The 45,241-nt window shown below is 40.1% G+C and carries 44 protein-coding genes and 2 pseudogenes; 37 read left to right on the forward strand and 9 right to left on the reverse strand.

Annotation, left to right across the window (positions count from 1 at the left end; genetic code table 11):
• Positions 1–141 precede the first annotated feature (141 nt).
• The 3 genes from CIK96_RS13305 to CIK96_RS12625 form a co-directional block, all read right to left on the reverse strand.
• The gene (locus CIK96_RS13305) at positions 142–306 is read right to left on the reverse strand and encodes a hypothetical protein (protein ID WP_158214875.1); all 165 of its coding nucleotides are present in this window, start codon (positions 304–306) and stop codon (positions 142–144) included.
• 18 nt (positions 307–324) lie between these two features.
• Positions 325–747, reverse strand: coding sequence for a single-stranded DNA-binding protein (locus tag CIK96_RS12620; protein ID WP_094440788.1), 423 nt, complete (start codon positions 745–747; stop codon positions 325–327).
• 96 nt (positions 748–843) lie between these two features.
• Positions 844–1,227 (reverse strand): single-stranded DNA-binding protein, encoded by a 384-nt coding sequence (locus tag CIK96_RS12625; RefSeq protein WP_094422156.1) that lies wholly within the window; start codon positions 1,225–1,227, stop codon positions 844–846.
• A 701-nt stretch (positions 1,228–1,928) separates the two neighbouring features.
• Here CIK96_RS12625 and CIK96_RS12630 point away from each other — a divergent pair.
• From CIK96_RS12630 to CIK96_RS12755, 23 genes are all read left to right on the forward strand, one after another.
• Entirely contained in the window at positions 1,929–2,291 is a 363-nt protein-coding gene (locus CIK96_RS12630; protein ID WP_094440789.1) for a TerY-C metal binding domain-containing protein, read from the forward strand.
• Between the two features lie 21 nt (positions 2,292–2,312).
• Positions 2,313–3,599, forward strand: a complete 1,287-nt coding sequence (locus tag CIK96_RS12635) for a serine/threonine-protein kinase (RefSeq protein WP_094440790.1) — start codon at positions 2,313–2,315, stop codon at positions 3,597–3,599.
• Between the two features lie 23 nt (positions 3,600–3,622).
• Positions 3,623–4,372 (forward strand): VWA domain-containing protein, encoded by a 750-nt coding sequence (locus tag CIK96_RS12640; RefSeq protein WP_022149277.1) that lies wholly within the window; start codon positions 3,623–3,625, stop codon positions 4,370–4,372.
• Positions 4,373–4,912: 540 nt separating this feature from the next.
• Positions 4,913–6,283, forward strand: a complete 1,371-nt coding sequence (locus CIK96_RS12650) for a protein phosphatase 2C domain-containing protein (RefSeq protein ID WP_094440792.1) — start codon at positions 4,913–4,915, stop codon at positions 6,281–6,283.
• Positions 6,284–7,471, forward strand: coding sequence for a hypothetical protein (locus tag CIK96_RS12655; RefSeq protein WP_144007535.1), 1,188 nt, complete (start codon positions 6,284–6,286; stop codon positions 7,469–7,471).
• 136 nt (positions 7,472–7,607) lie between these two features.
• A complete protein-coding gene (locus CIK96_RS12660) occupies positions 7,608–9,062 on the forward strand; it encodes a DUF4407 domain-containing protein (RefSeq protein WP_094440794.1) in 1,455 nt (484 codons plus the stop codon).
• Between the two features lie 51 nt (positions 9,063–9,113).
• Positions 9,114–9,389 carry a hypothetical protein gene (locus CIK96_RS12665; protein WP_144007536.1) on the forward strand — a complete coding sequence of 92 codons (276 nt, stop codon included), beginning with the start codon at positions 9,114–9,116 and terminating at the stop codon, positions 9,387–9,389.
• 23 nt (positions 9,390–9,412) lie between these two features.
• A complete protein-coding gene (locus CIK96_RS12670; protein WP_254047141.1) occupies positions 9,413–9,577 on the forward strand; it encodes a hypothetical protein in 165 nt (54 codons plus the stop codon).
• A gap of 627 nt (positions 9,578–10,204) precedes the next feature.
• Positions 10,205–11,854 (forward strand): tetratricopeptide repeat protein, encoded by a 1,650-nt coding sequence (locus CIK96_RS12675; protein ID WP_094440796.1) that lies wholly within the window; start codon positions 10,205–10,207, stop codon positions 11,852–11,854.
• Positions 11,855–12,095: 241 nt separating this feature from the next.
• Complete coding sequence (locus CIK96_RS12680; RefSeq protein ID WP_094440797.1) at positions 12,096–12,755, forward strand: sigma-70 family RNA polymerase sigma factor; 660 nt, start codon at positions 12,096–12,098, stop codon at positions 12,753–12,755.
• Between the two features lie 2 nt (positions 12,756–12,757).
• Positions 12,758–13,939, forward strand: a complete 1,182-nt coding sequence (locus CIK96_RS12685) for a hypothetical protein (RefSeq protein ID WP_094440798.1) — start codon at positions 12,758–12,760, stop codon at positions 13,937–13,939.
• Positions 13,940–14,058: 119 nt separating this feature from the next.
• Positions 14,059–14,847 carry a hypothetical protein gene (locus tag CIK96_RS12690; protein ID WP_094440799.1) on the forward strand — a complete coding sequence of 263 codons (789 nt, stop codon included), beginning with the start codon at positions 14,059–14,061 and terminating at the stop codon, positions 14,845–14,847.
• Between the two features lie 130 nt (positions 14,848–14,977).
• Positions 14,978–15,877 carry a hypothetical protein gene (locus CIK96_RS12695; RefSeq protein ID WP_094440800.1) on the forward strand — a complete coding sequence of 300 codons (900 nt, stop codon included), beginning with the start codon at positions 14,978–14,980 and terminating at the stop codon, positions 15,875–15,877.
• 64 nt (positions 15,878–15,941) lie between these two features.
• Positions 15,942–17,252 (forward strand): hypothetical protein, encoded by a 1,311-nt coding sequence (locus tag CIK96_RS12700; RefSeq protein WP_094440801.1) that lies wholly within the window; start codon positions 15,942–15,944, stop codon positions 17,250–17,252.
• A 35-nt stretch (positions 17,253–17,287) separates the two neighbouring features.
• Positions 17,288–19,324, forward strand: coding sequence for an ATP-dependent RecD-like DNA helicase (locus tag CIK96_RS13645; protein ID WP_094440802.1), 2,037 nt, complete (start codon positions 17,288–17,290; stop codon positions 19,322–19,324).
• Position 19,325: 1 nt separating this feature from the next.
• On the forward strand, positions 19,326–20,216 hold the full coding sequence (locus tag CIK96_RS12710) for a retropepsin-like aspartic protease (RefSeq protein ID WP_094440803.1): 891 nt from the start codon (positions 19,326–19,328) through the stop codon (positions 20,214–20,216).
• 95 nt (positions 20,217–20,311) lie between these two features.
• Positions 20,312–21,208, forward strand: a complete 897-nt coding sequence (locus CIK96_RS12715) for a hypothetical protein (RefSeq protein WP_094440804.1) — start codon at positions 20,312–20,314, stop codon at positions 21,206–21,208.
• Between the two features lie 2 nt (positions 21,209–21,210).
• Positions 21,211–22,221 carry a caspase family protein gene (locus CIK96_RS12720; RefSeq protein ID WP_158214876.1) on the forward strand — a complete coding sequence of 337 codons (1,011 nt, stop codon included), beginning with the start codon at positions 21,211–21,213 and terminating at the stop codon, positions 22,219–22,221.
• On the forward strand, positions 22,206–23,264 hold the full coding sequence (locus CIK96_RS12725; protein ID WP_094440806.1) for a hypothetical protein: 1,059 nt from the start codon (positions 22,206–22,208) through the stop codon (positions 23,262–23,264). Before CIK96_RS12720 ends, CIK96_RS12725 begins: the two co-directional genes overlap by 16 nt.
• Before the next feature lie 209 nt (positions 23,265–23,473).
• Complete coding sequence (locus tag CIK96_RS12735; protein WP_094440808.1) at positions 23,474–26,128, forward strand: CHAT domain-containing protein; 2,655 nt, start codon at positions 23,474–23,476, stop codon at positions 26,126–26,128.
• 13 nt (positions 26,129–26,141) lie between these two features.
• Complete coding sequence (locus CIK96_RS12740; protein ID WP_094440809.1) at positions 26,142–26,564, forward strand: hypothetical protein; 423 nt, start codon at positions 26,142–26,144, stop codon at positions 26,562–26,564.
• A 3-nt stretch (positions 26,565–26,567) separates the two neighbouring features.
• A complete protein-coding gene (locus tag CIK96_RS12745; RefSeq protein ID WP_094440810.1) occupies positions 26,568–27,158 on the forward strand; it encodes a hypothetical protein in 591 nt (196 codons plus the stop codon).
• Between the two features lie 454 nt (positions 27,159–27,612).
• On the forward strand, positions 27,613–28,641 hold the full coding sequence (locus CIK96_RS12755) for a hypothetical protein (RefSeq protein WP_094440812.1): 1,029 nt from the start codon (positions 27,613–27,615) through the stop codon (positions 28,639–28,641).
• Positions 28,642–28,826: 185 nt separating this feature from the next.
• Here the strand turns inward: CIK96_RS12755 and CIK96_RS12760 are convergent, their stop codons facing one another.
• From CIK96_RS12760 to CIK96_RS12770, 4 genes and pseudogenes are all read right to left on the reverse strand, one after another.
• Positions 28,827–31,556, reverse strand: a complete 2,730-nt coding sequence (locus CIK96_RS12760; protein WP_094440813.1) for a CHAT domain-containing protein — start codon at positions 31,554–31,556, stop codon at positions 28,827–28,829.
• 16 nt (positions 31,557–31,572) lie between these two features.
• Positions 31,573–32,436 (reverse strand): caspase family protein, encoded by an 864-nt coding sequence (locus tag CIK96_RS12765; RefSeq protein ID WP_094440814.1) that lies wholly within the window; start codon positions 32,434–32,436, stop codon positions 31,573–31,575.
• Positions 32,437–32,478: 42 nt separating this feature from the next.
• Positions 32,479–32,583, reverse strand: a pseudogene (locus CIK96_RS13735) (transposase); the annotation flags it as partial.
• 158 nt (positions 32,584–32,741) lie between these two features.
• Positions 32,742–33,278, reverse strand: a complete 537-nt coding sequence (locus CIK96_RS12770) for a hypothetical protein (RefSeq protein WP_144007537.1) — start codon at positions 33,276–33,278, stop codon at positions 32,742–32,744.
• Here CIK96_RS12770 and CIK96_RS12775 point away from each other — a divergent pair.
• Both CIK96_RS12775 and CIK96_RS12780 read left to right on the forward strand, forming a co-directional pair.
• Positions 33,257–33,781, forward strand: coding sequence for a transposase (locus CIK96_RS12775; protein ID WP_144007538.1), 525 nt, complete (start codon positions 33,257–33,259; stop codon positions 33,779–33,781). The two genes, CIK96_RS12770 and CIK96_RS12775, sit on opposite strands and share 22 nt — an antisense overlap.
• Complete coding sequence (locus CIK96_RS12780; protein ID WP_144007539.1) at positions 33,703–34,596, forward strand: IS3 family transposase; 894 nt, start codon at positions 33,703–33,705, stop codon at positions 34,594–34,596. Before CIK96_RS12775 ends, CIK96_RS12780 begins: the two co-directional genes overlap by 79 nt.
• Before the next feature lie 24 nt (positions 34,597–34,620).
• Here the strand turns inward: CIK96_RS12780 and CIK96_RS12785 are convergent, their stop codons facing one another.
• On the reverse strand, positions 34,621–35,235 hold the full coding sequence (locus tag CIK96_RS12785) for a phospholipase D family protein (RefSeq protein ID WP_158214877.1): 615 nt from the start codon (positions 35,233–35,235) through the stop codon (positions 34,621–34,623).
• A gap of 1,676 nt (positions 35,236–36,911) precedes the next feature.
• Here CIK96_RS12785 and CIK96_RS12790 point away from each other — a divergent pair.
• From CIK96_RS12790 to CIK96_RS12850, 12 genes are all read left to right on the forward strand, one after another.
• Positions 36,912–37,289 carry a single-stranded DNA-binding protein gene (locus tag CIK96_RS12790; protein WP_094378795.1) on the forward strand — a complete coding sequence of 126 codons (378 nt, stop codon included), beginning with the start codon at positions 36,912–36,914 and terminating at the stop codon, positions 37,287–37,289.
• 229 nt (positions 37,290–37,518) lie between these two features.
• Positions 37,519–37,827, forward strand: a complete 309-nt coding sequence (locus CIK96_RS12795) for a helix-turn-helix domain-containing protein (RefSeq protein WP_094383297.1) — start codon at positions 37,519–37,521, stop codon at positions 37,825–37,827.
• On the forward strand, positions 37,824–39,317 hold the full coding sequence (locus tag CIK96_RS12800; protein ID WP_254047142.1) for a type II toxin-antitoxin system HipA family toxin: 1,494 nt from the start codon (positions 37,824–37,826) through the stop codon (positions 39,315–39,317). Before CIK96_RS12795 ends, CIK96_RS12800 begins: the two co-directional genes overlap by 4 nt.
• 774 nt (positions 39,318–40,091) lie before the next feature.
• Entirely contained in the window at positions 40,092–40,469 is a 378-nt protein-coding gene (locus tag CIK96_RS12810) for a single-stranded DNA-binding protein (RefSeq protein WP_027326084.1), read from the forward strand.
• Positions 40,470–40,790: 321 nt separating this feature from the next.
• Positions 40,791–41,141: a hypothetical protein gene (locus CIK96_RS12815; RefSeq protein WP_094378792.1), complete on the forward strand. Its 351-nt coding sequence runs from the start codon at positions 40,791–40,793 to the stop codon at positions 41,139–41,141.
• Positions 41,142–41,160: 19 nt separating this feature from the next.
• On the forward strand, positions 41,161–41,382 hold the full coding sequence (locus tag CIK96_RS12820) for a DUF3873 domain-containing protein (protein WP_094378790.1): 222 nt from the start codon (positions 41,161–41,163) through the stop codon (positions 41,380–41,382).
• Positions 41,379–41,624, forward strand: a complete 246-nt coding sequence (locus CIK96_RS12825; protein WP_173839808.1) for a hypothetical protein — start codon at positions 41,379–41,381, stop codon at positions 41,622–41,624. Before CIK96_RS12820 ends, CIK96_RS12825 begins: the two co-directional genes overlap by 4 nt.
• 53 nt (positions 41,625–41,677) lie before the next feature.
• Entirely contained in the window at positions 41,678–42,259 is a 582-nt protein-coding gene (locus CIK96_RS12830) for a hypothetical protein (RefSeq protein ID WP_094440821.1), read from the forward strand.
• Between the two features lie 56 nt (positions 42,260–42,315).
• Positions 42,316–42,483, forward strand: coding sequence for a ribonuclease P (locus CIK96_RS12835; RefSeq protein ID WP_144007540.1), 168 nt, complete (start codon positions 42,316–42,318; stop codon positions 42,481–42,483).
• Positions 42,484–42,644: 161 nt separating this feature from the next.
• Positions 42,645–43,397 (forward strand): ParA family protein, encoded by a 753-nt coding sequence (locus CIK96_RS12840; protein ID WP_094378785.1) that lies wholly within the window; start codon positions 42,645–42,647, stop codon positions 43,395–43,397.
• A gap of 5 nt (positions 43,398–43,402) precedes the next feature.
• A complete protein-coding gene (locus CIK96_RS12845; protein ID WP_094378783.1) occupies positions 43,403–43,747 on the forward strand; it encodes a hypothetical protein in 345 nt (114 codons plus the stop codon).
• A gap of 137 nt (positions 43,748–43,884) precedes the next feature.
• The gene (locus tag CIK96_RS12850; protein ID WP_094378781.1) at positions 43,885–44,388 is read left to right on the forward strand and encodes a hypothetical protein; all 504 of its coding nucleotides are present in this window, start codon (positions 43,885–43,887) and stop codon (positions 44,386–44,388) included.
• 164 nt (positions 44,389–44,552) lie between these two features.
• Here the strand turns inward: CIK96_RS12850 and CIK96_RS12855 are convergent.
• Positions 44,553–45,241 (reverse strand): annotated as a pseudogene (locus CIK96_RS12855) (IS1380-like element IS614 family transposase); the annotation flags it as partial.

Consider the following 45,241-nt stretch of genomic DNA (forward strand, 5'->3'; position numbering starts at 1 on the left):
ATTGTTCTAAGGACAGAATAATCTCTTTCGATTCTTTATATATAGCCCATGTCTGATGGTATGGGAAGAGAATTCACGTATCTGTCTTCACATGCAACTAATCGCTATTTTATCCCGAATTGGGGTAATTACTGACCTTTATTAGTCTACAAATTCAAATTCATCCTTATAGCAGGTTATTTCTGCTCCACTGCCTAATACAATGCAGGTGTACTGATAGCCATGATAGCCACCGTCTATGCTATCCAAATCCACGCTGATGTCCCAATATCCACGATAGGGAACAAATAGCCTTGCGTATCTCATTGCATCCTCCTTTCTTCGTTAGAATGGCATGTCCCTCTCGTCAGGTGCTGGAGCGTCCTGCGGTGGCTGGGGTGTGTTCTTCGCCTTTGCCCCTTTCTTGGCAGCCTTCTTCGGGTTGTCGTTCTGCTCCTCTTTCTTCCCTGCATTGACGAAAGCGATGCTGTCCGCATTGATGGAGATTTGTGTGTGGCTCTCGCCTTGGCGGTCTTTCCACTGGGATGTGGAGATAGTTCCCTCCACGAGAATGAGCCTTCCCTTGGTGAGATATTCAGCCAGACGGACATGCTTCTCCCTGCTGCTGCGTACCCTTACCCATGTAGTGATGTTCTGACCTTTGGAGTAATCATCAACGGCTATGTCAACCGCCATGAATGTTCCGTGCGTTCCTGTGATGACTTGGCAATCCTTGCCGATGCGTCCGATAGTGTGCGTGTAAAGCATAATCTAAAATGTATGATGGTGAATAATCGAATGAAATCTAACTCTTTTCTTTTCCCTTTAATCAGGAAATCTGCATTGCAGAGGGAAGAAGAAGGCTCACTTGGCCTTCTTCTTTGAAGTTTTCTTCTCCTCCGCAGGAGCTTCTTCCTCCTTGTCGGGAGTCTCATAGAACTTGGTGGCTACCAGCAACACTCGCTGATGCTTGACACCTTCTTGATCGCTCCATTCCTCAGGCTTGAAGTAACCTTCCACGGTGAGCATTGCACCCTTGGTGAGCTTGTCGAATGACTCGGCGTTCTCGTTCTTACGCCATGCTTCCACGTTGACGAAAGCCGATACGCGGTTGTTCTCTTCGCCGTTCTTCTCGTTACGGCCGATAGCCAGTGAGAAACGTGCTACTGAAGCGGTTGTGAACTGACGGATTTCTGCATCCTTACCTACGAAACCTGTTACTGCGAAATTGTTCTCGATCTTTTTCATTGTTTTGAATTTTTAGAAGTGAAACATTTATTTTTTACGTTGCTATCAGAGTTGGCAAGGGAAGTATGGGAATGCAAGGAATTACCGAATTATTTCACCCTTGGGCCAGAAAAGTTTTTATTGGCTGGGACAGACAGCAAAAAGTTTTTGAAAAAATTCAGGGAATAAGGCACCTGGTACTTGCTGAATACGGCTTGCACTAACTTTGCGACGGAAAAAGTAAGTGTGACTCGCTTCGCCCGGAAAAATCATCAATGAGGAAGTCGGAATAAGAACAATTCAGTGACAGATATGAAATGGAGGATGCCCGATAGTCCAACGCTCGGTAAATACACGTTATGGCCATCGGACGGAGAAGTACACAGCGTGAAGGTAACGTATCATTTTGCTGACAATAGGATGTATGCAGAACGCAGAAAGTTCATTGACAGGTAAGCGAGTGCTATCAGCCTGTGGGTTAGCCTGAATAATGGCTATAGTATACAAGGAAATTCTAAGCCGAGTTATCAATTGATAGCTGACGAGATATAGGCAGAAGAAGGGGAAAACTAGAGTAGGAAGGAAATGATGTTTGCTTTTTTTATGAAGAGGGATTCTTATTCAGAGGAATCAGAAGAATAAAAATATAAAATAAATGTTCTTGGGTGTTTATCTTTTTGAGGACACAGGGATATGCTTATAGAAACTTAAAAATAATTGCAATGAGAAGAAATAACGTAGTAATAGTACCAGCAAAATGCCAGCATACAGGTAAAATGTATGGCATTAGAGCTGAAAGAAGGAATGACGGCTGGCACATGAACTGGGCTTTTGAACTCCCAGAGGATGAAGCTGTGCGAGAGAATTTTGGAGAAGAGACTATTTCGGGACGAGTCGTAATTGACCCAGAATACCCGGGATGCCCTTATTGCGGTGGGAAAGGTTTTGTTCATTGCGGAAAATGCGGAAAGCTTTCTTGTTGGGATGAGGAAGAAGTTTTATTCAGTTGCCATCACTGTGGCCATACAGGTGAAATCGGTATGAGCGCAGATGAATTTGATGACATTAAGGCTGGAGATTATTAATTTGATATACAATAGAAAAAAATGTCAGAGTTAAGAACTGGTGAGACCATTTCACTTCAAGGAGGTGGAAAGGTCACGATAAAAAAGGAATTAGGAAGAGGTGGACAAGGTATTGTTTACCAAGTTGACTACAACGGTAAAGACGAAGCACTCAAATGGTATCTGAAGGATGAAGGCGATTTGTTCTATCGTAACCTTCAGCGTAATGTCAATAGTACGCCACCATCATCCAACTTCCTGTGGCCGCTTCGAATAACCGAGCGTCAAAACGAGAGTTTCGGATATGTTATGCATCTCCGTCCGAAAGGATATTATGAACTTGGAGATTTCTTCACGGCCAAGGTCCGATTCAAGAATTATGATAGTGTTCTTCATGCAGCCATCAACATCTGCAATGGTTTCCTGAGACTGCACCTTTCTGGTTATAGCTATCAGGACCTGAATGAAGGTAATTTCTTTATCAATCCTGAAAACGGAGATCTGCTAATTTGCGACAACGACAATGTTGCAGCAAATCGTACAGAGTCAGGAATCAAAGGCAAAAGCCGGTATATGGCAGCTGAGGTCGTTAACGGAGGTGTACCGAACATCCAAAGTGATGTCTTCTCTTTAGCAATAGTTCTGTATCGCCTTTTCATGCTCGACCATCCTTTTGAAGGAATGACAACATTGAAATATGTTTGTCTTACTGATGAAGTGGAACGAAACATCTATGGTGAAGGCGCCATTTTTGCTTGGGACCGTGAAGACAACTCTAACCGTCCTCATCCCCAGATTCACTATAATGCCCATTTGCGTTGGGGCTGGTGTCCTCAAAGCCTTAAGGAAGCATTCCAAAAGGCTTTGGGCAAGGAAAGTGTCCTTCACCCAGAGAGTCGCATGACCGATCGTGAGTGGAAGAATCTCTTCGTTGAGCTTCGCCGCAAGCTGATTGTGTGTCCTGAATCAAAAGGAACAGACCATGACTTTATGGTTGATGATATCAATTCAACGTTGACGTGTCCACTCTGTGGAAAACCTGTAGAAATAGGTGCGTTGTTGAAATTTGGAGATGGAACAGAGTATGTATTAACACGTCACAAGAAACTGTATTTAGACGATTCCGATGAGACTGTCGGTGTTGCTCGTGTACGCAAAGCTGATGGCAGGACAGAATTGGGTCTGCAAAACCGTTCCGATAACAACTGGATGGTTTTCACTGCTTCCGGACGTCTTAATGAGCTGGCGAAGGATGACATCATGCCTTTGCGTGACGGTATGAAAATAAGATTTAATAATCGTACAACTGCAGAAGTTATTATTCACTAATTAATTTAACAAAAAAGATGAAGATGGAGAATTTAAATCCCTTCGAGAGCGTAAAGCCATGCGCTCGCAGACAGATGAATCTGTTTTATTTGATTGACTGCTCAGGTTCAATGAGAGGCAACAAGATCGAGTCTATTAACCAGGTGATGCCAGATATTATGAGAACCATTGCCGATATTGACGAGAGCAATAAGGACAATGCTCAAATTAAGGTCGCTTGTCTAGAGTTCAGTAGTGGCTGTCAGTGGAAATATCCTCAGCCCGTTCTAGCCAATGATTTCAAGTGGCAGGATATTCAGGCTGGAGGCGTAACAGATCTGGGAGCTGCATTCAAGGAACTGCGTGCGCATATGAGTCGCAATAGTGACCTTGCTTCTGACACAGGTCATTACGCACCGGCAGTTATCCTTCTTTCCGATGGTCGTCCTACTGATGCTTGGAAGAATGCCTTGAAGGATCTGCAATCCAACAAGTGGTTCCAGGTGGCCACAAAGGTCGCTATAGCTGTTGGTGACGATGCCGATAAGACCGTCTTAAACGAGTTCGCTGACAATAAAGATGAACTGGTTATTACCGTTCATAATTTGGATGCCTTGAAAAGCGTAATCCGTTTGGTGAGCTGTACTGTAAGTAAGATTGGTTCGAACAGCACATCGGTGGGTGAGAAGACCAAATCTGACGAGATTAGTGAGATGGTTGACGATGCCGTGAAGGAAACACCTGGTGCTGAGAATGCCAATCATCAGAAACCTCAACCTGATATATGGGATTAAGTCCAATGACTACAGAGGGACAAGAAAATACAACCACGTTATGGGTTCTTCTTGATGTAAGCAACTGCATGCGTGGAGCTACCATTGAGTCGGCTCGGAACGTACTTCAACAGTATGTATTGAGCCAACTCATGTTGAGTGGCTTGAAGATTTCGCTGATAACATTTGGCAACACAGCTAGTCTGTTGACTGAACAACCGTTGGCTATTGAAGAGTTCCAGTTACCTGAAGAATTTACGATAGGTGGAATGTGTAACCTCTCTGATGCATTATCCCTATGTAATAATTTGATATCACAAGATGATAAAATTCTCCTCTTGACTAAAGGTTATACAACAGACAGTTATGGAAATCAGAATCACATATTGGATAATGATTGTCACGTTGTCATGTTAGACAGTTCTTCAAATCGAGTACCAGTTACTCTAAGTTCATATTTCTCAGGAAGGTTGAAGGTCTATAATATGAAGGAGGAGTCTCTTAAAAAGCTAAGCATTAATCTCAATTGTGTAATCAAGTAATATTGTTGTTGTAGAGAAGATGATTACCTTTTCAAAATCAATTAAAGGTTCTAGCCATGATGACAATGGCAAGCCAATGCAGGATTGGAGTGAGCACCTGTATCTTGAAGATTACAAGGCTGACATCCTGCTCGTTAGTGATGGCCATGGTAGTGACAAACACTTCCGAAGCGATCGCGGTGCCAGGTTCGCTGTTGAAGCAGCTAAGGAAGGGCTGGTCGAATTTCTAAAGGATTTTGATCCCATTCTTCCCGAAGAGACCTTTAGAAAAAGGGGAATACAGGGAGTAAAGGATTCAACCCATGAGGATTATACGCCCCATGATGAGTATGAGCGGGAATTCCGACAGCTGTTTGAGCATATAAAGTTTCGCTGGTGTGAGAAAGTCGTGAAAGACTGGGCCGAGAATGTTCCTCTTGACAAAGAGCTAAACTATTCGGGCATGCAGGGGAAAAAGATGGACTTGTTATATTATGAGAAGGGGCGTGAGGTGGTTGCTTACGGCTGTACATTGATAGCAGCTGTTAAGACACCCAATTACTGGATGGCATTCCAGTTAGGTGATGGGAAATGCATTTCGTTTCATGCTGATGGCACTTGGTATGAACCTATACCATGGGATAGCCGTTGCTTTTTGAACATTACGACTTCGCTTTGCCATGAGGGCAGTGAAAGTTTTCGCTATTGTTATGGCAACACTGACTGTCCTTGCTTGTTCATCGGATCCGATGGTATGGATGACAGCTATATGCCTTTGGACAAATTGGCGGAATTCTATGGACTTGTGATAAGGGTCGTTGCAGAAAACGGAGTTGATTATGCGACAGAACAGCTTATAAAAATGATGCCTATCATAAGCGAAAAAGGAAGTCATGATGACATTTCCATCGCGTTCTGGCTTGATGACAATGTGGTACTTCCATTAAGTAAAGCCATCCTTTCACGGAAGTTGGATTCCTTGGAAACCGACTCAAAAGAACAAGAGAGTAACAAGAAGGAGGCAGAAAGCAGACGTGTAGAGGTAACGGAGAGAACTAAGCAGCTTCAGCAAGAGTCTGGTGTTTATGAAAACAAACGCTCAGAGCTTGATCGGAAAATGAAAAAGGTTCAGGAAGATAAAAAGAAGGCCGAGGAGGACTTCAATGTCGCCACCTTTCTTTACGAGGATGCTAAAAAGAATCTTGATCAAGTTATCTCAGTTTTTGATAACCTCGAAAAACTCTCATCAGAAAATGAAAGAGCCTATGAGAACCATCTCCGGGAAGTGTGTGTCGCAGAGGAAATGTTCAGGGAAATCGAAAAAGAAATCCAAGCGCTCGAAAAGAAGATAACGCAGGATTTTGAAGAGATGACAAACATCCGGAAAATATTAATCTCATTTGATTCGTAAATGAAGAAGTGTAAGATTTGCCGTGCAAAGGCAGTAGTTAATTCTGAAATCATTTCAGGACTCTGCTGTTGCAGGATGTGTGGGAAATTCTTTCTTGAAGGAATGGGCGCAGATAGTACGCTATCTGTCGGCCAGATTCTTCGGGAGGAAATCAAACTGTCGGGATATAAAGATACGTTGCTCGCCCATGATTCGATTCATGTGGTTGCACAATTAAGACACGTTGCTCCTGCCATTTTGAATGCGTTTACTGTTGTGCTTGACAGTTGTAGTCATGTGATTCTTGACCTGATGCGTTTATCCCAGGAGGCGTTTGATCCAAATGCAAGAACAATTATATGTAATGGAATAGAAGTTGAGACAGGGCTTAATAGTGCGTTAGTATCTTTCATTGTTGATACCTATGCATATGCACTTGGTCTGATGGAACTTCCTATCGAATATAGCAATGATGGTGCATCAAGTGTAAAATTGAAAGTAAATAGATTTGCTGCAGAAAGGACTTCCATCAAATGTGGAGAATCGGTCAGACTTTTCTGGGATGTGAGTCAACCTGATGCGGTAGTGGCTATTTCTGATGGTTTTCATCAGTGGTGTGTTCCTGCCTCTGGATCCTTGACAGTTAATCCTTCTAAAGATAGAATTTATACGCTTACGGCTGTTAAAGGGGGATATTCTGTCTCGCCGGAAATCGTTAAAATTCACATAGTGAAGCCTGTCAATATCAACAGTCTTAAAGTTTCTAAACAAAAGGTTTATGAAGGCCAAAGTGTGAATGTAAGCTGGAAAGTTTTCGGTGCTACTCACATTGAACTCTTTGTGAATGATGGATATGAGTATCGAAAAGTTGAAGATGTGTCTTCTTTACGAAATAAGGAAATCAGGTTAGTAAGAGACAGCCAGATAATTCTAACCTGTTATAACGAATGCTATCAGGCTCAGAAAATCATTCATGTACAAGTAAAAGGTGCACCCAGATTTCCTATTCAGGAGTTGACTTGCCTTAAACATCTTCCGGAGATTAACATTCTTGGCCCCGCCTTGCCAGTTATGTATGGCCGTGACCAGTTACTGACAAAACGATTAGAACAGCTGAACAAGTCAGAAAAAGGGCTGTATGGTTTATTGAAAGGAAGGGTTAGTTCTAGTTTCAAGAGCATTTGTAGTCTGTTGACTAAAGTTAATTGACTAAAAGTGGAATACAGGGTCATCAAAAAGTGGTTGTTTAACATATAACTTGTTTATAATTTAGATAAAAATGGGATATAATGAAGTAGGGGAGACACCTCTATTTCATAAAATTAATATAGTAAAACATTGACAGATGAGTAATTCTAAAACAACTAGAGAAGTAAGCTTTTTTACACGTTTCCTGTGGTTCGTCGCAGGAGCAGATATTGAGATGTTATCTTTGTGTCCACTCGACTATAAGAAATATGAAGCCATAGGGATGACCATTCTGATGACTTCCTTAGTAGGCTTCGCAGCAGGCTCTTCGGCTGCATGGTATTTTACGGAAGATACCTTGTGGACTTTGGCTTTTGGCCTGTTTTGGTCTTTGCTTATCTTTAGTATTGATAGAAGTCTTGTCGTTACCTTAAAAAAGGATCCATATAAAAAGTCATACTATGTCCTGCCTCTTGTATTCAGAGGTTTTCTGGCGATTTTGGTTGCAGGTATCATGTCGATTCCTTTGGAACTTCTCGTTTTCAATGGTTTCATTCAAAACGACATAGAGAACTATAAATCTGATTTGCTTAAACAGCAGCATGATGATAGCTTTGATGCCCAACAGGCTGCCGAATATGATTCGAAATCAGAGTCTTTGAACCAGTTGCTGAAAACGGAGTCCAGTAAGAAGGATGATATTGAGATGTCGATTAACAACAAGAGGTCCGAAAGGCAGAGAGAGGTGAATATGCTTAATCACCCTAATACCACTACATATAATAATGCCCAGGCGAGTGCAAATGGATTGCAACGTCAATTGAATGAACTGTATTCTCTTCCAAACTCCGACTATCGCCGGAATAGAATCCCAGGCTTACGTTCTCAGATAAGCCACCAGAGGAGCGTCATGTCAAGCGAAATTAATGCTTGGAATTCAAAAGTCAATGCACGTATATCAGAACTTGACAATGAGATTGCACAATTGTCAGATGCATTGAGAGTTGCGAAGGAAACTATCGCGAGAACTGACAAGGAGAAGCAGCGCGTAGATTCAACAAGCGTCAGCTATCAGGCCAGGGCTGAAGAGTCCTTAAACAAGACGGATGAGCGTTTTAGAAACGGTAATAACTTTACATTATACTATGCTGTTCTGGCTCATGCAATATATAAGACTCATAAGGTTACTCATGAGCGAATGGGAACTGATGGAAAAACGTATACTTATGAAACAGAAGAGTTTGTTAATAAGGATTTTATGTTTCTCCTGTGGTTTATCAGAGCCATGTTCTTTGTGATAGAACTTCTTCCGAGTATAGTCAAGGTCGTGTCAAAAGCCGGTCAATATGAACTGAGGGTTTATCATCAAGAAGAGGAACTGAAAAAGTACCTTCATAGTCAGGAGTATCAGGATTATTGTTATAAGATGCTGCATGGTGATAATCAACTGGAGATGGATCTTCAGGCACAAAGACACGATGCCGAGAAGAAAGTACAGCATGATATTATTCAGGCAATCATTAATGCCGAGGAATCTGTTGCAAAGGACAGTATTGATAATTGGGAAAAGCTTGAAAAAGGTAAGATGCTTGTACGCAATAGTGTTCTATGAGTATACTTTTGAAAAACAAATGGGATATATAAATAACATAATATAGTGAGGATGAAAAAAGCGAATAATAAAAGAGAGCAGTTACGCTTGATTAGGAAATACCTCCATGGCCTGATGAACGATGTCGAGGAACGATCTTTCTTTGATATGATTAAAATCGATGAAAGTCTTCGTAGGTTAGCAGCAGCTGAGGTGGTTCTATGTAAGAATTATGAGTTTGAACAGAGACGTAATGAGCTTTTTGTCGAAGAATTACAAAAAATTGCCTCTGGGAGTTTATCTTTTGACAGTAATAGGGATATAGCTATAGAAACAGATATCAAATAGTATTCATTAAAAAGTACAAGAAGATGAGAAATTACGAGAATTACGACGAAGATTACGATTACTTCGAGGAAGAGAAAACGTATGAGAACTACAATGGCAGTTATGCCCAGGATGTAGAAGGTTGGAGCGACCAGGACATAGATGATGTGTTTGACGGTGATCCAGACGCGTATTGGAATATTGACTAAAGAATAGGCGGTATGACAAATACAAAGATTCCTGGAGTGAGTTTCTCATGGAGAAGAGCACTTGGCATTACCAAAATCAAAAGGAGGTTTACCAGTGCTACCGGCATACCAACAACTAAGTCTGGTATCGAGAGAAAAATAGGAGCAGCCGTAGCTGGCGTTGTTCTTAAGTTATTCAAATAGTCTGTATGTTACGATGAATGTTAAACCATAAAAGAATACGGTCGTGAAAATTAGAGCTTTATTTACATTTTTTATTGCCTTGTTAGTCTGTGTTACAGCAAAGGCTGGTGACATTAAACGTCCTGACAGCTACAATTATCAAAGAGGTTGTGAGGCTGTATCGAATGGTGAATATGAGGAAGGCATGCGATACCTTCTGCTTGAGCTAAAGGATAATCCCAAGAATGGATATGCGTGGTCATGGATCCTTTCAATCCACATGAACAAGAGAGAGCTTGGTGATGCTGTTGATGCCGGACAGATGGCTCTTAAGCTCCTGCCCAAAAAGGATTCTTATTACATTGGCTTCGTTCATAAATCACTCTCCAGGGTGTATTACTATATGGATGACAAAGACAAGCTTTGTCGGAAATTAGTCTCGCTATTAAAGCGGATCCAAAGGAAATGGATTATGTCGCCATGCGTGCTGACCTCTATTACTACGAGAAGGAATATGATAAAGCCAATGCGGATTTCGAAAAGTTAATCTCTAACGATCCAGGCCAACCTGCTGGCTATATGGGCATTGGGAGAAACCTTCTTGCTCAAAAATCCTATGATGCAGCCATTGAGAAATTCAACTATGCGATGAAGTTGGATGAAGAGTTTTCTCAGCCATATGCCTTTCGTGCCGATTGCTTTATTGGTAAAGGAGACTACCGTTCTGCCGCGCAGGATTTGGTTAAGGCTTTGGAGATTGACGCTAATGACAGGGCGTTCTCAATGATGGTTGAATGTAATGATACATGCTATGAGAATATCATTGTCTTGATGAATATCAAAGCCTCCAGTGATACGAAGGAAACGGATTGGGATTATTTTCTTGGAGTTGCGCACCAGGGGCACAATCATTTCCGAGATGCAATCGTCAATTACAAGAAATCATTGGAAAAGGAGTCACATTCTCTTACATGTGAGAATATTGCTGAGTGTTATGGTGAGTTAGGTGATTATACAAGGGCTCACCAATATATCGACATGGCCATTGCAATGGATTCTACTCGTAACGATTTATATCGGGAAAAGGCTGATTATTACTATTACTCAGGTGATTATTCGCAGGCGATAGCCATGATGGATAAATACATCAGCTTTGATCCAGAAGCATATTTTGGCTATTACCGTCGAGGGTTCTACAAAGACAATACCCAAGATATAGATGGTGCCATAAAGGATTATACCTATTGTATCACATTAGAGCCAAGATATACATACGCTTACCTGGGAAGAGGTGATATGTACATGGCGAAAGGAAATGTCGATGCAGCCAAGAAGGATTATCAGACAGTTGTTGCCCAAGATACATTAATCCTTGAACAAGGTAATTGCAGGCAGTACGCATATCAGATGCTTGGTCAGAAAGATAGTGCCGAGGCGTATATGCAGCGTATTCTAGACAAGTATCCGACTGAAGGAAATTACTATGATGCAGCTTGCCTGATGTCTCGAATGGGAGAACTCCAGCGTTCCATCGAATATTTGAAGGTGTCTTTTGAAAAGGGATACCATGAAATCAACCATTTGGAGAAAGATGATGACCTGGATGGAATTCGCGATATGAATGAGTATAAGGAACTCGTAGGCAAATACAAGCAGATCCTGAAAGAGAAAAACGCCTTGAATGCTGATGACAGCATCAGTGAAGCAGAACTGGAAACTACAGAAATCCCTTTCAACAAGTCCGGAAATATGATGATGATTGAGTGTACGATTAATAGTCTGCCTCTGCATTTCATCTTTGATACAGGTGCTAGCGATGTTAGTATTTCCGATGTTGAGGCAAACTTCATGATGAAGAATGGATATCTGCATCCCAATGACGTTGTCGGTAAAGCGCGTTATCAAACTGCTGATGGCAATATCTCCGAGGGAACGGTCATTAACCTGAAGCATGTAAACTTCGGAGGCTTGGAGTTGACAGATGTAAAAGCATCCGTCGTGAAGAGCCAGAAGGCTCCGCTGCTTTTGGGGCAGAGTGTGTTTGGTAGACTTGGGAAAATCGAAATAGATAATCGGGAGAAAGTCGTTAAGGTCACACATCCAAAGAAGCAGTAATCTTGAACAGATATGGCATAGTGTAACACTAGACTTGAAGTGTTCCAATATTGTTATGAAAAGCAGGAGATGACAATGTTGTCTCTTGCTTATTTGCATTTATAAAACTCTCTCTCTTCTAGCATTTTGATGCGGATTTGCGCTAATTAAAGTCAAATTATGACTTTATATATTATAAAAAGCCAAAATATCACGAGTTATTCATAGTTATTTCGTAACTTTGCATTAAATTCCGAGTGTTATGGCCAAAAAGATTAGCATGATTCCACAGAGTCAGTCAAACTCTCTAACTGAGAATGCACTGCTTGACTTTATCAGACAAGAGCTCAATAATTATTATAATGATTGTGAGCCTAACATCATCAGTAAAGTCAGGGCAGCATACCCATCGTTGCGCGACGAACAAATACGTGACATCTTTCAGGATGTTTGTATCGCATTAGTAGAAAAAGCTCATGATGGGAACTTTAGATTGACTTGTTCTTTATTCCATTATGTGTATAGATGCTGTTGGAATAAGGCAGAGCATGAGACCCGTCACCCAGAGAGAACATGGCAACTTCCTACTGATGACATCATTCGTGATGATAATCAGGACGATTTTGAGGGTCAGCCTGTTCAACAAGACAAGGTTGACCAATTGCTTAACTCCTTGTTTGAGGAACCTGACGAAAGAGAGGAACTTCTAAATAGAGTTTGTGAGGTTGTCAAAGACCTTCCTGCCCCGTGTGACAAGATTCTATATGGTATGTATAGTACCCCTAAGAAGAAACAAGAAGTTATTGCACAAGAATGCGGCTATAGTAATGCCGCTGTTGTAAGGGTGATGGCATCTCGTTGTAAGAGTAAGTTTCGTGACAAGTTTAAGTCCATCTATGATTCATTTAAGAAAGGCCTGTAATTATGCTGACAGATAAATACATTGAAAAGCTTCTGGATTTTTACTTCAAGGGAAAACTGTCCCAGGAAGAGAAAGTTAAGCTATTTGAGTCTTTGCGCTCAAATCCTTCCTTATATGATACTGTCCAGTTCGTTTTAAGCCACACAGATCCTTCAAAAGCGGAATTATTTTTGTCAGAGAAGTCCCTTATGTGTGACACGCAACTTATCTCTGAGGAAGATGAAACTATGATTGAGCTTTATCTTTCTGGCATGATGAGTCAGGAAGAAGAAGCAGATTTCATGGACAAGTTAGTGTCTGATGCAGATTTGCGTACCAATGTGTTGGCCCAGGCTTTTCTTGTTAAAGCAATTTTGAAGATTCACAATGCTGACAACAAGGCTCTGGATGCGGCAAAGCAAACAACGGTATCTGATGTAAAGTTCTTGTTTAAGGAACTTCAGGATGAAGATGATGACAGGCTAATTGATTCCTATTTGGTAGGCAATTTATCAGAGGAGGAGATGAAGTCGTTTGAAGAAAGATTAAAGTCCGACAAAGATTTCAGAGATAGGGTTTCTGCTGTAACTTTCTTGTCAAAGGGCATAAAAGAACGACAAGAACGGGACGCTAAAGCAATAGAAGATGCGAAAAAGATCTCCAAGGAAGATGTAATCTCTATAATTAAGGAAATAGAAAAAAGAGAACATTGTCCCGCAGCTGCATCTTCTAGGATAATACCATTATGGGGTAAGCGAATAGCTTCTGCCGCCGCTGTTATATTAATACTGGCAGGTATTGGATTTGACTATCATAATTCTGTGGTTTTGCGGGATAATGCAGAACAAGGTGTACTGTTTGCGGAGTCTAATATGCCAGGTGATATTTTCCGGGGAGAAGGTGAATATGTGGCGAAAGATCTCCGTGTTCTTTTTGAGAACGTTAGGAAGAAAGAAAACCTGTCATTAACTATAGTAAAGCTAGAAGATTATTATAATCATGCTATTGATGAGGACGCTCACGTCGAAGACGATTATGTTGATCAAATATCTTTCGCCCTTGTATCCGCTTATATTTATGATGGTCAAAAGTCTAAAGCTAAAGAAGTTCTTAGTCATATCCTGAATGATCCTGAAGCGTCACCCGATGTTAAGGAGAAAGCCAAACGATTGCTTGATAGCATAAAAAAGACCTTCATTTTCTAGAATATCTTATCATAAATAAATAGAGCAGTTAGCGCATACAGCGTTAGCTGCTTTTTTTATTGTTTGCATTTTTCGTTCTTCTGGGATATTAGGATGTAAACAATTAAAATAATAAGAAAATGAAGAACGAAATTCAAAAGATTCTGAGAAAGTGGGAAGGAAACCTTCGTCGTAACGGTTCTATGGACGCTACACGTTTCTCACAAGTGTCAAACGAGATTGACTGTTACATCCGTACGAGTAAGAACACTCAGGTTGCAAGGCTGCTGACAAGCTGCAGAGATTCTACGCTTTCGGCATCCCCGAACAATGACAAGATCTTAAGAAATGTCCGTCATGCCCTATTCCTTCTCCAGAAGGAGATCAACGATGAGAAAAGAGAGCTTGGATTCGATGTTGACCTGGGTCAGCGCCAGCGTTACGAGGCCATTTCAAAGAAACTGTATTCAGAGAAGCTGAGATTCAAAGGAAATAAAAGCCTAAGAGAGGCGGATGTTACTCTGATGGAAGGCCGGGACTCTCGTAAAGTTCGCAGGATTGTAGAGAAAAGGATGTGTCAGGAATACCACCGGCAGAACAAACACCGTTCCTCTTACCGTTGCTCAGGAAAAGCTCGTCATGAAATGGATCGTGCTGTGTCCTACCAGATTTTCAATCTAGGCCAGCTCGACGGACATGCCAACCAAAGAGGAATCGGTACCCATTGGAAGAAGATCGTCGACTATTCTTCAGGTGAGTACGTGATGAAGAAGAAGGTTGAGTACGCAACACTTGAAGAGGCCCAGCTTCATATCGAACTCTATAAGTTTGCCCATCCGAAAGATAAGAGGCCAATGCATGCATACTACTGTGAACACTGTGGTCATTATCATATCGGACATGACCGGGGTACTGAGACAGCTGCTTAAACATCTTGTCGTTCAAATCCTCCAGATTCCTCAAACCTGGAGGATATGTGGCAAGTTTATGTTTTTGAAGGATTGGGGATAGTATTTTGTAAAGGTTACATTAGAGTATTAACAATTAACGATTAATGATATGAACATCTTCGAGATTTTAAAAAGCAAAGATTCAGATAACCCTATTTTAAAGGATTATCAGGTGAAGGAAGAATTGACAAATGATTGTGCTTCCGAATCAGTTCAGCCAGTCGTTGTCAATACGGCTCACAAGGTGGCTGACCCTATCAATATTGAAGATACCTTTAACTTCGTCGGCAGGTCTCTTGCCAAATCTTATCGACGTGGAGAAATCAGTGCGAAAGAATTGCTTAGATCTTATCGTAAGAATGTTGCTGAAGCTGAAACCTTTTGCACTTTTGGATATAAAATCCAAGAGCTTCAGGAAGTCATTCGTACTACCCACAATCCTGCCCTGAAAGCAAAGCTAAAGGATGTTGTAGAAGAGAAAAAGGCTCTGAGACAGAAGAGTAACCTTCAAAATCATTCAACTCTAGATAAATTGGACATGTTCAAGATTGATGTGTTAGGTATGGGAATAGGACTGCGCAAGGTTATGGCCTCCATGAGAAAATACTATAAAAAGACGGGAGACAGGAATGCCCTTATCGTCTCTCTGCTTTTAGAGACTGAATTTGCGAATGTTAATGCTAAAAGACTTTCCTCTGAAAAAAGGAGAATGGCTTATGAACGGAAGACTATTTTGCTGACCAGGTTGTCATCCTTGCTCCATGAAGCAGGTTGGAAGTCTGGATATAATGAAGCTACGGGAAAGAATGCCTCCTATCTTGTGTTTGTTTACTTGCCTTCTGGTGTCCAATTAACATGGCATTGTAACGAGTATACTATTCCTCAGTATTATGACAGTTTGGATGATGAATGGGATGGCCAGGTATGTATGACTCTGGAGAAGATCCTCGTGTATATTAAAGAGAATTATCATGAATTTATTCTTTCTCATTTGAGAAATGCTGCGTGATGTTTATCTTTTCTAACCTTTAGGGATAGTATGATAGAAAGTCAAATTTTAAAACTTAATTGTCATGAGTAATTTTAGAATCAACGAAACCCACATCATGGTAATCCGTAAGGATTCAGCAACAGGGAAATTGGTAACTGATTATTTACCATTGGAGTTTAAGGAGCAGGCAAAACTCAATGAGTTAAAAAAACTGTCGAATACGGCTGGTATAACCGGTGAAGACATGTTCAAGGCTACCCAACAGAAAGGGTTAGGCTATCTGCTCGAATATTATGATTTCTGCGACTGTGTTAGCGGCTCTTATCAGTGTTGCCCGGCAATTAACATCAAAGACGTTAAAGAAGGATTCTATTCTAATAGCCAGGTTTTCTATCGACTGCTGGAATCTCGTACGACACCGTATTGCTTGTCAAAGAAATACAAAGAGTGCCGTGAGGATCCTTCTATCGTGGCATACTCCAGCAGACATATCGGTTGGAACAGCATGAATTTTAGCCTAAACGATGACTTGTCAATTGCTTATAACACGAATTTCGGATATGGCTATGCCAACTATTTTACGGCAAACCTGAAATATAAGGATATCGACATCCTTCCTTATTCTATGTGGGTAAACTATTATAATGCAAATATCTTCCAGATTCTGCGCTATACACGTACGTATTGCATATCAAATAGCGAATGGCAGCCAGCTCTGGAATTCGGCCGTGATGTTTGCAATAGCCTTGTTCAAAATCCCAGAGGATTCGCCAACGAATGGCTGGTAGGTGAAGTAAGAAAAATGGTTGATGGCTTACGAAGGATTTTCAACAATCATGGCTCTTTTATCGCCGTCAATGAATCAAATGGCTCTGGTAGGGTATTGAATACAAAGGAGGAAATAATCCTCTACAAAGGTGAGAAGATGTCAGGTGCTCTTTCTTTCCTTGGGAAGATTAAGGAGATAGAGAAACTAAATGTCTCAATGGAGAGTTATATCACCTCCATTCTTGACATGAACAGTCAAATGGTTCCTCAACTTCAGGAGGTAATCGACGAGTATAGGGGAAAACTGGCAGAGCTTACACAAATTGATGAACAGCTCTTGGATGAGATCGCTCCAATTAAGAGTTTTGTCGATAACCATATCAATGAGTGTGCTGCTAATTTCGTTGGTGACACAAGCTATTCTTCAAGGCGAGAAGCAGAGAAGATTATGTCAGAAGTCAGCATCGTGTTTATGGAAGCCAATGAACAGTTGAAGGATCTTGAAGAGAAGGAGTCCCGGCTCAGTAATAAGATTTACAATATGAGACGTGTCGTAAATACGCTTTCCGGTTATGTTGAAACCATTGAAAGCTTCATGGAGAGTGAGTATGCAAAAGCAGCATAATCATAAAATTCTTAATTAATCATTTCGAAATTGGGATGTCAATAGATAAAACAAACAAGCAACAACTTCAGGCATATGAGCTGATTGAAACAACCAATTCCAGCTTTTTCCTCACGGGAAAGGCTGGGACTGGTAAGACTACATTCCTTCAAACAGTTCAGAAAGAAATAGACAAAAACTTCATTGTGCTTGCTCCGACAGGTATTGCAGCGATGTTGGCTGGTGGAGAGACTATCCACTCATTTTTTGGCTTGCCTCTACAAATATGCACGCCCAAGACGATAGGGAATGTCAATCGCTCCAAAATATCTATTATCAAGAAAGTGGACACTATCATCATAGATGAAGTTTCCATGGTTAGGTGCGATGTGATTGATGCTATTGATTACACCCTTCGGTATGTAATGAAAAATTCCCTGCCTTTCGGGGGCAAACAGCTGGTTTTCGTTGGCGACCTCTTCCAGCTTCCTCCAGTTTTACGAAAAGAAGAAGCGGAGATTATGGATGATCTGTACAATACCATGTCCCCATTCTTTTTTAAGGCAAGGGCTCTTAAGCGATTGTCTCTTCCATGCATAGAATTTGTAAAAGTCTATAGACAAAAGGATGATGTTTTCCTAGGCATTCTTGACTCTATTCGCTTTAATCGTGCTAGTTATGGTGAATTGTCAGTCTTAAACAAGTGTGTTGACCGTCCCATTCCTTCGAATGAAAGAATCATTACGCTTTGCACCCGTAATGATGAGGCATCCAAAATCAATATGTCAAAGTTGAATCTTTTAGATTCCGAAGAATTTTGTTTCGATGCCAAAGTGGAGGGAGATATCAAGCTGGATGCCAACCTACCAGCAGAAAAGAAACTCTCCCTTAAATGTGGTGCACAAGTCATTTTTGTTAGAAATGATCTCTCCCGACGTTGGGTAAATGGTACAATTGGAACCATCTCCAAATTATCTCTGGATGAGATACAAGTGGTAACAGAGTCCGGAGAGTACAAGGTGTCTCCTGTTTCTTGGGAGTCATATAAGTATGAATACAATAGTAAGGAGAAAAAGATTGTAAAGACACTAGTGGGAACATATACTCAATTTCCGCTTAAATTGTCATGGGCTATAACGATACATAAGAGTCAAGGGATGACTTTTGACAAGATGATTCTGGATTTGAGTCGGGGTGTTTTCTCTAAGGGACAGTTATATGTGGCTCTGAGCCGTGTAAGAAGTCTCGATGGCCTGTTTCTGGTTAAGCCTGTGTCGTTTGGACATATAGGAACGAGTGAGGAGGTGATATCCTTTGCGAATAGATTCAATGACGATTCTGCTATCAGAAATGAAATCAGTGGCGGCAAGTATCTCTACGAAAGTTTGCGCCATAAAAATTGGGATGAGTTTTCAAAGACTTCATTGAATCTGGGCTTGTCTCTCGCAAGGTCAGGGGATTGGAAGTCAGCAGCTCGACACATCTCTCAGATGTTTAATGCAATGGTTTCTGACGAGCACCTGGTCAATAGTATTGAGCGAAATATGCTTCCGATTTCAAGATTCAGCAATATCTTCGTCGACTATGTAAGTGCCGCCTTATGTCTTTATTCTGGTGAATATGAGCAGGCTGTTTATTATGCGGATAGGGTTCGTTCCATGAGAGAATGTAATGATATGCTGTTCATTAAGGCTCGTGCCTTAGCTCTATTGAAACGATATAAGGATGCTGATGCCGTAAACATTGAATTGGTAAAATGCCTGGATGGAGAGTTTGATGCTAAAACATATTATGAAGTAGCCGTTCTCAACGAGGCTCAGTTGGGTGATCCTGGTTTGGAAATCATGCAGTCAGTAGTAAAATACAGGCCGGAATACGATAACTCAATCATTCAGCTGAGGGTTTTCATGAAGAATAAAAACATTTACCTGACCGATTCTGATGATAATGAAAATGAATTGGTTGTACAATTTAATTCAGACATTTCAGATGATGAGATGGCTAATCAACTAAGAACATTTAGATTGAACAGGAAGGAGGATTACAGAGCTTTTGTTAAATTGTTATCAAGTTATAAATTCGAAGAACAATAGGATGGGGACAAAAATAGATTGCCCTTTGTTGGATTTTGGAATCGTTGAATATCCAATGGTTATGGCTTCGTTTGTTTCAAAATCAGGTCGAACTGTTGGAGGGGCTTTCATGGTGGATACGGCATCGCGTCATAATGTAATGAATGAGGCGATCTTGGGCATATTGCAAGATAACTGTTTACGTTATGATGGAAAAATGACTCTGACTTCTTTTTCTGGGGAAGGTATTCAAGGGAAAGAAGTTCATCTAGATTTCTGTGTAGGAGGATGTCAGTTTTCGGAACGGTTTTATGCCGCACAAGGCTTAAGTTTTGATTCCGTTTTTGGAGAACATGTTGTGCTGGGTATACTGGGTATTGAGTTCTTGGTCAAGTATGGACTTGCCTTAGATTTTGAAAATCGTTCGCTACATTCATCTTCAATTATTGAAGAAAAGATGGAGTTGTCTGAATACAGCTTCGTTTTTCCCCAGGAATATGGATTCTCAAAGTACGGTCTTCCTGTCGTTGGGATGGTGAAGAATGGGAAAGAATATGTTTGTTTAGTTGATTCTGGAAGTAATCTGAATACAACAACAAAATATGTTTTGGGTAACGGAGATATAACTAACAGACATACTGGACTGAAAAGTTCATTGACCAGCGTGGCAGGAACGAAGATGACAGATTTGATGAATGTGGATTTTGACCTCCTTAGCATCGGCAATAAAATAGGTGAGATAAAGGTTAAAAACTACTCGGCAGAATTTCAGGTTATGGGTAATAGTAAGTATATCTTGGAAGGTTCGAGTAACATACCACCTGTGTCCGCAATCATCGGGGCAGGATTCCTGTTAGAGCATAAATGGGTGGTGGATTTTGCCTCTGGTGTGGTTTATTCTGCTAAAAATTGACAAAAATACAAATTATTTTTGGGATTAATATTATTTTGACGAGAAAATCGAAAAAAATGTGGTAATTTTGTACCGTATTTTAAAACATAACATGTATGGTGACTCTGATTATTCTATTTATCGTGTTAGTGCTTGCACTGCTTATCCTGCCTTTCTCTAAGGCATTAATGAAGGATAAACAGGATTTGCGACAAAGTCCGATTGAAGTCCGCTTCAAGGTTCTTATTGATGAAATCAATAAAGCTTTCTTGGACGGAAAGGGGACAACCGTATATCCAGTTAAGAATGACAATAGGTGGTTAAACCTACATTCTGATGATAGAGCAAATTATTTGTTCCAGTTCAATTATAGTACTGGGCATCTGACTGTTTATCTTCATTATAAGTATCTTCAAAAGGAATTGAATGCAAATGTTCCTTTTTATAATGTAAGAGATGTCGATATTTTCACCCAAAAGAGAATGGCTAATGAGTTCATTCAGAAGATGCGGGTGGCTATTATGAAGCATCAAGAGACAATTGGCATACCCGGGCAGTCTGGTCCGATCCCTTCGCAGTTTATGGATGACGAAGATGATCCAATAGATATGGTTAGCTCAATGTATGGAGACTTGTCTATGCATCAGAAAAAATCAATTATCAACATGGGGTATTTGATATTCTCAGCAAATGGTTCTTCATGGAATGATTTTGTATCTTATGGACCTACTCGTCAGCAGCTTAATTTTCTAAATTTGAACTGGAAAGATTGCCAGCAACAACTCAACTCCGAGGGTGAGAACATTATCCATACAGATCTAAAAGAACTTGAAGATGGAGTTTACGATAGCTTACTTATGTTCTGGTTGTCGATGGTAGTGACGGAGACTGGCCCCGATGACAATAGGGCTGAAAAGTTCCTTTCAATGAATGAAAGGCTTGGGCATTCTGAGCAGGACGTTGAGCAGCGAGTTCAAAAGATTCAGGCTATGATGAATTTCTTTGGTCAATGAGTATGAGAAGGTGGTTGGTTATTTCCCTTTTATTTGTGACGTTGTTATGCCCAGCACAGCAACGCCGGGCTTTGTTGGTGGGAGTTGCCAACTATCCTGAAGAAAGTGGTTGGAGAAAGATTCATGCAGACAATGACGTATCCCTGTTACAAAGCGTGTTGTCTAGTTCTTTTTCCGTAAAATCAATTCTTGACGAAAAAGCCACATTGGTTAATATCCTGAAAGAATTAGATGGCCTGCAAAAGGCGACTTGCCATGGCGATACCGTTCTTGTTTCGTTTTCTTGTCATGGCCAGCAAATGATTGCCGTTGGTGAGGAAGAATCAGATTCTCTTGACGAGGCCTTAATTCCATATGATGCAAAGGTTAAATACAGTTCTGATTATCATGGAGAGAAACATTTGCGTGATGATGTCCTATCCGAACACATCTTCAGACTTAGAAAGGCAGCAGGTTCAGATGGACTTGTGATTGTTCTCCTGGATGCTTGTCATAGTGGCGATTCTTTCCGTGATACTAAAGAGATGGAGAACTGTCGCGGTGGCTATCCAGTTTTCGGACCAGATAACACAGTAAGAGCTGTTCATAAGGACTTGAAAAATGTGGTCGGGGTTGCAAAATCTGATGGAATATCAGATGTCCTGTTCATGAGCGCATGTCAGAGCTATCAGATAAATGCTGAATATAAAGTCTCAGAAGACAAATGGTATGGTTCATTAACATACGCTTTCATCAAGGCTTATGAAAAGGACGGATTGAATAGCCTACTTTCTCTATGTGCGGATATAAGAAGTAACGTGGAATCCTTCAATAAAAGTACCAGGCAATCTCCTGAGTTCGCAACAACGATTGATGCCCTTCAGATGTTAGAAGAAAAGCCGGATACCACTATTGTGGAGATAGATGATTGTGGTAATCATGATGGTGCCGATACTCAGATTTATTGGATAGTAGGTCTTGCCATTCTTTTAGCTGTCATTATAATCGCCTTTTACCTATGGAAGAAGAAATGAATAACAGAAAAGTTCCTGGATTTGTTCTTAGCACATTCCTGTTCTTGTTCTTTTATTTACTTATCAGAACTGTATATCAGGACTTACCTAGGATGTACTATGACATGATGGACGCCACGGTGGCAGAGGATGAACCGATTATTTTCAGCCTCATTTTGGCATGCCTTGATATTGTTATGCTTTGCTTGTCTTTTTGGAGCATCATTAGATTGCTAAAGGGCAAACCAGATGGCATTACATGTGTCAGATGGGCATTAGGGCTGAATTTAATAGTCGTTTTGTTTCAACTGATTCAATTATTGGGAAAGATAATTTACTTACACTGGATGTATGCGTTATCTCCTGCACTTCAGCTTTTGCTGACAATAACATTCCTATTCTATTTGGGGAAATCTAAATCGGTTAAACAACTCTATCCCAAATCTGAACGTAAGTTTTCCCCAGGTGGATGGGTCTGGCTTTTATTCTTTATTCTTAGTGTGTTTTCTATTTCTTATATGCTCTATACTAATATTGAAATGGAGAATAAGAGTAAGAAACACGAGCTTAGTTCTTTGTCGATTCCCTCAAATAGTTATAGTGATGGTCTTCTTTTGTTTGAATCAACAAGCAAATGGAGCCATTCGACAAAGGAAATAATGGATATGGAGGATATGCCCCAAGATGTTACGTTATGGGAATTGGCAAGTGACTCTATTTGCGAACTGGTTATGTCGGGTGTCTCTCCTAAAAGACGTCATTCAGATTATATGTCTATTTTACTTCAGTCCCTTCCTGAAGAGCAGAAGTATTTTTCGGGAGAGGTTATTGCATGTGACACAATCATCAATGATAATCAGTATTACCTTGATCAGTATCAGTATGTAGCTGACTCCATTTCCTATTTATGGACTTTCTCGGTAAGATTTGATGCAGAGACTCATAAATTCTGTGCTTTGTCGAAGTATGGAATACAACGTGATGAAAGAATGGACAAGGATGAAGTGCTTTCTTTCCTAAAGTCCGTGGTTTTTGACCTAACTCCTTTTATAAAAGAGCAATGATAACTATACTGAAGGAATTACTGATTCTGTTGGCATGTCTGTACCTGTTTCTGGTACTTAGATCCCATTATTCAAAGGGAGAATCCTTTAAGGATGCTTTCCTTAACAATGTTCATTATGTTGTTATGGTGCTATTCTCGCCAGTAACATGGTTCGCTATATTTGTTGCAGCTATCTATGTGGCTTACCAAATAATACACTAATAGAATATGAATAATCCAGAAAAGAAAAATATATTTAGGAGAATATTCATGAGTAATATATTCGAGAATATATACCATTTTCTCTTAATGTATGCTTGGCTTTTGCTTTCTATAGTAGGAGCTTTTGTAGGTCTTGTTATTATCATATTTGTATTAGAGTGGATGTTCCCAAAAGATGTGCATATCCTGAATTATGCACTTACAGACAAGACGTTCAAAGAATTATATTCAAACCACCATTATCACGCTGCCATTTTTATTGCGGAAGGAGATACATCATATGTGAATGATCATCTGAAGAATCTTCCCAATAAAGATATGTTGAGGGATTGTTATCTACATGTTGGTGAATATAGCAAGGCTGAGAAGATAGGAAGGGATTTTTTAAATTTGAACCCCGATATGTCAGATGTTTCGGACGATGACAAGGAGATGTCAAAGCTAAGTTTGGATTTCTTTCATGCTGTTGCAGCAAGGGACTTGTTCCGGCTATATGAAAGAATGGGGGATAGGGAGAAGCAACTGGAAATGTATAATGAATTGAAAAAGTTTGATAATGACAAGCGTTTTTCAAAAGTTAACGACATGCTTGCGAAGCATGGTTACAAATTACCAATCACTGATGAAGAACATTCTGACATATACACGTTGGAGCATAATCTAAAATATGACATCATATGTGGTTTGCATCTTGAAAATCCAGATGCGGCAATTGATTCTTTGAAGAATTATATAAATCATGTATGGCAGGTTCCTAAGTTTAAGTCGTCATTGAAATTGACGTTTGTAAATCGATTGATATCATGGTATTTAGAGAAAAATGACATATTCCAGGCACAAGCTATGCTTTTAAATGGAATCAATATCGTCCCTGCCATTGATAAAGAGGAGGATTTAGATCCGCTTGGCGATTTCGCTGAGTATTGTTATATTCTTCACGACTATAAAAATGCCAGACGTTTCATGAATGTCTATATGCGTTTCATGGATAAATATTACAGTGAAGAAGATTTAGGCTATTTGTTAGCAGAAGCTCGTATAATCAAGTATCAGAATAAGGTATCCTCTGAAAATATAGATAGGCTAATTCATTGTTGCAGAGGTCTCCGAACGCAGATTTCTAAAAATTTTGCAGGAATGACAACCAGTCAGCAGGAGTATTTTTCACAAGAATTGAAAGAGCCATTTTCTTATGCTCTTGCCCTTTTAAATGAATATCCCAATAATGAGAAACTAGTAGAACTCTGTTTTGAGAATGAGGTGTTTAACCGTGGGTTGCTTATGAGAACCGATGCTTTACTTAGAAACACACTGATAAACTCTTCAGACACGACTCTGTTAAACGATTATGAACAGTATATTGCTTTCAAGCAGGAATTGATAGCACGAGACGAGGTTGTTGGCCCTGGTAACTTTGCCAGAAGAATGTATCTTAAGCAGAAAATAACAGAATTAGAGAAAGAACTCTCTGTGAAGTGCTCTGAATTTGCCAGAAGTAATTATTCTGATATTCGTGTAGCGGATATAAAATCGTCTCTTTCACGCGAAGAAAGTCTTATTACATATGTAGAAATGCCAGGGAAGCACGGATCTTCTTTAGGGGCATTCTTGTTAAATAAGAAAGAAGGCCTTTTGTTTTTGCCGATGTGTTCATCAGAAGAGTTGTCATCCTTGGCAGAAATCGCTCGAACAAACACCCCTGGCTTATGTGTGGACAATAAGGCTTATCACTATTTGTTTGAAAAGTTAGCCGGTAAAATTGATCCCAAGGGAAATGTTGTGTATTCACCAGCAGGCATAGTACATCGGATACCTTTGATGGCATTGTTTATTGATGATAATACGACGATAGGGGATAAATATAATTTAAGAGCCTTGGCAAATCCTATTGACTCATACAAGAAGGGTACAAAAAAGGAATATGAAATAGAACAGATGAAAGTTGCTCTTTGGGGTGGTATCGATTATGGAATGGCAGACTCAGAGAATGGGAATGTGGTAAAAACAAGAGCTGTTCTGCGTGGTGACAATTTAATATACCTACCTGGTTCATTAAGCGAAGTTGATAATATCTCCCGTATGTTAAAAGGAAAAGTGGGTTCTGTTACTCCTTATACAGGGAATAGTGCGACAGAATCTTCCTTTAAGCGTGAAGCTTCTAGCGCTGATATTATACATGTTTCGACTCATGGTTTCTTCAATGAAGACAAGGAACACGAACATGGTAGTGCAATGCATAATTCAGGACTGTTTTTTGCAAATGCAAATGCAGCCTGGAAGGATGACTATAAGCCCCAGTCCTTTCAAACGGGATATGAAGATGGTATCCTGAGAGCAGATGAGATAGAAACTCAAAATCTTGGTTCTTGCGAGTTGGTCGTTCTATCCGCTTGTGAAACAGGTCTTGGGGAGATTAAGGGTGATGAGGGCGTTTATGGCTTACAGAGGGCTTTTAAACTCGCAGGCGCAAATAACATCTTAATGAGCTTATGGTCAGTACCCGATGCTGCAACAGAGGAGCTGATGAGACGTTTTTATGAGTTCCTTCTTTCTGGAAAAGACATTGACAGGGCTTTCTATAGTGCTCAGAAGAGCATGAAAGATAGTAAGAATCCAATTTACGGAGTCCGTGATTGGGGCGGATTTGTGTTACTTCACTAATATGATTTAGGTTATGAAATTATTTTTATTTGTCCTGTTTTTATTCTGGCTATACCATTACTGGCGTTTTACCGGCAAAAGGAAGTATATAAAAAAGTTGGTTGTCGTTGCAGAACATCTGTATTATAGACAGCCTTGTGAGCAAAGTGCATTGGAACTGGCGAGCGCATATATGCAAGCTCAACGTTACGCTGATGCTTACAGTACATTTCAGGATGTGCTGAAAAAGATGCCTGATACCATAAACAAAACTGATATTATTATGAATATGGAGTTCTGCAAGAAACCACTTCCATGGTCTTCTTCTCTGAAGAACCTTAATATGGGCTATTTGCATAACTTTATGCTGGTGCGTTTAGGTGGCCGGAGAAAAGTCATGATTTCGCAGGAAACAATCTTTAAAACAGATGATTATCTTAGAACTGGACATATTTAGAGTATGATATTATTATATGTGTTAATAGCTTGTCTGGTTCTCTTCTTGTTATCCGCAGTGATAATAAGATTAATGGTAGGGAATCGCTATCGTAATAATGAAAAGAAGGCGATTGCTGTTTCTCGTAGTATCTATAAATTACTCACTAGGCCTCAAAAGTATGCTATCGTTTTTTTGCTTGACGCTTTCAAAGACAGCGTCAGGACAGGTGTTACTGACTTGGCAGCTGCTATTCATCAAGTAGAAATTGAAGCAAGAGCAATGGATGTTTCTGTTAAAGAGGCAGATGAGTTCTTCAAAGCAGAAGGTTCTCAAAAAGGCATCATGCATGTAAGTAGATTACTGGATGAAATAAAAGAGGCTTATCCAGACATTGCAGATTTCTTGATGTATAGATGCCATTATTTTGTAAGTAGAGCCGGAGGCTCTAATCGCCAAATGGGAATGCCAAATGAGATGGTAGCACAAAGGTTATTCAAGCAGATATATACTCATTTGGGCTATTCTGAGAAAGAAATAGTATCAATAATTTCAAATCCTCAAAACTTAATAAGAAAGTTTGGAAGACATTATCTAGAAATAGAAAACTTTTAAATTCTTTACAAATATGATTGAAAATTGGGTATGGTTTTATGTGATGGCTGTATGTTTCGTTGGGCATTTCGCTTGCCTGACAACGCCTGCATTTAATAAACAAAACATGTTAAGAGATCCCTTAACAATGACATCCAGGTATGTTGTGACGGATTATAAGGGTAGGACAAAGATTGTTCCCTTGAAAGTCGGTGTGTTCTTATCTCTCTTCACGGTGCTTTCTCAGATTAGTGTTTTTGTACTTACGATATTGTCTTTCTTTTACGCTTCCACATGGTGGTATGCATTAATAGTGGTGCTATGTTCATTTTTCTTGGCATTCCTCTTGTATGTACAGCTATTCAAGCTTTCACTATTTTCAATTCTTTTCTATGTTGAGCTGATAGGAATACCGTTCATGATTTTCTTCACGAACTATTACCTCTGCTTCTAAAAATTCAAAAACAATAGTAATATGTTCATCGCTTTATCCGTTATCACCGTACTCGTTGTTGCGGCTTTGTTATTTATTAAAAGGTCTATGTCTAATGATGTCAATGGACTGTCAAGCACTTCTTACTGGGATCGATACACATTGAAATTCCCAGATAAAGCTGCGGCTATACTTGAAGTCACGGGTGTAAATATGTCTTCTCTTACAGACAATGATGCGAAGGAAATAGTTGGGTCAATCGAACGATGGTCTGAAAACTCGAAATGTAGCATCAGATCGTTAAAACAAAATTTTCTCGGTCCCATTATTGATATGATGAAAGAGGAAGGAGAACTTACATGGGATTATGTCCTCAATGACCTAAAATTTAAACGCATGAAGGAAGAGGCCAGCGTGTACAATATAAAACAAGATCATACCATTTCGAGATTTATGATTGATGCAGTTGTAGAATATCAGCAGAAACTTCAACATGATATTCTTTCATCATCATTGGCCGCAAGATTAGGGCTTACTGATGAGCAAATGAAACAAATCGAACAGAGTGAAAAGGAATTGAACCTTGCTCCAGACATATCCAAGAACAACAATTTAGAAAACAGACTATTTGAGCTAGCAAAAACTTGTGTGGATCGACTGTCAAATGAGTTCAAACCTCTTTCTGATGTTGGACGCGCAGAAGCTCTGTTGTTCTTTAGTACACTGATTTTAGATTTAGGGGAGTTTAAAAACGAACTGGATATGGATAAAATGGAAGATAAATACAAACTGTTACTTCACGACGAGGTGTTTTCGGAGTTTGACGTCGATGACATCTTCGCTTTTCTGAATAGTAGGAAAAATTTCTATATTTACCAGTACAGGAAGTTGAAAAGAGAGCGAATGTATACACCGATGTTTATATACAATGCCTTTTATATGAATCCAGGATGTGAACAGCCTGATTACTTGAGAGATTTCAACGAGTCGCCTTTTGTGTTACTAGGGTTGCAAGCTCAATTATATGAATTGGAAAGCTTTATCAATGATTCAAAAGAGTTAATAGATTAATAGAAGATTAGAATGGCCGGGTTGCTAGCAAAACAACAATCCGGACATTTTTGTTATAACCCTAAATTAGCTGGTTTCCCCATTCTGATTGACATAAATGCGATGTCTTTGTGAAGTCTCAGTTTTCGTATGAGCTAAAAGCCCCAATACAGATTCTGGTAGCTCATTTTTATCTAAAGAATATGTTAGTTGTAGATTAGGATAAATCCTGCCCAATAATACGGTTCCGGATACTCATCCATTATCTTTTTAAGTGCTGATTGATATGCTTTTAGCATGTCATTCTGCGCGAAAAGAGTTGAATAGAACTCGTCCATAAACTGGTATGTCACAGCATCATCTATTTTCCAAAGACTTAATAGCATAGAGCCGGCTCCTGCTTGTCTGAAAGCGTATTGTAATCCCTGAGTTCCTTCTATGTTATCAACGAAACCATTTGCTGTTTCGCATGCAGAGAGTACGGCTAAACTAACATTCGACAAATCCATTTTAGATATTTCGTAGGCAGTTAAAATACCGTCGTTACTTGATGTGGGAGGCAAGTTACCATTCCATGTTTCATAGGAATTTGCTAAGAATAGCCCAGTGCGAAGTAATTTGTTATCTTGGTATAGTTCTAAATTGTTGAAGAATGAATGAGTTTCTAAATCCTCATTATCTGATATGAAGAATCCGTGAGTAGCGATATGCAATATTGTAGGAGCCTTACCGTCAAGTTCGGTAAAGCTAGACTCAGTTGCTCTTTGTCCACTCAATATCTTTGTCTTAATATCTTTTTCTTCTATAATATTACGAATGTTTGCAACTTCCTCTGACGAATACTGGAGGTATTGTAGTGATCCTCTAACAGAACGCTCGCCCCTGGATAATCTAAAATGTCTGTCTGCATATTCAGCCTCTTTAATCTGTTCCTTTGAATATGCAATCCCTCCATACAAAGTCGCTTGATTTCCCCCTTCATGACGGTTTCTTACCGCTTTAAAAAAACTATGTCCAGAATAGGCACGATAAAAAGTGTATTTATCCATTAACCTCTTCCTGTCATGATAAATAGCATCGAAGTTAACAGCTTCTAGGACACCAACTGGACACACTATTATCGTATCGTGAAGAAGAAATGGTTCAAGCTTTCTGAAGAATGTAGAATATATTTTGTTGTTTGAATACGTGTCGTTTATTGCTGCACTGTCTTTAGAAAGAAATACAGATGCCTCCTTGACTGAGCATATGTCAATTAATGCAGGGTTTTCTTCTTCTGTGTTAATGATAAAAGCTGCATATCGTTCGTTGCCTTCAATATCAATGTATACACAGTATTCTATCAAAGAAGCTTTGCGATTTAGTCTCCTTGATATAGTTTTATACGAATAGATTCCGTTTAATATTTCATTTGTGCGTATCTTGTCATTAAGCAACATCTTGTTTAATTCTAGTTGCTCCAGGTTTCCGGCAAAATATTTCCCTTTCGTATTTCCATAATAGAGAGAGTCTCTTTTCTGATTATAGTATTGTAGAGAGTTTTGCGTGAATTCGTCAAACTCTCCATTCTTGTTTGCGTATCTTATATAGTTTGTAGTTTCTGTTTCAAAGTTCTTGATTGTCTGGAAGATGTCATAAGCAATAATAGCGGCTTTTGATTCTGGATACATCAAAGCTGTTTTCATGCTTAGCTGTTCCAATGTCAATGTTATCGATTTCCAGATTCTTTGTCTTTCATATTCTGTTTTTTTCTTGAAGATGTAGGGAATTATGAATTCTTTAACAGTATTATAGTATTGAGTTAGGTATTTATTTGCTTTTTCTGAATCATACATTGCAAAACTTGATACCATATTGAAATAACACAGATTGATGTCTTGGGGTACTATCACCGATGGTGCTATTTCCGTTAAACAGAGGGCTGCATCTTTATAATTCCTATCAACCAGATATTCTGTCGATTGCTTGAAGGCATTATAATTCTCTTCTTGAATTTTATTTAGCTGTAAACTAATGGGTTCGTAGCACTCCATTGGTAAGATGTCATACAGACACACTGCAGTAAAGGAAGAATAGGAATCGTTATAGTTTGTGCTATTTGGATTATTCACTAGCCAGTCATAGAGCTTGTAATCCGAAGTAAGTTGTTTCTTTAGTAGTTTTGTGTCTTTGAGTTTACATTTGTCGTATATGTCTTGCGCTGCGTCTAAATAACCTTTCCCCATGTCTAGCAATGGATTACTGTCTAAGTCAAAGCCCAAATCAATGCTGCCGTTTCTTAGTTGATATTCTCTGTTTGAAATCTCTTTCCAAAGAAGTGCGATGCCTCTTTGGTGAAGAGCTACTGCTAGTGCCAAATCAGAATGTGAATCCATGCTTCCTATTTCGGAAACAGGAGTATATAACAAAACATATGACCAATCTTCATTATTCCTGATTGCATAATTGATGTATGTGTATATCAGTGACAAATAATACTGATCATTCTTGTATCTGCTATTTTTGTAAACATCACGACACTTTTCTGTGAAATGTCGAAAAAAGATGTTGTTAGTGCAGTGGTAGATTCTAGAAAGCCAATATAGTTTCTCCCACATACTTCCATATTTCTCTTCTATCTCTTCCTGTTTCCCATTAAAGAATTCGTTGGCGACATACTCTAGGGCTTCAATGTTTTCATTCTTAAGAGTGTCGTCATCAAGATATTGGTATGTTCCTTTGTATATATTCGATAATGAATAATTGTACTCAAACAATTGATTTGATTGAATGAATAAATGTCTGTTAGCATGTATCTCACGCCAAGCTTTCTTGAATGACTCTTTTTCAATGGCATTATTAACATAACCAATAATACTATCTGTGCTTGACCTTTGAGCAAAGATTGGGCCAAGGATAAAAAAGATATGTATTATGATTAATATAAAACGCCCCATAAGAATAATGCTTCTATTATTTGATGCTACATTCCACAACCATTTTTTGTCTATTCCATGAAGGTAACAGATCTTGCATTGTAGAGTCTAAATTTTTTGTCCATTTTGCCTGCTTATCTATGCTTTTGGTTTGAAGAGTCTTGTAAATTGCATAGGTTAAAGGTCCATAATAAGTGTCTTTTATATATACTTCGGTATTTCTTTGGTGCGATTGACATGCTTCCAGCATAACAATAGGGGAATATCCTCTAATGTCGTCAATATTATAATATCGTTTTTGTGTCTTTGGAACTTTATATATCTTGTTGTTTTTAGAAAACCCTTTTCCGGTGCCTCTGTAGATGTCTTCTTCTGACTCTCGATATGAATTTCCTGCATGACAAGCATCTATAGTAACGTATAGTATTCCATGTTCTCCAATTTTTTTACGGATTTTGATAAGGTATGTGTTTAATATGTCATCTGTTAAATGTTTATTTCCCGAATAAACATTTTGTTCATAATATAAATGGGCGTCAAAAGGGATGAAGGACTCGTCCCAACCATCTTGTTCATCTCCATTTATATCCTCAAATGGTTGTCCATGACCAGAAAAATGGATATAAACAAGATCTCCTTCTTTAGTTTTTTTTGTGAGATAATTCAACTCTTTAATAATGTTGTCATACGTAGCATTGGCGTTCTTAAGTTCTCTTATGGAAAAGCCTTTTAGCACAGATTTCATTAAATCCACATCGTTCGCGCCATGAATATTTTTCCATCCTGTATTATTGCCATATTGTGAAATGCCAATAAGTAATGCACGCTTGTCCTGAGCGTGTGTTAAAAGACAACACGACAGATGAATCAAAATGCAATATATAATTCTTTTGCCAGTCATAGATATGCAGATAATCAATAGTTCGTTAAAAATTAGCCAAGCCTAAGCGGCTCTGGCAGTAAATAAAATGAGCTCTTTGAAAAGTTTGTCAACAACTTGCGGGTCTGGGGTAATCCCGAACACGCAAATATATCGTTCAAGCATAAATGGAGTTGACTTTTGCCTTGCTCCGAAGCGTTACGAAAATAGCATGGGTGAAGGTGATTTACCTCCTTTCTTCAAAAAAAAACTCTGTCCTATATCATGGACATTACTGGGGGCTTCTATGTTTAGAAATACCTTCTACTGCCTTCATTTCTTGTATGTTAGTTCCATATTAAACAGTCAAAATGAGCAAAATCGTTTAATCCGGGAATATCTTTAATTAAGCCAGCAATTTCTTGTAAAATCTCTAAATATCGTTTTCCGGATATTTTCCCAGAGATTCCTTTGACCCCAAAACGTTTTAGGAATTCTTTTGCAGGTCCATTAATAACCATAAACTTCTTGGGATTCCTCACGCACATTATTTTAGATGCATAACCGATACCGATATCTTTACACGAACATAGATTGTCGATAGCATTTGCTAAGTCTTCTTCTGAAGCCGTATATGCCCTTTTTATGGCATTAATTGTATCATCTTGATAAAATGTATTTCGTTGACTACTTCTTATTCGTCCTAATTCTGCAATTTCAACAAATTGTTTGCTATTAAAACTTCTAAAGCCGTGCTTGACATCCATTGCAGCTCGTAAATCTTCTACAACTTTATCTCTATCGCGAAAATTGTGGCTACTACTGAACTGAACCCCAAAAGTTGGACACAACCAACAAGAATATGAAGTATAAGAAACGCTCATTGAAAGAACGTCTGGCTATCTGTCAGATGATTGAGAACGGAATGCCTGCGCAGACGATAAGAGAACTCACAGGCGTCAGTTTCTCTTTGCAACAGTTATGGCACCTCAACTACGAAATCTTCGGTAAAGCAGGACTCAAGAAACGCAAGTACAGGGTGTATTCTGAATCAGAAAAAATGTTTTTGATTCATGAATATCAGAAAAAAGATGTACCTTTGCTCCGGTTCTGTGTTGAGCACAAGGTTTCTCAGGTCCAGTTTAGAACCTGGTACAAAGCCTATCAGGCTGAGAGTCACTTGCCTTTCAGCACTTTGCCATTATCACACAAACCTCAGAAAATGGTATCAAAGAAGATAAATGACAGGCAGCTCAGTAAGGATGAGTTACTTGAAGAGCTTGCTTATCTCAGAGCAGAGAATGCGCTATTAAAAAAAGTAAAGGCTTTAATGGACGAAAGGGAGGCCCGAGAGCTAAAGACTGGGCACAAGCCATCCAATCATTAAGGCCAAAGCACGACCTCAAGCATCTGCTGAAGGTCGTAGGGATGGCTCGCTCAACTTTCTTCTATCACATCAAGCAGAAACAAGACAAGTACGAAGAAGTCTGTAAGAAGATAACAGACATATACGCCAGGAACAAAGGACGTTACGGGTACAGGAGAATATGTATTGAGCTCCGCAGTCAAGGCATTTGCATCAATCACAAGACTGTTGCAAGGCTTATGCAAGAAATGTCACTCCAGGCCAAGAGAAAAGTACGCCATTATCGGTCTTATAAAGGACAAATCGGCAAGACGGCACCTAATGTGCTTGAGCGTGATTTTAGCGCAACTGGTCCAAATCAGAAGTGGGCTACAGACGTTTCTCAGGTCAATATAAAAGATCGCAAGTGCTATCTGTCTACTATACTTGACCTCTGGAATGGAGAGATTGTCAGCTTTACAATATCAGACAGTCCGAACCTGAAGATGGTGACCGAGATGCTAAAGAAGGCTTTTGGCAACAAGGCCAACTATGCAGGCCTTATCATGCACTCTGACCAGGGCTGGCACTACCAGCACAAGGAGTATCAGAATATGCTTCAAGAAAGAGGCATTGTGCAAAGCATGTCACGAAAGGGCAACTGTTTGGACAACTCCATGATGGAGAACTTCTTTGGACTGATGAAGAACGAACTACTATATGTAAACTCGTTCGATGATATCAAATGTTTCAAGAAGGAATTGGAGGAATATATCTCGTACTATAACAACAAGAGAATTAAGCTTAGGCTCGGCATGAGTCCTGTACAATACAGGAAACAACATCAAAACAAATAAGATAAACCGTCCAACTTTTTGGGGTCACATCATACTTATCTTGGAAAGGGTCTCTGTTAGTTGCTGTATCAACTCTCTTTTATTATACTCATTCACAGTATTCCAAAGTTGTTGAATGCGCTGCTTTATTTGCTGATGTTTTTGATCTAAATTCTTTTGTTGCCTATCTACGAACTCTTGTTTGTAGGTCTCAATAAAACATTTATCCACATTGCGTAAGGTTCGTTTGTCTATGTGATTAAACCAATCGATCACAGATTTAGAAAAACGAATATCATTGCTGTGAACTGATAGTTCAATATTACTGGTAAAACCAGCTGTTGTAGCATTTGCAGAGCCAACGATAGATGAGTATTTCCCATTTCGCCTCTTTACAACATATACTTTGGGATGAAAGGTAACATTACTTTTGCAGACTTGTATGTCACAGCCGGCATTGTATAATGTTTCTATTGCGCTCGGCTCTGTTGGTAAGTCTATACCGACAATTATATGAATATGGTTTGTGTCCAGTGTCTTCGCATTTGAAAGCAATTGTTTGGCGATATGTTTTTGTAATAGAGCAACGGCTATCCATATTTCTTTTGCACTAGCAAAAAACACTTTGGGATTGATAGTATCAATACATTTTGTTGTCATAATGATATATTTACTTAAATAATTATTGAATGATGTTTGTTGCAATGACCGATTCATGTAGTTTATTATTTGCCGATGCAGAGCATCTAACACATTGATAATCAGACATGAACACAATGCAGGAACAGAGTTTGAGCCGTTGTTGAAAACGGCGGTTTTTCTTCTGCAAATCACTGATTATCAATCCAATATGCCGTAGTGTTCCTGTTTGTTTTCTCTTGTTTTCATGTCCTACTTTCCAATACAGAGCGTGTAACACTCTGACTATCAGTGTATATAGTGTGTAACGGTCGGTAATTGAGCCGTTGGTCACACTCTCTGTACTTCCCTCTTAATCCTTTGAATATCAGCGGTTTTTGTTATTTCGCCATGATTTGACCTTCCATTGGGGAGATGTCTTCTAATTAACATTTTCTACTTTCCCACGCAGATGTTCAACACGTCTGAATATCAGTGTATTACAAATAAATGAACGATAGTTGAGCCGCTGTCCTTTTGAAAACATTTTAGCTTGATTATCAGCTATTTGTCTAAATTTTGCTTTCTCTTCTTTTCATTTTGAACCTAATTTTGCAGATTGTAAAATTAACATATTTAACATTCAATAACACAATATTGCTATGTGCTCATATCAAAACGTAGCGTAATCTTGCTTTATTCTGCAGATCCAGTTGTTCAACATGAACACCTCGAAGAACTTGTATGTGTTCATTCTGACATATGCTTTCATGCTTTTTGGAGAATGCAATTCTATCTTGGCCCGACATCTTGCCGATAAGATGTATGAGTTGCAATCTATATTACCTGTTCTAATGATGATGCAAAATTACCACAAATACTTTTCATTGTGACATTTTTATACTGAAATCAGTCAAAACACCCCAAAATTTAACTTTCTTCAGTAAAGAGAAAGAAAAAATGGAGTATCATCTATTCATACAAGTTTATTTCGTCATATACATATATATGGCTTTCATAAACCTGTAAACTCAATCTCTGTTCCTGTTCTAAGCCATTTGAGGTCATGACATTTGAGTTTAGAGAACATGTATATATACATGAGTAATTCTAAACTTAAACTTACATGCCATAAGTTGAGCCCGATGGCTGCTCATTGACGGCAGGGTCAGTCCTTCTTTTTCTCCTTGCTGAATTACTTCTTTCTTTTGCTTCTGTGAATCGTTGCAAGAACCGCATTGCGTTTACTCTCGACATCCTAATCCCCAGGTGTGCCTTCCTCATGTTCCCTTCCTTGTGCGTTCTCCGTCTTTTCATCGTATTTGCATCCCCAAGCTCTTCATACTGTTGCTCAGTTTCCGACCATCCTTCAACGGCTATGGACACGATGTTTGTTCATCGCTTGTTTATCTGATATAGATACCTGTTTCCTTTACCTAACACCGATTACTTGATTTTCTGCACTTTTCTCCACTTCTTGTTTTGGACGAAGCAGACACACTTACTTTTTCCGTCGCAAAGTTAGCGCAAGCCGCATTGTATCAAGTACCAGTGTCTTATTACCTGAATTATTTCAAAAACTTTTTCGTCTGACATCATCCAAAAAACTTTTCTGTGCCAAGGTGAAATAATTCGGTAATTCCTTGCTTGTCTGCTTTCCTTGCTAACTCTGATAGCAACGTAAAAAATAAATGTTTCACTTCTAAAATTTCAAAGTTATGAAAAAGATTGAAAATTCTTTCGTAGTAAGCGGTTTCGTAGGTAAGGATGCAAGCATCCATCAGTTCTCAACAGCAAGCGTTGCACGTTTCTCACTGGCCATCAGCCGTACTGAGAAGAATGGCGAGGAAACAAACCGCACATCAGCCTTCATGAATGTAGAGGCATGGCGCAAAAATGAGAACACATCTTCCTTCGACCGCCTTGTAAAGGGAACTCTCCTTATGGTAGAAGGCTACTTCAAGCCTGAGGAATGGCAGGATGCCGATGGAGTCAAGCACAACCGTGTGGTTCTCGTCGCAACCAAGTTCTACGAAGCTGTGGAGAAAGAAGAAACTCCTGCTCCACAGGAGAGCAAGACAAAGAAGGGCAAATAACCCTTCTCGTCATCAAAGAGCGGCCATCGGGTCGCTTTTTTTGTGTTTTGGGCTCTCTTTTTCCTTACAGAACCATAAAATTTGCTCTTTATCCAACATTTTCCTTGCCGTTATGCATTTATTTCAAAAACATTGCGTAATTTTGCAGTCATAAATATAAGCGTAATATAAAATAGACGATAAAACAATATATAAATTATAGTAAGGTATAAAATAAAAGTGTGATATTATGGCTGATTATTACGAATATTCCATACCAGAATTGATAAAGCTGCTTGGAGCGAGATTCAAAGATTATCGTCTGCGTAGTAACATGACGCAGAAGGATGTCTCTGAGCAATCTGGTATCACCATTACTACCATTCACAAGTTTGAGAACGGAACGTCAGGCAATATGTCGCTTGGTACGTTCCTATTGCTGATGAAGGCTATCGGCCAGATAAATACTCTAGACGAACTGATGCCAGAACTTCCAGATTCTGCATATCTCATCAAGTCAGAAAAGAAGGTTCAACGAATTAGACATAAGAAATCATGATAACAAGCTCCCTTAAAATAATGCTCTGGGACAAGGAGATCGGTCGTTTGTCATGGGATGGCAGGAAAGGAATTTCGTACTTCGAGTTCAATCCTGCTGTTATCGGTGGCGAACTAGATCCTTTCCCTCTTATTGCTTCTACCAAGTCACCTGCAAGCCGTCGTCCTATCATGGGAGATAAGGAAATGAAGCTTTACCGTAAATTGCCTCCTTTTCTTGCTGATTCGCTTCCTGATGCTTGGGGAAATCAAGTCTTCGAATGTTGGAGAATACAGAACGGCATCCGAAACCAGGAAATCACTCCTCTTGAAATTCTCTCTTTCATTGGCAAGCGAGGAATGGGAGCATTGGAGTTTATCCCTGAATCATCTGGCATTAAGAAGTCCGAACAACTCAATCTTAAAGCTTTGACGGACTTGGCTCAAAAGATATTCACTGAGCGTGAGAACGTAAAGATAATGCCAGATGAGTCTTTGACGATGCAATCCTTGATAGCTGTTGGCACCTCTGCAGGTGGCAGACAGCCTAAAGCCATCATTGCCATAAATCCAAAGACTGGTGAGATAAGAAGCGGACAGATAGCTGGGCAAAAAGAGTTTGAATACTGTATTCTTAAGTTTGGTGATCCTTCACGTTCTTCTGCTGAGCTTGAAATGGCTTATTACAAAATGGCTACAGCTGCTGGTATCAACATGATGCCATGTGAACTTATTGAAGTTGAGGGACAGAATCACTTCATAACGCATCGTTTCGATCGTGATGAGGAACGTAAGCTTCACATGCAGACACTGGCTGCCTTATACCCCGAAGCAGACAGCTACGAGAAACTGCTGATGGTATGTCGTAAGATGCGACTTCCTGAATCCACACAGGAAGAGGTATTTCGCAGGATGGTGTTCAACATCCTTGCCAACAACACCGATGACCACAATAAGAACTTTTCTTTCCTAATGGACGAAAACGGTCATTGGCAGTTATCGCCAGCATATGACATGACCTATATTTTCAATGTCGGAGGTTTCCTTCCAGAGACTATGCACTGCCTTATGATGCAAGGAAAGCTGCAAGGTCAAACCTTTGAAGATGCTCTTGCTCTCGCCAAAGATAATGGTATCAGAAAGGCAGAAACCATTATCAAAGAGGTTGCTTCTGCTATCTGTAAGTTCCGTAAATACGCAGAAGAATGTGGTGTAGGTCAGCAATGGATAGCTGCTGTTGAAACTTGCTTGAACAACCATCTGGCAAATTGGGGCTTCTTGCCTGATAGCAGTTCACCATCATTTGATATTGATGGCATTCTATATGAGAATGTACGTGTAGAACAAACTTACAAAGGCAATTTCCATCTTCTTTGCGAGATACAAGGAAAAGAGCGTAAGTTTGTTATATCAAAAAACAAAGCAGCGTATGCAGAGATTGAAGAAACAGGTACTTCCAACCTCTCGATAGAACAACTGCATACACTGGTTGAAACATACCTTGCCAGGTAAATCTACATATTGATACTACATAAAGAGCGGCTTCGGTCGCTCTTTTTTATACCTTCTCCCTACTGAAGGAAAATCGTCTTTTTTACATTCGAAAGTATGGGTAATAGACTTGAAACCATGAAAACATTTGAGTTTGGAGAACATGTATATATACATGAGTATTTCTAAACTTAAACTTACATGCCATAAGTTGAGCCCGATGGCTGCTCATTGACGGCAGGGTCAGTCCTTCTTTTTTCTCCTTGCTGAATTACTTCTTTCTTTAGCTTCTGTGAATCGTTGCGAGAACCGTATTGCGTTTACTCTCGACATCCTAATCCCCAGGTGTGCCTTCCTCATGTTCCCTTCCTTGTGCGTTCTCCGTCTTTTTCATCGTATTTGCATCCCCAATCTCTTCATGCTGTTGCTCAGTTTCCGACCATACTTCAACGGCTATCGGCACGATGTTTGTGCATCGCTTGTTTATCTGATATAGATACCTGTTTCCTTTACCTAACACCGACTACTTGATTTTCTGCACTTTTCTCCACTTCTTATTTTGGACGAAGCAGACACACTTACTTTTTCCGTCGCAAAGTTAGTGCAAGCCGCATTGTATCAAGTATCAGTGCCTTATTACCTGAATTATTTCAAAAACTTTTTCGTCTGACATCATCCAAAAAACTTTTCTGTGCCAAGGTGAAATAATTCGGTAATTCCTTGCTTGCCTGCTTTCCTTGCCAACTCTGATAGCAACGTAAAAAATAAATGTTTCACTTCTAAAATATCAAAGTTATGAAAAAGATTGAAAATTCTTTCGTAGTAAGCGGTTTCGTAGGTAAGGATGCAAGCATCCATCAGTTCTCAACAGCAAGCGTTGCACGTTTCTCACTGGCCATCAGCCGTACTGAGAAGAATGGCGAGGAAACAAACCGCACATCAGCCTTCATGAATGTAGAGGCATGGCGCAAAAACGAGAACACCTCTTCCTTCGATCGCCTTGTAAAGGGAACTCTCCTTACGGTAGAAGGCTACTTCAAGCCTGAGGAATGGCAGGATGCCGATGGAGTTAAGCACAACCGTGTGGTTCTCGTCGCAACCAAGTTCTACGAAGCTGTGGAGAAAGAAGAAACTCCTGCTCCACAGGAGAGCAAGACAAAGAAGGGCAAATAACCCTTCTCGTCATCAAAGAGCGGCCTTCGGGTCGCTTTTTTTATGCATCTCCTTTTCTTTGCCGAATGGGTGTTCCTGTTATAATGATTGCCATACATCGACTTCTGGGAATCGGTAGAAATTCTGTTGCGAAGGTAATGGTTACGTCTCATCTCCTGCAAGGTCAAGGCTGCCCGCTTTGATGGAAAATCTCCACACCTTTCGGGTAGTATTTTGCATCAAAACCTTGCCAAGATAGCCGTAACACCTTCTGAAAGCAACATAATTTTTAACCATTCCCGAAGTAGTTGATCTACGAAAGGGAGAAAAAACAATATCAATATGACGACAAGAGAATCGATTTTGAGCCGACTGACCAAGGGTGTTAGTGGCACAGACCAGGAACTTTTCAGCAAGGATGAGTTGAACAAGTTTGCGGACTTCTACCGTGACAAGTGGGACGAGAACACAAGCGAAGACGTAATTGCTGAGTCCTTTGTGGATTATTGGTGGGACACTGACAGAGCCTGCCGTAGATGCTCTGAGTGCGGCAAACTCATGCGTGAAGGCTATTGTGTGGATATGGGAGTAGCCTACTATTGCAGCGAGGATTGCTTACATAGTGACTTCACAGATGAAGAGTGGGCAGAAGAATGCGAAAGCAATGACCAGAGTTATTACACAGAATGGTAACAATTCTATCAATTCAGATATGGAACAGAAAATGACTATCAATGGAGTAAGCACCTGCACCATCGCAGGTGCTGAGAAATACGAGAAATATCAGTCGGGCATAGGCAGAAAGAGACGTACACTTGTACAATATGACTACCGACATGTGGACGGCGAACTCTTCTCTTGTGTATGCGCAACGCTTGAAGAGTGCCGGAAGAAGCGTGATGAATGGATGAAAAGGAAGGAGGGAACAAGATGATTACTCATTATAAGACACTTGTTGTCAGATTTAACTCGCCCATTGCAGTAATAGATGAAGTCTTTAACGATGTGGCTTTTTTGGGAGTTGGCAATCTGAAAGAGTGGATTGACGATTACGAAAGCACACGTTTCACCGCAATAGACGAACAAACGGCAGTCATCACAAGCGAGTATAATATGGAATGCGTAAGAGAATGGCTTGAACATCATGCCACCTTCGCAGTAATAGCAGAATACTAATAGTGTGGCGGTGCATCTACCGCCCACATTTCACAATAAACAAATAGACAGTTATGGCAAATCAGGCAACTACCACCTACAAGGTGACAGGTTCTCGCAAGGCTGTGAGCGACCTTTGGAAGACCCTTCAGGGCATGAATGTGAACACCAAGAATGTATGGCTGAACGAATTGGCAGACTTCTATGGCATCGACTACGGAGCAAAGCAAATCAGCGTCAGAGGGCATATCTATTGGGCAGAGTATGAGGAAGATGACGAGAATACTCTTCTATCGTTTGAGACAGAAAGCGCATGGGATGCGTGCACCGAACTCTTTGAGGAGATAAACCATCATCTACACGATGAACTCTCTATCAGTTACCGAGTTTGTGAATGTGGATGCGAAGTTTACTACGTCCATGATGAAGGCTCTTTTTTCCCCGAAGAGTGTTGTGTCAGTTCAAACGGCAAACCATTTGAGGACGCTTATGATGACGTTTACGATACGGTGAAGGATGCTATCAACGAATGGGTATCAAAGACCGGAATCGAACAAGGAGAACGCACAGAGGAACAGATGGTTGACTTCATCAACGAGTATGAGTATGAGAATGAAGAAACCTACTTCTATATTCGGGTCTTCACTTTTGAATAAGAAACAAGCGAGAGCATGAGCAAGCCTTGTGCTCTCGCATTAAACCTACACAGAATATGTACGAATATGAATCAGAATTATTGGGAGAGTCTTGCGAACTGGGAACCCCATGGAAAGGCTGCCGCTTTGCTACAATCATTGAAGATTATGGAAAGGAACTGCTTGTACAAGTGAGCAATGGTGCAGAGGTGACAGTACTCAGAGACGAGGTGTTTATACTCTGACCACCTAACACTTCTCCTGACTATAAAGGCTGTCAGGAGAAGTGACAAGGCTAACCAAAGTAACGTCAGTAACTTTGTACACGTTAATACAAGTAGCCACGTAGCCTTGTGGACTTGTATAGTTGTACACATTTATACATATATACATAATGGAAATAAGTATGAAACAGAAAATCATTACGTTCGCCAACCACAAAGGAGGGGTGTCAAAGACCACTTCCACAGCCTCTATCGGGGCTTGCATGGCGCAAATGGGAAAGAAAGTCCTGCTCATCGACCTCGATGGACAGGCAAATCTCACATTGTATTTCATCCCTAACGAAGATGAGATTGAGACCAGCATCTTTGATGCTCTCGTAGATGGAGCACCATTGCCAGTGAAGCATATTAGGGAAAATCTCGACCTTGTGCCATCTTCACTTGAAATGGCGAGTGCGGAGATTGCCCTGACCAATCTCCTGGCAAGAGAACAGCTGCTCAGTAGGCTTCTTGACCCAATCAGACAGGACTATGAATACATCCTCATCGACTGCCCACCTTCATTGGGCATCGTCACTACGAATGCCTTTCTTGCAGCCGATGAAATCATCGTGCCAATGACTCCTGAGCTGCTTCCGCTCAAAGGAATGAGGATGCTTGATGCTTTTGTGACCAACCTCCAAAGAGTGAAGCCCTCTCTTCGCCTGGGAGGTGTGTTCATAGCCCGCTTCAACCATCGAAAACTGAACAAGGTGGTTGAGCAAGCCGTAAAGTCTCGCTACGAAAGCATCACCATGAAGACCCGAATCCGTGAGAACATAGCCCTCGCCGAGTCGGCAGGAAGCGGAAAAAGCATCTTCGAGTACGACCCTAACTCCAATGGAGCCAAAGATTACCTTGCGTTGACGGAGGAGATTATTTCACGTAATCAATAAAGACCATGGGAAAGAAGAATATGGACATCCTGCTTGGCAATATCTTGGGAAATGCTGTCGTCAAGCCGCAGGACAGGTATGAAGATCCGGCTGCTCCTTTACCAGAGAATGATGCTCTAGCACCATCTACGAAAGCAACAACCAAGGAAAAGCCTGATGACACTTGGCGACACTTCTCCTTTATATGCTCAAAAGCCCTTGTGGACAAGGTGCAAGCCATTGCCCACAAAGAAGGCTTTACTATCCGTTCCTTTATGGAATATGTAATGAAACAAGGTATAGAGGCTTATGAGTCCAAGCACGGAAAGGTGAAGAAAATCAGGTCGAAAGAAATTCATGAGGTGATGTAGCCATGTGGATAAGTAGCCATGTATATGTGTGGACGTGTACACATGTGGACATGAATACATATAGACATGAATACATATATATATGTGGACGTGAGAACATAGTTCAAAACATTAGTAACCAATAAAATAAAAAGACAATGAAAAAGTATTTCCTAACCGCCATCCTGTCATTGTTGGTGGCAACAGTGTTTACCTCTTGTGGTGATAATGACATTATCGAAGGAACTGAAAAACCATCATCCGAGCTCAAAGTATGGGTAGAGCCGTATCACATCAAAGGTGCGTCCTTGGATGAAGTAACAGCTTACATGAGTGTTACAATGATGCGTTACCATTTCGAGGCAGAGAACAAGACCGCTGATAGTTTTCAGTTGGCATATAAGACGGGTAATGGCAACGAGGCTATTCTCTATAGTTTCTTGCGAAGCGACAGCACCCTGTATTCAGTCATTGATACGGAACTTATCTCCAACAGCCGTCTGATAATAGACTATCTGAAGAAACACTACACTCTCGTATCTGCATCCGATGAACCTTCCTACCAATACTGTTTCACCACCGAGGATAGGTCTATGGTCATTACCACCATGAAGGTGTCTGATGTATGTTTCAACGTGAACTATTCCTTTGTTTATTCCTAAAATCCGCAAGCAATCTCAATGGCAATCTCAATTGCAGTAAAGAGCTTGAACACTATGCATCATGATAGTATGAGCGTGAATTTTGTCCGATTTGTGCATACCTTCCCCTTACCCCACAATGCGACTTGAGGCAATACGCAGATTAAAACCATAAGGAACGGACTTTATCCGAATCCAGTTTTGAAAGGTCTTGCATAAGCCCGGTTTTCAGTATAGATATTCAGCACGTATTGCCTTGCTGTCATGATCCACTTGGCAGGTACGGAGATGAATCTGAAGACAAAAGCCTTTATGCGACTCGTTTCCTTGAGCCCGAAAGCCTTGGTGTCAAGCTTGCTAATGATGGTCTTATAGAAATTGTGTATCAATGCCGTAAGCAGAAGGAATACGGTGTTCTCTGACATGAACGACTTGGGGAGCCTGTTCCAGCCGAATCCGTTGTTCATATCATCGAATATACGCTCTTTGCCCCCACGCTTGTTGTAAAATTCGACGATGTCTCTTGTTGATGAGTCATAATCGTTGGTAAGAATGCATCTGTAGGTGTATTCACCTTCCCACAAGTCAAGCTCTCCATCCATGCGCTTTTGTCTCTGAATGACAAGACGATAGCACTTGCCTTCCCATTTCTCAACAAGAATGGAATTGAGTTCAAACTGGATGCCGTTGATTTCCTCCGTCTTCCATCCCCTCAGTGAAAACAAGTCATCGTAGAGCGAACTGCATCTGTTGGCGCGGATGTAGAAGTGCGTGCAATGCTTCTCTATCTCACTGACAATTTCCTTCGAGCACGAACCACAGTCGGCTCTGAAGCGATTCACACGGATGCTGTTGGCTTCCAGTAGGGCAAAGA

Source organism: Prevotella sp. P4-98, from assembly GCF_002251405.1.
Taxonomy (GTDB): Bacteria; Bacteroidota; Bacteroidia; order Bacteroidales; family Bacteroidaceae; genus Prevotella.

Excerpts from the sequence above, each read along its gene's own strand:
- CIK96_RS13305 (WP_158214875.1), bottom strand. The coding sequence starts at position 306 with ATGAGATACGCAAGGCTATTTGTTCCCTATCGTGGATATTGGGACATC.
- CIK96_RS12620 (WP_094440788.1), bottom strand. The coding sequence starts at position 747 with ATGCTTTACACGCACACTATCGGACGCATCGGCAAGGATTGCCAAGTC.
- CIK96_RS12625 (WP_094422156.1), bottom strand. The coding sequence starts at position 1,227 with ATGAAAAAGATCGAGAACAATTTCGCAGTAACAGGTTTCGTAGGTAAG.
- CIK96_RS12630 (WP_094440789.1), top strand. The coding sequence starts at position 1,929 with ATGAGAAGAAATAACGTAGTAATAGTACCAGCAAAATGCCAGCATACA.
- CIK96_RS12635 (WP_094440790.1), top strand. The coding sequence starts at position 2,313 with ATGTCAGAGTTAAGAACTGGTGAGACCATTTCACTTCAAGGAGGTGGA.
- CIK96_RS12640 (WP_022149277.1), top strand. The coding sequence starts at position 3,623 with ATGGAGAATTTAAATCCCTTCGAGAGCGTAAAGCCATGCGCTCGCAGA.
- CIK96_RS12650 (WP_094440792.1), top strand. The coding sequence starts at position 4,913 with ATGATTACCTTTTCAAAATCAATTAAAGGTTCTAGCCATGATGACAAT.
- CIK96_RS12655 (WP_144007535.1), top strand. The coding sequence starts at position 6,284 with ATGAAGAAGTGTAAGATTTGCCGTGCAAAGGCAGTAGTTAATTCTGAA.
- CIK96_RS12660 (WP_094440794.1), top strand. The coding sequence starts at position 7,608 with ATGAGTAATTCTAAAACAACTAGAGAAGTAAGCTTTTTTACACGTTTC.
- CIK96_RS12665 (WP_144007536.1), top strand. The coding sequence starts at position 9,114 with ATGAAAAAAGCGAATAATAAAAGAGAGCAGTTACGCTTGATTAGGAAA.
- CIK96_RS12670 (WP_254047141.1), top strand. The coding sequence starts at position 9,413 with ATGAGAAATTACGAGAATTACGACGAAGATTACGATTACTTCGAGGAA.
- CIK96_RS12675 (WP_094440796.1), top strand. The coding sequence starts at position 10,205 with ATGGATTATGTCGCCATGCGTGCTGACCTCTATTACTACGAGAAGGAA.
- CIK96_RS12680 (WP_094440797.1), top strand. The coding sequence starts at position 12,096 with ATGGCCAAAAAGATTAGCATGATTCCACAGAGTCAGTCAAACTCTCTA.
- CIK96_RS12685 (WP_094440798.1), top strand. The coding sequence starts at position 12,758 with ATGCTGACAGATAAATACATTGAAAAGCTTCTGGATTTTTACTTCAAG.
- CIK96_RS12690 (WP_094440799.1), top strand. The coding sequence starts at position 14,059 with ATGAAGAACGAAATTCAAAAGATTCTGAGAAAGTGGGAAGGAAACCTT.
- CIK96_RS12695 (WP_094440800.1), top strand. The coding sequence starts at position 14,978 with ATGAACATCTTCGAGATTTTAAAAAGCAAAGATTCAGATAACCCTATT.
- CIK96_RS12700 (WP_094440801.1), top strand. The coding sequence starts at position 15,942 with ATGAGTAATTTTAGAATCAACGAAACCCACATCATGGTAATCCGTAAG.
- CIK96_RS13645 (WP_094440802.1), top strand. The coding sequence starts at position 17,288 with ATGTCAATAGATAAAACAAACAAGCAACAACTTCAGGCATATGAGCTG.
- CIK96_RS12710 (WP_094440803.1), top strand. The coding sequence starts at position 19,326 with ATGGGGACAAAAATAGATTGCCCTTTGTTGGATTTTGGAATCGTTGAA.
- CIK96_RS12715 (WP_094440804.1), top strand. The coding sequence starts at position 20,312 with ATGGTGACTCTGATTATTCTATTTATCGTGTTAGTGCTTGCACTGCTT.
- CIK96_RS12720 (WP_158214876.1), top strand. The coding sequence starts at position 21,211 with ATGAGAAGGTGGTTGGTTATTTCCCTTTTATTTGTGACGTTGTTATGC.
- CIK96_RS12725 (WP_094440806.1), top strand. The coding sequence starts at position 22,206 with ATGGAAGAAGAAATGAATAACAGAAAAGTTCCTGGATTTGTTCTTAGC.
- CIK96_RS12735 (WP_094440808.1), top strand. The coding sequence starts at position 23,474 with ATGAATAATCCAGAAAAGAAAAATATATTTAGGAGAATATTCATGAGT.
- CIK96_RS12740 (WP_094440809.1), top strand. The coding sequence starts at position 26,142 with ATGAAATTATTTTTATTTGTCCTGTTTTTATTCTGGCTATACCATTAC.
- CIK96_RS12745 (WP_094440810.1), top strand. The coding sequence starts at position 26,568 with ATGATATTATTATATGTGTTAATAGCTTGTCTGGTTCTCTTCTTGTTA.
- CIK96_RS12755 (WP_094440812.1), top strand. The coding sequence starts at position 27,613 with ATGTTCATCGCTTTATCCGTTATCACCGTACTCGTTGTTGCGGCTTTG.
- CIK96_RS12760 (WP_094440813.1), bottom strand. The coding sequence starts at position 31,556 with ATGGGGCGTTTTATATTAATCATAATACATATCTTTTTTATCCTTGGC.
- CIK96_RS12765 (WP_094440814.1), bottom strand. The coding sequence starts at position 32,436 with ATGACTGGCAAAAGAATTATATATTGCATTTTGATTCATCTGTCGTGT.
- CIK96_RS12775 (WP_144007538.1), top strand. The coding sequence starts at position 33,257 with ATGAAGTATAAGAAACGCTCATTGAAAGAACGTCTGGCTATCTGTCAG.
- CIK96_RS12770 (WP_144007537.1), bottom strand. The coding sequence starts at position 33,278 with ATGAGCGTTTCTTATACTTCATATTCTTGTTGGTTGTGTCCAACTTTT.
- CIK96_RS12785 (WP_158214877.1), bottom strand. The coding sequence starts at position 35,235 with ATGACAACAAAATGTATTGATACTATCAATCCCAAAGTGTTTTTTGCT.
- CIK96_RS12790 (WP_094378795.1), top strand. The coding sequence starts at position 36,912 with ATGAAAAAGATTGAAAATTCTTTCGTAGTAAGCGGTTTCGTAGGTAAG.
- CIK96_RS12795 (WP_094383297.1), top strand. The coding sequence starts at position 37,519 with ATGGCTGATTATTACGAATATTCCATACCAGAATTGATAAAGCTGCTT.
- CIK96_RS12800 (WP_254047142.1), top strand. The coding sequence starts at position 37,824 with ATGATAACAAGCTCCCTTAAAATAATGCTCTGGGACAAGGAGATCGGT.
- CIK96_RS12810 (WP_027326084.1), top strand. The coding sequence starts at position 40,092 with ATGAAAAAGATTGAAAATTCTTTCGTAGTAAGCGGTTTCGTAGGTAAG.
- CIK96_RS12815 (WP_094378792.1), top strand. The coding sequence starts at position 40,791 with ATGACGACAAGAGAATCGATTTTGAGCCGACTGACCAAGGGTGTTAGT.
- CIK96_RS12820 (WP_094378790.1), top strand. The coding sequence starts at position 41,161 with ATGGAACAGAAAATGACTATCAATGGAGTAAGCACCTGCACCATCGCA.
- CIK96_RS12825 (WP_173839808.1), top strand. The coding sequence starts at position 41,379 with ATGATTACTCATTATAAGACACTTGTTGTCAGATTTAACTCGCCCATT.
- CIK96_RS12830 (WP_094440821.1), top strand. The coding sequence starts at position 41,678 with ATGGCAAATCAGGCAACTACCACCTACAAGGTGACAGGTTCTCGCAAG.
- CIK96_RS12835 (WP_144007540.1), top strand. The coding sequence starts at position 42,316 with ATGTACGAATATGAATCAGAATTATTGGGAGAGTCTTGCGAACTGGGA.
- CIK96_RS12840 (WP_094378785.1), top strand. The coding sequence starts at position 42,645 with ATGAAACAGAAAATCATTACGTTCGCCAACCACAAAGGAGGGGTGTCA.
- CIK96_RS12845 (WP_094378783.1), top strand. The coding sequence starts at position 43,403 with ATGGGAAAGAAGAATATGGACATCCTGCTTGGCAATATCTTGGGAAAT.
- CIK96_RS12850 (WP_094378781.1), top strand. The coding sequence starts at position 43,885 with ATGAAAAAGTATTTCCTAACCGCCATCCTGTCATTGTTGGTGGCAACA.